Here is a 57,426-nt window from a genome sequence, read left to right as displayed (position 1 = left end):
GGTGTCGAAAGGCACCTTGCCGGTGAAGTGCGTGGTCATCATGACCATGCGCGCGACCCAGAAGAAAATAATGTCGAAGCCGGTGACGAGCACCGACGACGGCAGGAAGTGTTCCAGTTCCTCCGTCTCGTTCGGCCAGCCGAGTGACGAGAAGGGCACGAGCGCCGACGAGAACCACGTATCGAGCACGTCTTCATCGCGACGCAGTGCGCCGGTGTAGCCCTTCGCGATGGCCTGTGCCTTCGCTTCTTCTTCGGTCTTTGCGACGAAAATCTCGCCATTTTCGCCGTACCACGCCGGGATCTGATGGCCCCACCACAGTTGACGCGAGATACACCAGTCCTGGATGTTCTCGAGCCACTGGTAATACGTGGTCGTCCAGTTCTCCGGCACGAATTTGATCTCACCGCTGCGCACGACGTCGAGCGCCGTTTCCGCAATCGATTTGCCCGGATTGAACGTGCCTTCGGGCGCCGGCTTGCTCATCGCGACGAACCACTGGTCCGTCAGCATCGGCTCGATCGCGACGCCCGTACGGTCGCCACGCGGCACCATCAGCTTATGCGGCTTCACGGATTCGAGCAGGCCGAGCGCTTCGAGGTCGGCGACGACCTGTTTGCGTGCCTCGAAGCGGTCGAGGCCGCGATATTTTTCCGGCGCGTTGTCGTTGATCTTCGCGTCGAGCGTGAAGATCTCGATTTGCGGCAGCTTGTGGCGCAGGCCGACCTGATAGTCGTTGAAATCGTGCGCGGGCGTGACCTTCACGACGCCCGTGCCGAATTCGCGGTCGACGTAGTCGTCGGCGATGATCGGGATATCGCGACCGGTGAGCGGCAATCTGACCGTCTTGCCGATGAGATGCGCATAGCGCTCATCTTCGGGATGAACCATCGCGGCGACGTCGCCGAGCATCGTTTCAGGACGCGTCGTGGCGACCGTCAGATGGCCGGAGCCGTCCGACAGCGGGTACTGGATGTGCCACAGGTGGCCGTTTTCTTCCTCGCTGACCACTTCGAGGTCGGAGACGGCGGTGAGCAGCACCGGATCCCAGTTCACGAGGCGTTTGCCGCGGTAGATCAGACCCTGTTCATACAGACGGACGAACACGTCGCGCACCGCGGCGGACATCCTGTCGTCCATCGTGAAGTATTCGCGCGACCAGTCGACCGACGCGCCGAGGCGGCGCACCTGGTTCGTGATGGTCGAGCCGGACTCCTGCTTCCATTCCCACACGCGTTCGATGAACTTCTCGCGGCCGAGATCGTGGCGGGAGATCTTCTGCGCATCGAGCTGACGTTCGACGACGATCTGCGTGGCAATACCCGCGTGGTCGGTGCCGGGCAGCCACAGCGTGTTGTTGCCGAGCATGCGGTGATAGCGCGTGAGGCCATCCATGATGGTCTGGTTGAACGCGTGACCCATGTGCAGCGTGCCCGTGACATTCGGCGGCGGCAGTTGAATCGAGAAATCCTTGCGGTCCGCATCCATCGTCGGGGCGCTGTAACCGCGTTTTTCCCACTCGGGGCCCCACTGGGCCTCGATTGTCTGGGGTTCGAAACTCTTGGCAAGCGTGCTGTCGCTCATTATTGGAAGTCTGCCGAAAAATGCGTGAAAAGAAGCGGGGAATGCCCAATTATAAAGGCTCGAGCGGCCGGCAAGGCGCAGGCGCACTCCGACTGGCCATTCGGACAAGGCTGGAGCTGGGAAGAACCCGCCGAAGTCCTGGCCGGTTGGCCAGTGCGAGCGGCACGAAGCGGCACGAACAGCGCCCGGACTTATAATGTCCGGCGACCTGCTCAATGTAGCTTCACCCCGCCGTCTACCCATCTCACATGCCCGATCTGTTAGCGAATCTGAATCCCGAACAACACGCCGCCGTCACGTTGCCGAACGAACCGGCACTCATTCTGGCTGGCGCCGGCAGCGGCAAGACGCGCGTGCTGATCACGCGGATCGCGTGGCTGATCCAGAACGGGTTCGCTTCGCCGTCCACGATTCTCGCCGTCACGTTCACGAACAAGGCCGCGCGCGAAATGATGTCGCGCCTGCAGGGGCTCTTGCCCATCGATACGCGCGGCATGTGGATCGGCACGTTCCACGGCCTGTGTAACCGGATGCTGCGCGCCCATCACCGCGATGCGGCTTTGCCGGCCACGTTCCAGATTCTCGATACGGCCGACCAGCTGTCGGCCATCAAGCGTCTGATGAAGGGCCTCAACATCGACGACGAGAAATATCCGGCGAAGAACCTGCAGTACTTCATCAACAACGCGAAAGAGCAGGGGCTGCGTCCGAAAGACGTCGACGCCACTGACAACTTCAACCGCAAGTTCGTCGAGCTTTACGAAGCGTATGACCAGCAGTGCCAGCGCGAAGGCGTGGTGGATTTTCCTGAGCTGCTGCTGCGCTGTTTCGAACTGCTCGCGCACAATCCGCCGCTGCGCGCGCATTACCAGGCGCGCTTCCGGCACATTCTCGTCGACGAGTTTCAGGACACCAACAAGCTCCAGTACGCATGGCTCAAGATGCTCGCGGGCCAGACGAATTCGATCTTTGCCGTCGGCGACGATGACCAGTCGATCTATGCCTTCCGCGGCGCGAACGTCGGCAACATGCGCGATTTCGAGCAGGAATTCAACGTACGGCATCTGATCAAGCTGGAGCAGAACTACCGTTCGCACGGCCATATTCTCGACGCCGCGAACCAGTTGATCGCGAACAATTCGCGCCGTCTCGGCAAGAACCTGCGCACGGACGCGGGCCACGGCGAGCCTGTGCGTGTGTATGAAGCCGCGACGGATACACAGGAAGCCGGCTGGATCGTCGAAGAGATCAGGGCGCTCATCAACACGGGCACGTCGCGCAGCGAGATCGCCGTGCTGTACCGGAGCAACGCGCAGTCACGGACGATCGAGCACACGCTCGTGAACGTGGGCATTCCATACCGTGTGTATGGCGGTTTGCGCTTTTTCGAGCGACAGGAAGTGAAACATGCGCTCGCTTATCTGCGTCTGATCGACAATCCGAATGACGACACCGCGTTCGCGCGCGTCGTCAATTTTCCGACGCGCGGTATCGGCGCGCGCTCGATCGAGCAACTGGCGGACGCGGCGCGTCTGTACGACGTGTCGATGGCCGCGGCGATTCCGTACGTCACCGGCAAGGCCGGTTCGAGCCTCGCCAGCTTCGCGACGCTGGTGGCGAAGATGCGCGCCGAAACGCAGCAGATGAGCTTGCCGGAGACAGTCGAGTACGTCGTGCGCGCGAGCGGCCTTTCCGACTTCTATCAGAACGAGCGCGAAGGTCAGGACCGGCTGGAAAACCTGCAGGAACTGGTCAACGCGGCGGCCGCGTTTGTCAGCGAAGAGGGCTACGGCCTCGACACGCCGGCGCGTTCCATTCCGCTGCGCCCGGGTGCGACGGCCGCGCCCGAACTCGTTACCGCGACCGATGATCCGAATACCGTCGTGCTCGACGCCGCTACGCCCACCGACCCGGCGCAAAACCCCGACACGATGACGCCGCTTGCGGGCTTCCTGTCGCACGCGTCGCTGGAGGCGGGTGATAACCAGGCGCAGGCCGGTCAGGAAGCAGTCCAGCTGATGACGGTGCACGCGGCGAAAGGCCTCGAATTCACGGCCGTGTTCATCACCGGTCTCGAAGAAGGACTGTTCCCGCACGAAAACAGCGCGATGGAATCGGACGGGCTCGAGGAAGAGCGGCGTCTTGCGTATGTTGCGATCACGCGCGCGAAGGAACGGCTCTATCTGTCGTTCGCGCAGAGCCGCATGTTGCACGGCCAGACGCGCTACAACATTCGCTCGCGTTTTTTCGACGAATTGCCGCAGGAGACGCTGAAGTGGCTCACGCCGAAGGTCGAGGCAGGCGCGCGCTGGGGTGGCCGTTCAGACAACGCCGGGTATGGCCGCGACTGGTTCGCGCGTCCTGACCGCCAGCAGGGCTATACGGGCGCGGCGGCGACGTCCGCGCCGCTGCCTGCTTTTGCGAACGCGCAACGGGCTGCGGAAACGGGCTTTCGTGTCGGCCAGCAGGTATTTCACACGAAGTTCGGCGAAGGCACGGTGACGGCGCTCGAAGGCGGTGGCGCCGATGCGAAAGCGCAGGTCAAATTCAAACGACACGGCGAGAAATGGCTGGCACTCGCCGTCGCAAAACTGCAGGCGGTGGAATGAGTACGGTGCAGCTTTCAAATAACGAGGTCGCACGTCGTCCGCTTGGCGTGCTCGCGGCGTTGCCGCAGGAACTTGGCGACCTGCTGGCCGCCATGCGCGCTGAATCGGGCGTACGCACCGTCACGTTGGGGCAGCGTGATTACCACGTGGGAACGGTGCAGGGCACGCCGTGCGTTGTGACGCTCGCGCGTGTCGGCAAGGTCGCGGCGGCGGCGACCGTCAGCGCGCTGATTCACGTCTTCGACGTCGAAGCTGTCGTGTTCGCGGGCGTCGCGGGCGGCGTTGGGCGTGATGTGCACATCGGCGACATCGTCGTGGCCGACATGCTGTTGCAACACGATCTCGACGCGTCGCCACTCTTTCCGCGATTCGAAGTGCCTTTGCTGGGCATGGCGCGCTTTGGCGCTGATGAGACGTTGTCGGCGCAACTCGCGGCGGCGTGCGAAAGTTTCGTCGCGCAAGAGGGAGGCGCGCTTTCAACGCGCTTCAGTACGCAGATGCCGCGCGTGCATCGCGGGCTGATCGTCAGCGGCGACCAGTTTGTCGCGAGCGCCGCTGCGGTTCAGGCGCTGCGCGACGCATTGCCGGACGCGCTGGCGGTCGAGATGGAAGGTGCGGCGATCGCGCAGGTGTGTTTCGAATATGGCGTGCCGTGCGCAATCGTGCGCACCATTTCCGATACTGCGGATGCGCACGCGCCGGCTTCGTTTGCTACGTTTCTGGTCGAGATCGCCGGCGCCTATTCAACCGGCGTTCTCACGCGGTTTTTTCAGATGCGCGGTTGACGAAAGCGGTATTTCGTCACGTCGCAAGGAACGGATTTCGCGTAGGCGCTGACCGGTTCTGGCAAGCCGATCACACCGGTCACACCGCAAACCCCTTCACGATCCCGTTCACCCCACCGCCTCATCCAGCGCCGCGCGAATCTGCCCGAGCGCGGCGGGATCTTCGATAGTAGGCAGATCGCCCGGGTCGCGGCCTTCTGCAAGCGCCGCGATCGCGCGCCGCAACAGCTTGCCGGAGCGCGTCTTCGGCAGCATCGACACCACGTGCACGCGGGCCGGCCGCGCGATCGCGCCGAGTTGCCGGTCCACCGTTGTCGCCAGATCCGATTCGAGCGCGGCACGTGCTGCAGCGTCCGCGTAGCGATCCGGCTCGCGCAGCACGACGAACGCGAGCGCCACCTGTCCCTTCAGCTTGTCCGCCACACCGACGACCGCCACTTCCGCGATCGACGCATGGCTCGACAGCGCTTCCTCGATTTCGCGCGTGCCGAGGCGGTGTCCGGCGACGTTGATCACATCGTCGGTGCGACCGAGGATCGTCACGTAACCGTCGTCGTCCTGCACGCCCCAGTCGAACGTCGAATACAGCTGTTGCCCCGGCACGCTCGACCAGTACGTGTCGACGAAGCGTTGATCGTCGCCCCACACCGTCGACATGCAGCCCGGCGGCAGTGGATAGCCCAGCGTGATCACGCCTTTTTCGCCCGGCGTGCACGGCTCGCCCGTATATTCGTTACGCACCGACAGGTTGTAGCCATAGGCCGGCACGCCCGGCGAGCCGAGCTTCGGCGGCAATGCATCGATGCCGCGCTGGATCGCGATAATCGGCCAGCCGGTTTCCGTCTGCCAGTAGTTATCGACGACGGGTTTGCCGAGCGCATCCGCGATCCACGAAGCAGTCGGTTCGTCGAGCGGCTCGCCAGCGAGAAACAGCGTGCGCAGACTCGACAGGTCGGCCTGCTTCATGAACTTCGGGTCCTGCTTTTTCAGCACACGGAGCGCCGTCGGCGCGGTGAACATCAGGTTGATCCCGTACTGCTGCACGAGCCGCCACCAGATGCCGCCATCGGGACGGATCGGGGTGCCTTCATACATGACCGTCGTGAGCCCCGCGATCAGCGGCGCGTAAATGATGTAGCTGTGCCCGACCACCCAGCCGATGTCCGACGCGGTGAACATCGTGTCGCCCGCGCGGCCCTCAAAGATGTATTCCATCGATGCCGCCAGCGCCACTGCATAGCCGCCGACGTCGCGCTGCACACCTTTCGGCTTGCCAGTCGTACCCGACGTGTAGAGCACATACGAAGGCTCACTCGATTCGAGCCATTCGCACGGCACGTGAGCGTCGAAATACTGTTCGCGCAAGGGCTCGTACGCGACGAGATAGCTCGCGTTGAGCCGTTCGGGCGCGAGTTGTCGGTCGATCAGAAGCACGTGTGGCGGCTTGTGCCGTGCGCGCGCGAGCGCTTCGTCGACGAGCGGCGTGTAGTCGATGACCTTGCCGCCACGCGCGCCGGCATCGGCGGTGACGATCAGCGCGGGCTTCGCATCGTCGATGCGCGCGGCAAGATTCGGCGCCGCGAAGCCGCCGAATACGACCGAGTGAATCGCGCCGAGCCGCGCGCAGGCGAGCATCGCGAACGCAGCTTCGGGAATCATCGGGAGATAGAGCAGCACACGCTCGCCGCGCTTCACGCCGAGCGAGCGCATCACAGCGGCCATCCGGTTGACCTCGGCGTGCAGCTCGGCGTAGGTATAGCGTCGCTCGATGCCGGTCTCGGTCGACACATAGATCAGCGCGTTCTGCTGCGCCCGCGCGACGAGATGCCGGTCCACCGCGTTATGACACAGGTTCGTCCGGCCGCCCACGAACCATCGCGAAAACGGTGGATTCGAGCGATCCAGCACGCTGTCGAACGGCCTTTCCCAGTGGATGCGTTGTGCCTCGGTGCCCCAGAACGTCTCCGGGTCGTCGATCGAGCGGCGGTGGAAATCGCGATAACGGGTCATCTGCGGCGATCCTTCTGCGAAGCGTTGAGCGGAACAGCGACCGGCTTGCATCCGCCTGCCGGTAGCGGCCACACGGGCGGCTCGCGGGCAATGCGTGCGCACAGCATAGAGCAGCGTAGCACCGTCGAACAACGCGGGTTCACCATGACGCGCGATCGTCTCGCCATCCACGCGCGCGCAAAAGAAAAGGCGCCGCGGTGCGGCGCCTTAAGCTACGGCGAGCGAATCAGGCGCAGTGCGCTCAGTCCTTCGCTTTCTTGCGTTCGAGATCCGGCAGGAACACCGTCAGCACGCCGAGCAACGGCAGGAACGAGCAGACCTTGTAGACGTAGGCAATGCTCGTCGCATCGGCCAGCTGGCCGAGCACCGCAGCGCCGACGCCGCCCAACCCGAACGCGAGACCGAAGAACAGCCCCGCGACCATGCCGACTTTGCCCGGAATCAGTTCCTGCGCATAGACGAGGATCGCCGAGAACGCCGACGCCAGCACGATACCGATCACGACGGTTAGCACGCCCGTCCAGAACAGGTTCGCGTACGGCAGCAGCAGCGTGAACGGCGTGACGCCCAGGATCGACACCCAGATCACGTATTTACGTCCGATACGGTCGCCGATCGGGCCGCCGATCATCGTGCCCGCCGCGACTGCCGCGAGCAACACGAACAGATGGACCTGCGCCGCCTGGACCGGCAGATGGAAGCGGTCGATCAGATAGAACGTGAAATAGCTGTTGATGCTCGCAAGGTAGAAGTACTTGGAAAACACGAGCAGCACCAGCACGCCCATCGCGAACAGCACCTTGTTTCGCGACAGCGTCGGGTGGCCGGCCTGCGCGCCGCGCGCCTTCTTCGTCGCCGGATGACGTTTGTACCAGCGGCCGATCTGCGTCAGCACGACGATTGCAACCAGCGCGGCCACCGAGAACCACGCGATGCTGCGCTGGCCGTGCGGAATGACGATCAGCGCGGCGAGCAGCGGTCCGAGCGACGAACCCGCATTGCCGCCCACCTGAAACAGCGACTGCGCCATGCCGTGCTTGCCGCCGGACGCCATTCGCGCCACCCGCGACGATTCCGGGTGAAACACCGACGAGCCGCAACCGACCAGCGCCGCCGCCACCAGCAGCACGCCGAAGTTCGGCGCGACCGACATCAGCAGCAGACCCGACAGCGTGAAACCCATGCCGACCGGCAGCGAATACGGCTTCGGATGTCTGTCGGTATAGATGCCAACCAGCGGTTGCAGCAGCGATGCGGTGATCTGGTAGACCAGCGTGATCAGTCCGATCTGCCCGAACGACAGCGCGAAGTTGTCCTTCAGCATCGGGTAGATGGCCAGAATCAACGACTGGATCATGTCGTTGAGCAGGTGCGAAAAGCTGATCGCGCCGAGCACGGAGTAGACCGTGCGCTGCGCCTTGGCAGCAAGCGGCGGCGCGGCGGGGCTGCCGGCGGCGGCAGGCGCGGCGCTCAGGGCGCTGTTTTCGAGGCTCGTTTCCATAGGTATCGAAAAAGGGGCAGGGAAGAAAAACGTCTCGCGAACCGGCGAATTCCCGCGCCGCGACATCAGGACGCAGCGATCGAAATTGTTTTGCCGGAACTTATCTGCTAACTCCGAGAGTTTAATTTGGCTCAGATGAATTGTCCGGCCAACATTTGTCGCGAATCGGACATCGCCGATGCCGCGAATCGTGCCAAAGTGGTGCAAAAATGTCCCGAATAGTGGGCTTGCACGTTTGCAAATGCTTCCGGTGGACTTATTGACCGTGTATAAATCCAACGCGGATGCGCGGCTCACGAGGCGGCGCGACACGGGGCGGAGCGCCGGAGCGACATTAAAGATCGCGGCGGGCGATGCCGTAGACCCGGATAGATAAGCAGAAATGCCGGAACTGACCTTTCTGGCAGCCAGGTTTTACACGCGGGGGAATAAAAGAATGAAAACAGTTTCGCTGGGCAATCAACCAGGTGCAAAGCCAGGCGCAGGTGCCGGGGCGAACAGGGAACGAGCGGGCGGCGGATCGCCATCGCGCAAGGGCGCTGGCCGGCTCGCCGGCCTGTCGGTGAAGGCGACGCTGCGGCTGGCGTTTGCATTGCTGCTGGTCGGTACGATGGCGATCGGCGTGTTTTCGCTGGCGCAGATCAGCCGTCTGAACGGCTCGACCCGTTCGATCTACGATCAGGGCCACGTCGCGAGCCGTGCTGCTGAAGAGGCTCGCGGTTACGTGCTGCGCGCGAGCCGCGCCCAGAAGATGCTGCTTACCGCGACCACCGCGAAAGAGCGCGACGACCTTGGCAACGACATCGAAACGGGCCTCGCGTCGATCAGTACCGAACTGAATACGCTGCAGCAATACGTCGATCCGTCCGACGGCGCTGCCGTTGCGCAGCAGAAAAAATTCTCGGCCGCCGTGACCACGTGGAGCGGCAACCTGCGCGCGTTCGTGACGCTCGTGAAGGCACAGCCGCTCGATCTGTCGCAGATGAACTGGCAGGTCGGCACGCAGGACGTGTCATTGCTGGTCGAGACGGGCAAGCTCGAAAAGCTCGTCGACGAACTGGTCGCGCAACGCGGCACGGCCGCGAAGGCGACCATCGAGGCTTCCGCGTTCATCTACCGCTCGTCGTTCGTGATGATGGCCGTGATGACGGTGGCGCTGATGGTGCTCGCGTTTTTCGTCAGCGAATGGGTGGTGCGGCGCCTTGCGCGCCAGCTCGGTGGCGAACCGGTGTATGCGAAAGAGATCGCAAGCCGGATCGCGGCGGGCGATCTGTCGAACGAGATCGTGCTGGGGCGCAAGGACACGTCGAGCATGTTGTCCGCCTTGCGCGACATGCAGACCGGTTTGTCGACGACGGTCGCGGATATTGCGGCGAGTGCGGAAGCGATTGCTTCGGCGTCGGGCGAGATTTCGATGGGGAATCTGGATCTGTCGAAGCGGACCGAACAGCAGGCGGTTGCGCTGGAGCGCACGGCGAGCAGCATGGAGCAGTTGACGTCGACGGTGCGTCAGAACGCTGACAACGCGAAGCAGGCGAGTGCGCTTGCAAACAATGCTTCGGAGATTGCGGAGAAGGGCGGCGAGGTGGTGGGCCGCGTGGTCGCGACGATGGGCGCGATTAACGATAGCGCGCGGAGTATTGGCGACATCATCGGCGTGATTGAGGGGATTGCGTTTCAGACGAACATTCTGGCGCTGAACGCGGCGGTTGAGGCTGCGCGGGCGGGTGAGGATGGGCGCGGGTTTTCGGTTGTCGCTGGCGAGGTTCGAAATCTTGCTGGGCGTTCCGCTGCGGCTGCGAAAGAGATCAAGCTGTTGATCAATGCTTCGGTCGAGCGGGTGGGGAATGGCTCGGCGCTTGCTCACGATGCCGGACAGACGATGGATGAAGTGGTGAAGGCCGTTAAGCGCGTGACGGACATCATGGGGGAAATATCGGCTGCTTCCGCCGAGCAGAGTTCTGGGATCGAAGAGATTAATCTTGCTGTTACGCAGATGGACTCCGGAACACAGCAGAATGCCGCGCTGGTTGAGCAGGCTACTGCGGCTGCCCGATCGCTCGATGATCAGGCGAGGGCCTTGAAGGGGATGGTTGGGAAGTTCAGGCTGGGGGTTTGATTTTTGGTTGTTGCTGTTTTTGCTCTCGGTCTATTAGCGTTGCCCCTGTGCGGGGCGGCATTTACTTTTCTTTGTTCCCCACGGGGACTTTCGCGTAGTGTTTTTGGCCTTTCCTTGTATTCATGTCGGTCTATTGGCGTCGCCCCTGTGCGGGGCGGCACCTACTTGCCCGCAGGCGCTTCTTGCGGCGCGGTTTTGGGGTCTTTTTTGGCCTTTCCTTGTGTTCATGTCGGTCTATTTGTGTTGCCCCTGTGCGGGGCGGCACCTACTTTTCTTTGTCCTTGCCAAAGAAAAGTAGGCAAAAGAAAGGCGCCGAAAACTCGTCCGTTCCGGGGTGTGTCGCTGCCGGGGAATGGCACCCCATGAAGTGTCGCCCCCGCACTTCACGCGGCATGGGTCCGCGCACGAGAGCGTCCCTCGCGCAGCACCGCTCGTGACACAGGGCTCATTCATCCCGCTCCGCGCTGCGTGCGTCACGGACGGGTGTCTAGTAGCGGTGCGCGGGCCGCACTTCACAAAGTACGCAGGAAGTCGACGCTCGGCCGAGTGTAGCGAGCGCGCTGCAAGCGTTGGACGCAGCTACCTCTCTCCAAAAAAGCCGTCGGCTTTTAAAGGGATACCTCGCTACTAACGCCGCCCGGTAATGCCGCTAACAATGCAACAGGCGAGAATAGCGGAAGGGCAAGCGGAGGGATTGGTGTACCTAACGGCGATGCGCGTAGCGCGGAGTCGGGTGGATGAGCCCTTTGTCACTAAGGATGCTGTGCGAGAGATGTTCTCGTGCGCGGACCCATGCCGTGTGAAGTGCGGGGGCGACACTTCATGGGGTGCCATTCCCCGGCAGCGACACACCCCGGAACGGACGAGTTTTCGGCGCCTTTCTTTTGCCTACTTTTCTTTGGCAAGGACAAAGAAAAGTAGGTGCCGCCCCGCACAGGGGCAACGCCAATAGACCGACACGAATACAAGGAAAGGCCCAAAACACTACGCGAAAGTCCCCGTGGGGAACAAAGAAAAGTAAATGCCGCCCCGCACAGGGGCAACGCTAGCAGACCAAAAGCAAAGAAAGCAGCAACCAGCCTCAGCGAGGCGTAACAACCACAGTACAGGTAGTCCCGGCGGACAAAACCAACCCATCCGGCACCTGATCAATATGAATCCGCACTGGCACGCGTTGTGCCAGCCGAACCCAGTTGAACGTCGGGTTCACGTCAGCCAATAGCTCACGGCTCTGCGGATTATCGCGATCGTAAATACCTCGCGAAATACTTTCGACGTGCCCCTGCAAAACCCCACCGCTCATCAACCGTATCTCGGCCTTGTCGCCGATCCGAACCCGCGGCAATTTCGTCTCTTCAAAATACCCATACACCCAGAACGAATGGCTATCGACAATCGCGAGCTTCGGCGTGCCCGCCGTCGCATAATCTCCGCGATACACGGATAGATTGGTGATATACCCATCCACCGGCGCCACCACCCGCGTGCGCTCCAGATTCAGTTTCGCTGCATCCAGCGCGGCAATCGCCTGCTGATACTGCGCCTCCGCCGCCGTCGCCGAGTGCGATGCGTTTTCGCGGCTTTCCTTCGAGACAACCAGGCTGTCCATGTCGGCGCGACGTTGGGCCTCGTCGCGACGTGCCTGCAGCTCCGCCTTGCGCGCAGCAACCGCCGCCTGCGCCTGCTCGACCGCAATCTGATAGTGCGCAGGATCGATCTGCATCAGCAGGTCGCCTTTCTTCACCAGCTGGTTGTCCCGCACCGGCAGTTCCACCACCGCGCCCGAGACGTCCGGGGCGATGTTGATCACTTCCGCCCGCACGCGGCCGTCGCGCGTCCACGGTTCGTCCATGTAGTGAACCCACAGCGCGCGGCCAATAAAGATCGCGACTGCGAAAATCGCAAGCGTCGCGATAAAGCCAATAATTTTTCGGATGGTCATGTTTCGACTCTGATCAACGATAAACGGCGAGGCCAAGCACCCCGCACACACAGACAAGCAGGCTCGCCCGGAACAAAGATGGATGCCAGACGACACGGTACAGCCCCGTCCAGGCAATCACGCGATCCAGCATCCACGTAATCGCGGCGCCGGCAATGAACAGCAGCACAATGGCCGGCACGTAGGCGTCAAGGACAGCAATCTCACGCGGCATGGCGGTCTCCCTCAAGCGCTTCACCCCGGCCGCCCACCAGTGCCTCCAGCGGCGACTGCGGGTCGAGCAGCGCAGTACGTATGAAATGCAGATGACTCAGGATGCGCTGCAACTGGTGCCGCTCCTCGCGCGGCTGCGTGAAAGTCGCGAGCACCGGCTGTGTCAGCGCGATCGCGTCGGCGGTGGCGAGCAACGCCTCATCCATGCGGTCGGCGCCCGGCCGGTCGAAGAGGTCCGCCAGCGCGTCGCGCATCTCGCGGATCGCGACGCGCCAGGGCATCGATTCTTCATAGCGCGGATCGGCGGGCAACGTCGCCAGCTCATTGCGCACGTCGATGACTGCGTTGCCCACTTCCAGCACCGCGAACAGCCAGCGCAATGTATTCAGCTTCAGTTCGGGCTCGCCCTCGGCCAGCGCGTTGATCTGGAACATCAGGTCGCGCGCGCCGCTTTCGAAGTGTGAACGCAGACGTGCAAGCCGCCCGTGACAGCTCAGCACCACCTGGCGGCGCAGGTCGTGGAACAGCCGGTTACGCAGCCACGGCGTCGATGGCGGCAGCAGCACGGCGAACGCGATCGACGACACCAGCATCGACATCACCAGCGCCAGCGCATCGTTCATGAAGCTTGTCGGATCGTAGTGGACCAGGTTGTCTGGACCCGCCAGAAAGCAGAAGAAAATGCAGTAGCCGATGCCGTAGCCGGCCAGCTTCGGCCGCGTCGTCATGAATATGCCGAGCAGCAGGAAGGGCGCGAGCGCCAGCGCGAGCAGCGGAAAGCCGTCGATGTGCGGATAGATGCCGAACGTGACGATCATCCCCATGATCGACGACAGGACGGTGCCGGCCGCCATCTGGAACGCAGTACGCGTCGGGTAAGGCGACGACGACGCCAGCGCGCAGATGGCCGCCGCGTTCAGCACGAGCGTCGTGCCGCTCGGCCACGCGGTCGCGATCCAGAACGCGCCAAGCACCAGCATCACGATTAGCGCGCGAAGGCCCGCGACGCCCGCCGCGATCAGGTTCGTCTTCGGCTCGTAGCGCTCGATCCAGCGTTCGCGCTCGTGCGTGTCGACGGCCAGCGACGCATACGTGGCCGCGTACGCATGCAGATCGTCGACGAAGCGATAGAGCAGTTCGCTCGCCGTGTCGAAGTCGAGCAGCGGGCACTCCGGATTGTGCTCGAGCTCGGCGCGCGTCGCCCGGATGCGCTTCGGCAACGCGGCCTTGTACGCTTCGAGCTGCGCGGCGGCGTGCGCGGCGTCGGCAGCGGTGAGCACCGGCTCGCCCGCGCTCGACTTCGCGAGCAGCGGCGCGATCTCCTTGTAATACGGCTCGAGCGCGGCGATCGTTTCGGCGGCTGCAGTCTTGTGCAGACGGTTCATCAGTTGATGCAGCGCATGAAAACGTGTCGACGCAGTCATGAACTCGCTGTTCAGCCGCGACAGACGTCCGCTTTTCATCCGCGAATCCGGGCTCTCGAACACGGCGACGCTGCGGGTCGCTTCGAAGCCGACGATATCGGCAACAAAGCGCGCATTCGTCGCTTCGATCTGCTCGCGCGGGATGCGCCCTGAGAGCGACCCGGATATGTATTCGACAAACGAACTGAAGCGCGCCCGCACGGTGGTGCGCATCTGCTCGCCGGCGTGCTGGGGAAACACCAGCGCGCTGACCGCGCCGGAACACAGGATGCCGACCGTGACTTCGGCCACCCGCGTGAGCGCGGAGAGGAACGCGCCGTCCGGATGCTGCGACGCCGGGATGCCGATCAATGCGGCCGTGTAACCGGCGAGCACGAAACCGTATGAGCGGAAGTTGCGGTTACGCGCCGCGCCCGCCGTGCAGATGCCAACCCAGATCGCGGTCGTAATGATGAAGAGTTCCGGTTGCTGCGAAAAGAGCCCGAGCAGCGCGAGCATCACGATGAGTCCGACGAGCGTGCCGCAGATCCGGTAGAAGCTCTTCGCGAGCACCATCCCGCTTTGCGGCTGCATGACGACGAACACGGTCGTCATCGCGGTGCGCGGCTGCGGCAGATCGAGCTTCATCGCGATGCCGAGCGCGAGCAGCGCGGCGGCGATCGCCTTGAACATGTAGATCCAGGTGCGACCGTCGGTGTGTGCCCAGTCGGCGGCGGCCGCGTAGAACGCGACGAGCGGCGACGGCGGCGGGGCGGAGGAGAGAGGCGTGGACATGTGAGCGCCGCGCTTACTTCTGTGGCGCCGTGCCAGCGGGCGCCGTGCCAGCGGACGCCGTGCCCGCGGCCGCCGTGCCGGAGGGCGCGGTCGACGTGGCGAATGCGGCAGACGTAGCAACCGTCGAAGTCTTCTTGCCGCGTCCGTGCGCAGGCAGCGTCTCCGTGGTGTCCGGTCCGTCTTCCGGTTCGATGACGCCACCGCCGAGTGCGGTCACAAGCGAAGCCTGCACGCCGATCCGTTCAGCCTGCACCCGCGCGACGCCTTCCTGCGCGCGAAGCAACTGCGTTTGCGCGATCAGCACGTTCAGGTAATCGGTCAGACCGCGCCGGTAGCCTTCCGCGGACAGCTGGTAGTTCCGGCGCGCCGCATCGACCGAACGTTGTTCGTCCTTCGCCTGCGTTTCGAGCGAGCGCATCCGCACGATCTGGTCGGCGATGTCCTTCAGCGCGCTGACGATCGTCTGGTTGTACTGGTCGACCGCGACGTCATAGCCGGCGGAAGCCGCGCCAAGCTGCGCGCGCAGCCGCCCGCCTTCGAAGATCGGCAGCGACAGGGCCGGCCCCGCCGTCCAGCCGCCGTTCGCCGCATGCAGGAACTGGAACATCGGGCCAGCCGCAGCAAAGCCGCCGACCGACGCGAGCAGGTTGATGTTCGGGTAGAAGTCGGCCTTCGCGACGTCGATGCCGCGTGCCTGCGCCGCGACCGTCCAGCGGGCAGCGACGACATCCGGCCGGTGGCCAATCAGTTCGGCCGGCAGCGCTGACGGCAGGCCGATGGGCGCGGCGAGCGCAATGGCCGGACGGGTGATCGATTCGCCCGCGCCCGGACCCTTGCCGGCCAGCGCGGCCAGCTGGTTGCGGCCCAGCGCGATCTGTTCTTCGTACGCGTCGATCTGCCGTTCGTACTCAGGCAGCGGCGTTTCGGCCTGGCTGACTTCGAGTTGCGTGCCGAGACCGCCCTTCAGGCGCTTCGTCGCGAGATCCAGAATACGGTGCTGCTGGTCGACCGTCGACTTTGCGATGTCGAGCAGCGCGTAATTCATCGACATCTGCACATACGTGCGCACGACGTTCGCTTCGAGTTCGAGCTGTGCGGCGCGGGCGTCGGCGGCGGTGGCGTGCGCCATATCCAGCGCGCGCTCAGCGTTGTTCCTGTCGTGGCCCCACAGGTCGAGGTTGTAGGAGAGGCTGATGGTGCCCGTGTTGTTCCACGTGTTGGCGTCGGAGAGCGGGCCCGGACCGTAATAGACGTTGTCGGGCCAGTGTTGACGCTGCAACGACAGATCGCCCTTCACCTGCGGCGACAGCGCCGATGCGGCTATGCCGGCCATCGACTTCGCCTGGCGCACGCGCGCCTGCGCGACCGCGAGCGTGGGATTGCCTTCTTGCGCCGCCGCAACCCATGCGTTCAACTGCGGGTCGTTGAAGACACGCCACCAGTCGGCGGCGGGCCATTTCGCGTCGGCGTTGGCCGCGCGGATGGCCGCGCCGGCATCGAGCGTGGACGTATCGAGCCCCTGTGACTGCGGCGCGATGCCTCCGGTATTGGCACAGCCGGCGATTATTAATGAGATCGCAAGAACGCTAAACGCAACGATCCCTTTCGATACCGGAGACTGCACGATTTGCTCCTTAATTGACTATAGAACACTGTGCGTCATTATATTTTTCGAGGGATTGCTGAATAACCTGTAAAGATGCAAGGCATCTTTACGGGAATTGAGATAATTGTTCTTGCGATTCATGTAACAATCCATCGGGTCAACGGAAGGATATATGGATACGCTTCAAAATATGCGCGTATTTGCTCGTGTCGTAGAGGCTGGCAGCTTCACGGGCGCCGCGCAGCATCTCAATACCACGACCGCCTATTGCTCACGCGCTGTGTCCGATCTCGAAGCGCATCTGCGCACGCGGCTGCTCAACCGCACGACGCGCCGCATCGCGCTGACCGAGGCCGGCGAGCGTTATCTGCAGCGCTGCGAGGAGATTCTCGCGTACGTCGAGCAGGCGGAAGCGGAGGCGAGTGACGCCCATGCGCGACCGTCCGGCAAGCTGAAAGTACACGCGATGACGAGCTTCGGCCAGCACTACGTCGTGCCTGCCGTCGGGCGGTATCAGAAGCGCTATCCGGAGGTTCACGTCGAGCTGACACTCGCGCAGCGCATGCCCGATCTGCTCGACGAAGGCTACGACGTTTCGCTGACGGTCGCGACCGGTCTGCCGGATTCGGGCCTCGTCTCGCAGCGGCTGGGCAGCGCGTTCAGCATTGCCTGCGCGTCGCCGGCCTATCTGGAGCGCAACGGTATTCCGCAAGTGCCGGCCGATCTGGCCAGACATACTTGCCTGCAGATGGTGACGCCGGTTTTTCCCTCCGACGAATGGATTTTCGACGGCCCGGATGGTCAGGAATCCGTGTTTCTCGGCCCGGCGACGTTTCAGGTGAATGTCGCGGAGGCGATGGCGGTCGCGGTGCGTGAGGGCATGGGCGTTGGCCTGATTCCGATCTATTCGGCGATCAGCGGTCTGCGCAGCGGCGAGCTTGTCTGGATCCTGCCGGCGTACACGTCGCAGGAAATGAACGTGTATGCGCTCTATGCATCACGTCAGTATCTGGACGCCAAGATCCGTACGTGGGTCGAATTCATGCGCGACGAATTGCCGGCGACGCTCGCTACCGATCAGGCCGAGTTGCGCCAGTTTGCGCGGACGTAAGTTTTCGCGTCGGCCGCACAGCCAGCCGCCGTTTGACGCGGATGATGTGATGTCGACAGTTGCGCGCTGTTACAGACGTGGCGCATCGCAACATTTCCTTACTTCTTCCTGCGAATCGATTTGCTAACGTTTGGTGAATGCACTGATCGACCTGACTTACATCAGACGTTATCACCTGAATTACCAGCATCACTCGAACCGCACGAAGAGGAACCCCATGGATACGCATCTGCTCGTCGGCGTTGCCGTCATGCTTGGACTGATCGGAATCGCCGCGTCGCGCGAACTCCTGCGCATACTGCGGCCGCAGCCTCAACTCGTCCCCATCAAGGTTTCCCGTCCAGTTCGTTCGGATCGTTCTGATATTCGCTGATTATTCGCTGACCATGCGCCTGGCTCTGGCCGCTTCGCCGCTTTCGTGACCAGTGGTCAGGGCAGCGCCTCGATCAGGCCGGGCTCGTCGCTTAGCAGGCGATTGACGTCGCCACTGACGCGATACCACACGAATTCGCTCGCTGGCACACATGCCTTGCGGGCCAGCAGTTCGAGCTCCCGCAGCGGCAACGACGGATCGAGCCAGCGGCGCGCCGTATCGCGCGACAAGACCAGCGGGCGTCGATCGTGCACGTCGATCAGTCCCGCGTCGGCCGTCGCGGTCACGATCACCATGCCCATTCCCTCTGTTTGACGCCCCGGTTCGCGCACGCTGGAAAGCGCCGCGAGATACATCGGCTCGTCGCGTTTCAGGCGCACGTACCAGGGCTGACGTTCCCTGATATCGCTCGCCCCCGGCGCGGCGTCGGTGCCAGCGGTTTCCAGTGCGGGCTCCACGTGCCATTCGAACCAGCCATCGGCGGGCACCAGCACGCGGCCCGTGCGCCACAGCGTGCGGAAATAGCGGGCGGTCGCGGCCGTTTCGGCGCGCGCGTTGATCGTCTGCGGCAGATTTTCTTCGACTGCCCACGGCGGCCGGTAACCCCAATGGACTGCGCGGACGGTTTCGTCAGGATAAATCGCGAGCGGATGCATGCCGGGCGCGAGGTTGTAGCCCGGGCGACGGTCTGCAGCATCGAACAGCATGAACGGATTCGAGAGGCCAAGATGTTCTGCGTAACGTAGCGGCTGGCTGTACTGGCTGATCCGGTTACACATGAGGCCTCCGAAGGGACAGCGCTCTAGATTTCCACGACCTTGTCCCACGTGAAATCGGGGTTTTCGAGCTTGCCCGTGCGTCGGTCGATGTAGCCGCGCGGGTTGCACACGACGCGCGTGCCGTTGACGGTGTAGTCGAACGCGGTATGCGTATGACCGTGGATCCACAACGCAGCGGGCGCGCGGACAAGCTCCGGCAGGTCATTGACGAAGCCCGCCGATACGCGGTCTTCCGCATAACGTGCGGAGAGGCTGAGCCGGTGCGGCGCGTGATGGGTCACGACGATCGTCTTGCCGTCGAACGGGCGGGCCAGTTCCGCTTCGAGCCACGCACGCGCGCGGACGTGCAGCGCGAGCGAATCGGCGGGCGTGAAGTCGCGCGGACCTTCGGCGGCGGCGCTGCTGTCGCCGCTGCCGGGGTCGACATTGTGCGGCCAGGTCAGCTGGATGAGCCCGCGGAAGTCGAGCATGACGCGTTCCGCTGCGGCGATCGATTCCGCGCGCGCTTCGTCGCTCGCGCCATACAGTGTGAAGTCGGTCCACAACGTGGTGCCGAGCACGCGCCAGCGGCCCGCCGGATCGACGAGCGACGCGTTATTCAGGAAGTGGACGTTATCGACCGCGTGCGCGGCGTCGCGCATCGCCGATTCGAGCGCGCCGAACTCGCCGTCGTAGTACTCATGGTTGCCCGGCACATAGATGACGGGCACGGCACCGTCGAACGTCTCCGCGGCCCAGCGCAGGCCAAGCGCGTGGTTATGGATGTCGCCGGCGAGGACGACCAGATCCGCGTTCGCGTGCGGGATCACTTCGGGCTCGTCGCATTCGAGATGCAGATCGGACAGAACGCGAATTTTCACGGACACGGCTCCTTCGTCGATATCGATGCGCCGGACCTCAGCGTATCACCTTGCCGGGGTTCATCAGATTGAGCGGATCGAGCGCGGCTTTCAGCGTGCGCATCAACTGCACTTCGACCGGCTGCTTGTAGTGCATCGCTTCGTCGATTTTCAGCTGCCCGAGGCCATGTTCCGCGCTGATGCTGCCGCGATGCCGGTGCACGCTGTCGTAGACGATCTGGTTGATCGATATCTGATACTGATCGAGAAACGCCTTCGCGTCGACACCTTCCGGCGCCTGCACGTTGTAGTGCAGGTTGCCGTCGCCGAGATGGCCGAACGTCACCATTCGCGCGCCCGACACGTGCTTCGCAATGGCCGCGTCGGTTTCCTCGATGAAATGGCCGATGCGCGAGATCGGCACGGCGATATCGTGCTTGATGTTCAGCCCTTCCTCGGCCTGCGCAAGCGGAATGTGTTCGCGCAGATCCCAGAATGCATTCGACTGTGCGAGATTTTCCGCGACGACCGCATCTTCGACGAGGCCGTCCTCGAGCGCCGTTTCCATCAGCCGTTCGAAGAGGGCGCGCGCGTGCTCCTCGCTTTCGCTATCGGACAGCTCGAGTAGCACGACCTGCGCGTGCGCGTCGGCGAACGGATAGCGCATCTGCGGGAAATGCGCGCCGACGAGCCTGAGGCAGAAATCCGACATCAACTCGAAGCCGGTCAAAAGCGGGCCGGCGAAGCGTTGCGTCAGCGCGAGAAAATCGAGCGCGGCGTGCGGTGACGCAAGCGCGGCCAGCGCCGTCACACGCGCCGCGGGTTGCGGATGCAGTTTCATCACGGCCGCGGTGATGATGCCGAGCGTGCCTTCAGCGCCGATGAACAGATCGCGCAGGTCGTAGCCGGTGTTGTCCTTGCGCAGTCCGCGCAGGCCGTCCCACAGTTCGCCTTGCGGCGTCGCAACTTCGAGACCGAGACACAGCTCGCGCGTGTTGCCGTAACGCAGGACGCCCGTCCCGCCGGCGTTCGTCGCAAGGTTGCCGCCGATTGTGCAACTGCCTTCAGCCGCGAGACTCAGCGGGAACAGGCGGCCGGCTTCTTCCGCGCGCGCCTGGACGTCGGCGAGGACGACGCCCGCTTCCACCGTGATCGTGTTGTTGTGCGGATCGATATCGCGCACCCGGTTCAGACGTTTCAGGCTCAGCACGACCTGTTCGCCACTGTTGTCTGGCGTCGCGCCGCCGGCGAGGCCGGTGTTGCCGCCTTGCGGGACAATCGCGATGCGGTGTTCGACGGCACGTTTGACGAGCGCTGCGACTTCATCAGCGGTGGAAGGGCAGAGCACTGCGAGCGTGGCGCCCGTGTAGCGATGGCGCCAGTCGGTGATGTACGGGGCGGTGTCGTGCGGGTCCGTCAGGACATGCGCGGCGCCAATGGCATCGCGGCAGGCGTCGAGGAAGGTGCGATGGCGAGAGGCTTCAGCGGGTTGGCTCATGATGGTGGTCGGTCGGGTTGTGTCGCCCGGCTTTAGTGCGTGTATTGCGGTTGATGTACGTGGCGTTCCGGGTGGGCTGTTGCGCGTTTGCGGATCTCCACGTTTTGCTGCATATGTTGCGGTTGTGCGCACTGACGCCGTGCGCGCGGTTATCGGCGCTTTTCAACCCGCTTTTCAGCCTGTTTCTCGGCCTTGCTTCTCGGCCTCGCTTTTCAGCCTCGCTTCTCAGCCTGCTGCTCGCCTTGCGTTCGACCGCCTCTTAACAGGCGGCCTTTTTCGCGCGTTTTGCCGCGCGCTTGTAAGGCGCGACATAGCCTAGGGCACAGACAAAGAAGACGGTCGCGAGCGCCGCTTCCAGCCAGCTTAGACTCGCGCTCAGGCCAGCGTCGGTCATGCCGCGCACGATGCCTTCCGCGAGATAGAGCAGCACCAGCATCGACGCCCATTGCAGCGTGTACACACGATGGCGCAGCACACCGCCGAGCGCTAAGCAGAGCGGTGCGGCCTTCAACACGAGCGCCGAGCCGCCGGGCCGCAGCGGCGCGAGCCACCACTCCCACGCGACCGACAGCACGATCAGCGCGATCAACGCCGCCGATGCGCCATGCGCGAAGCCGCGCGGCGCCGTAACGGGCGCGACAGGCGCGGGCGGCGTGCCTGCTGGCGGCACATGAGGCGCGTTCATGGCCGGTCGTTCATCATCGAAGCCGCCCGCGCGACACGTGCGCCGAGCGCGACCGCGAGCGTTTTTTCATCGGCGGAAATGCCCTGTTCGGCCGAGCCCGCTCGCGCAAAGTGCGACGCACCGTAGGGCGTGCCGCCAGTCTGCGTGGTGGTGAGCGTGCTCTCGGTGTATGGAATGCCGAGGATCATCATGCCGTGGTGGAGCAGCGGCAGCATCATCGAGAGCAGGGTGGTTTCCTGGCCGCCGTGCAGGCTGCCCGTCGACGTGAACACGCAGGCCGGTTTGCCCGCAAGCGCACCGGAAAGCCACTGCGGTGTCGTGCTGTCGAGGAAGTATTTGAGCGAAGCGGCCATGTTGCCAAAGCGGGTTGGCGAACCGAGTGCGAGGCCGGCACATTCCTCGAGATCGCGCAGTTCGACGTAAGGCGGACCTCCGGCGGGAATATCGGGTTGCGTTGCCTCGCAGACGGTCGAAACCGGCGGTACCGTACGCATGCGCGCCTGCATGCCCGGCACGCTGTCGATGCCGTGCGCGATCGCCAGCGCGAGCTCGCGCGTGGCGCCGTACCGGCTGTAATAGAGCACAAGAATGTCTTTCATAGGCCTCGTCGGTAGGGTAGCCCCCCTCCCTTCCGGGAAAAGGGGCCCCCTAAGAACCGGACTTGCTATTTTCACAGCATACGGCTCAAGCCTTTACAAGGCCCTCTCCAAGGAGAGGGTCGGTTTCACTACTGCTAGGCCAAGAATGTGGACCTGTGTGTGGCAGTCGGGGTGCAAGAGTATACGATTAGATAGCGCTTCCGATCCACCATGGACGCGATATTGGATGTGATGATCGTGCCATCCCGTTTCCTTCGTAATCTTGCACTGACAGAGCCCACACAGCCCTCGCTGAGATTTGTAAAGAGCGGACCATAGCGTTCGGTGACGCATCGATGCAAGCATGCGTTCCTGTCGCACTTCCTCTCCTCGCAGCTCCCATTGAGGGTCGAACGGATTAAACTCACCCGCTATCTTGACATGGCGTTTGATAGGGGTCGACGCGAGCGTGTGTAGCTCCTTCCACTCTCGGACTCCCTCATCGTTGGTGGTCATGGTGCGGAAAACCCAGTTGCGATCGCCGATCGAGTGGAAATACTTCTTCCGGACCCATTCGGCGCTCTTGGCTGGATGACGGCGCACAGACCACCGCCACAATGCCTTGAACAGCAGGTAATCCATTCGGCTGAACGCCTGTTTGGCTACTACGGGGCGGTGATACTCGGCCCACCCTCGTAGCATCGGGTTTAGCAGGAGGATAAGCTTCTCCTGCGTTACCGTCTTGTGCGTGCTTATCGCTTCCTTGAGTTTGCGGTAGAACGCTTGCACGTTTTTCCGGCTCGGTTTGATGAGCATCTTGCCGGTGTACTTCCGGAAGTTCCATCCAAGAAAGTCGAAACCGTTCGCAATGTGGGTGATGCGTGTCTTCTCCGAAGATAACTCCAGACCTCGTTGAGCGAGGAAAGTAACCACCTTCGGTTTGACGATTGCTTCAATTGCTGCGTCTGAAGCGCACGTAATGACGAAGTCATCGGCATACCGGACCACATTTATTTTCAGCTTCTTAGCTTTCCCGATTCCTAGTTCGCGTCCTAACTGCGAGACCAGTTGTCGTTCTAGCCCGTTCAGCGCCACATTAGCCAAAGTTGGAGAGATGATTCCTCCTTGAGGCGTACCAGCATCTGTTGCCTGAAACCGGCCTTGAAACACAGTGCCAGCCTTCAACCACTTCCGGAGCACGGCCCTGTCCATCGGGACATTGGTTAGCAGCCATTCGTGGTCGATATTGTCAAAGCAGCCTTTAATATCTGCTTCCAGAACCCAAGTGGCCGAAGCCTCTTGAGACATGGTGGCGAATATCTGTGCCATTGCGTCGGAGGTTGATCGATTGCGCCGAAAGCCATAAGAATTCGGATCACTCGTCGATTCCGCCACAGGTTCCAAGGCCAGCAAAAACAGGGCTTGCATCGCCCGGTCTTTCATGGTCGGAATACCCAAAGGGCGTTCCTTTCCATTGGCCTTGGGGATGAAGACTCTCCTTAGAGGCAGAGGCTTGTATCCGCGCCGCTTCAACTCGTCGATAGCGTGCCATCGACGTTCAGGCGAATCCCACAGCTCACGGTCAACTCCCGCTGTCCGTTTGCCTTGGTTTTGAGTCACTCGCCGCACAGCCAGTGCTTTGGCTGACCACGAGCGGGTCAACATCCGTTGCAGAGCTTTAACCCTGCGCCAGTTGCCGTCCAGTGTTGCCTTCGCAATTCGAATCTGCGTCCCTCGGACGGTCCGTTCGACTCGTCGCCAGTCGATGGCAAACCAGTCTTGCGGAGCGCCGGAAAGCGCAGATCTAATCTTTCGACTAGATACTTTCATGCTGCTCTCCTACTCGGTAGGTTATTCCCCAAACCGAAGGCGCCAGCATCCCTTGCGGGGCGACGACACCCCGCGGGGAGGAAAGTGCTAAAGAACACGATGGCTTGCGCCATGTGCTTTCCAAGTTTCAAAGGTTGATCAGCCGTCTTGCGACGAAAGACCAGACGGAAGTCTGCCCGCTTTCGCGTGGGATGATGTTGCAATCCCTATCCGAACCATTACAGCCCGGCATTCGCTTTTTCCGTCCTCCCATACCCGCACAGCCAACAGTATCCCTTACGGTTTACCTGCCCGGAGGGCGGCCATACGGGCTTACCACGTTCCCCGATCTTCACACGACAGAGTTAGGGCCTACCTCTCCCCCGGTGGCCGCGAAGGCGACGCATTTCGAGTTCACAACGAAATGACCGGCCACACACCGTTTGGTTAACGCCAGTAGACGACTTACGCCGTCAATCAGCAGCTTTGGCGCCTCAATACTTACGAGGTTTATCAGTAGTTCACATATGTTGCCCATGTCCGCCAGCCTAGCTCCTCGACCCCATCGCTGCTCGGAGTCTCCGCCGCCACCCCTCGCGAGGAAACGGCGCCCTGTTGATTCGTCAGGGGGCTACGTTGTCAGAAAAGCTTCACACCTCACCGTTACCAGTGACGCATGTTTTCCTAGGCTACTTTTGGTCGCACAAAAGGTTCGCTGCCGCTAGTGCTACGCGGTTGAACAATGAAGATCGGAGTTACACACTTCGAGTGGGCTCCCGGGCTCAGATTGCTGCGTGAGAGGTTGACCACCATGGAAGGTGGGACTCAGCACGCTATTTTCGTTTTAAGACGTTGTAATTCCGTGTAACAAAGTTCGCCATGAACGTTGTGCGGATGCAACGCTTTCTGAGTTGATGGACGCAAAAAACCGTCCACCTCCGACGGAGGCAGCTGTTTTCTAGCCATCAATTAACGAAGCTTCAAGCTGGAGCAACTCCACCAAATCGACGGAGAGCCTTTCGCGGAAAGCCTTGTATTACCTAGTGTTTGCCGGAGTTTTAAAGAGTCCGGCGCGCCTCTACACGATAGCGTCGTGTCGCACGTGAACGGGTATTATAGGGGTTGGGTCCGCGCGCACGTTGCGCCGCGGGCGGTTTCACGAGACGAAGGAGGTGCTTTTGTTGTCCAGGGTGCGTGTCGATCTCGATGTGATCCGGCGTCTCGCGCAGTTCGCCGCGCAGCGCAGCAGCGAAGATCGTATTCCGCAGGTGGCCGGCAGTCTCACGTTCACGACGATGCTCGCGATCGTCCCGCTCGCGACGGTCGCGTTCGCACTTTTCACCGCGTTCCCGATTTTTGCGGCGTTCCAGATGTCGTTGCAGGATTTCCTCGCCGACCATCTGATGCCCGCGCAGATCAACAACCAGATTTTCAACTGGTTGAACGAATTCGCGTCGAAGGCAAAAGGCCTGACGACGATGGGCATGATCATCCTGTTTCTCACGTCGGTCATGACGATGATGACGGTCGAATCCGCGTTCAACGTGATCTGGCGCGTGCGCAAACCGCGGCCCTTCGCGCAGCGCGTGCTGGTCTACTGGGCGATTCTCACGCTGAGTCCTCTTCTGATCGGTTTCAGTCTGTCGATTTCCTCCTATCTGTTCACGCAGTCGATGGCGTTCACCGGCGTGCAGCATGTGCCGACCGTGATCGAGTGGGCGCTGACGGGTGCCGCCTTGCCGCTCACCGCGCTCGCATTCACGATGTTGTACGTCTATCTGCCGAATTGCCGGGTCGAATGGCGCGACGCGGTAGTGGGCGGCCTGTGTGCCGCAGTTGCATTCGAACTCGCGAAGCGCGGCTTCGGCTATTACATCCGGCGTATACCGACCTACACGGCCATGTACGGCGCGTTCGCCGCGCTGCCGATGTTCCTGCTCTGGATGTACCTCAGCTGGTTCATTACGCTCGCGGGCGCAATGATCGCGTCGGCGTTGCCGGCGATCCGGACCGGCCAGTTCCACCGGCCGCAGTTTCCCGGCAGCGACCTGTTCGACGCGCTTGAACTGCTGGCGCGGCTGTCCGAAGCGCGTGAAGCAGGTAAGCCGGGCTACACGATCCAGCAACTCGCACGTGCGCTCCGTCGCGATATGGATACGACCATCCGGCTCACGCAGCAGCTTGAACAGCTCGAGTGGCTCGCGCGTCTCGAAGAAAACGGCGCCCAGCCGCGTTTTCTGCTGCTCGCGAATCCGAACCAGATTACCGTCGCGCAACTGTTCGCGCTTTTCGTGATCGACCGCGCGGAACTGGAGTACCAGCTGAATCTGGATTCGACGCGTATCGACAGCGCGTCGCTCCTCGCCGCGCTCGAAAACGACAAACTCAACGTTTCGCTGGCTTCGCTGCTGGCGACGCGGGCTGCGGCGCGAGCGGCCGATGGCGCGGAAGACGACGCGCGGCGCACGGCCATGCCGCACCAGACGGCGTAGCTCAGACTTTTCGCTGGCCGGGCGGGCGCCGGTGTCTTTGCCTGTCCCTGCTTCGGCCGCCGCTACTTTGTTTGCGGGTACCTCACATACTGCTGCTCTTGTTGCTTTCGCTTCCTTCAGTTCACGGTCAGCCCACCCAGCGCGAGCCCCCACGCCGCCAGTTCACTTGCCGCTATAGCGAGATCTTCCCCGTGCAGATGTCCTTGAACATCACCCAGTCGCCCATCAGGCTGTAGATCGGATGCCGGAACGTAGCGGGACGGTTTTTCTCGAAGAAGAAATGCCCGATCCACGCGAAGCCATATCCGCAAACGAGCGCCGCTGGCAGCCACAACCAGTCGCCCGTGGCGAGCGCCATCGCCAGAAAGCCGATCACGCCTAGCGAGCCCACGAAATGCAACCGGCGCGACACGCTGTTGCGATGCTCTTCCAGATAGAACGGATAGAACTCCGCGAAACTCGCGAAGTGATCGGTATGAGTGGTGTGCGCCATCATTGCCTCCGCTTCTTCCATGCCCGGCCGGTACACGCCACGTGCGCCATGCACGTGCTGCCGGTTGACTGGAATCATTGTGCTGCTATCGATGCATGGGCGCAACCTGGCCATTCGGCCGATGGTGGGCGTCCACGCAATTCGCTATCGTGATGGCTGTCGAGCGGCCTTAGCGGGTCACGGTCGCGGCAGAGCCGGAAGCAAACGTGAACAGGGCGTCGAGCGTTGCATCCGGTTGTTCGGCCATCAGGGCGTGACCGGCGTCCAGCGTAACGGTGTCGACGGTGACACCGGCGGATGCAAATGCGTGGGTGAGCGCCTGCGCGGCGCGTGGCGGCGTCATCGCATCGCGGCGGCCCACAATCAACCGTACGGGGCATTGCACCTGTGCGGCCCGTGCGATGCCGTCCGTGTAGGCATTGCATGCGCTGAAGTCGCGGTGAAAGAGTTGTGGCTCGCCGGTGGCCGCCACGCGTTCCATCAGGCGCTGGTTCATGCCGTGAAGCCAGAAACCCGGGCCTGGACAGGAAGGCTTGGCGGCGAAGGTCGAGTGAGACCACTGATTGACCATTTCGATAGCCTCAGGCTCGCGGTTGGCGGCCGCATCGAGCAGGGCGTCGGAGACGGCCATCGGCGCGGCGGTGGCGAGCAGCGCGAGATGCGTTGCCCGGTGGGGATAGCGCGCGGCGAAATCGAGCGCGATGAGCGAGCCCATGCTGTGTCCGGCGACGAACGCGCGCGCTGCACCTGCGGCGTCGAGCAGGGCAGCCAGCCAGTCGGCCATTTTGCCGATATCGCGCAACGCTGGCCCTGCACTACGGTGATGACCGGGCAGATCGACCGCGAGCACGCCAAAGCCGTGGTGCGCGAAATATCGGGTCTGCAGCGCCCATACGCTGTGGTCGTGCTCGGCGCCGTGGATAAAGACGGCGGTCGGGAGTGCGGGGTCGAACGGTTTGCCGCCGGTGTAGGCGTATGCGGGCGCGCCGTAAACATCGAGGATCATACGGACTCCCTGCGCGAACCGTCGTCTTTGGGTGGGTTTGTCGACGCTTTTGTCGATCCTTTGGCGGTGGGTGCGTCCGCGGACTTCTGCGATGCCTTCAGCGCGCGCTTGAGATCGTCGATCAGGTCGTCGGGATCTTCGAGGCCGATCGACAGCCGGATTGTGCCTTCGGCGATGCCGGCTGCGGCAAGCGCGGCCGCGTCCATGCGGAAATGCGTGGTCGACGCGGGGTGGATGACGAGCGAGCGCGCATCGCCGACATTCGCGAGGTGCGAAAAGAGCGCAAGTGTTTCGATGAAACGCCGGCCGGCGGCGCGATCGCCTCGCAGGTTGAAGCTGAACACCGCGCCCGCGCCGCGCGGCAACAGACGCTGCGCCAGCGCGAAATCCGGATGCGACGCCAGTTCCGGATAGGCGACAGATTCGACGGCGGCGTGGCCGGCGAGAAATTCGACCACCTTGCGCGTATTCGCGACGTGACGTTCCATGCGCAGCGGTAGCGTCTCGATGCCCTGCAGCAGTTGCCAGGCGGCCTGCGGGTGCAGGCATGCGCCGAAGTCGCGCAGGCCTTCGCGGCGGGCGCGCAGCAGGAAGGGCGCGACGGTGCTTTCCTCGGCGAATACCATGCCGTGGAAGCCCTCATAGGGTTCTGTGAACTCTGGAAAGCGGCCGGACGCCTCGAAGTCGAATGTGCCGCCGTCAACCAGCACGCCGCCGATCGTCGTGCCGTGGCCACCGAGGAATTTCGTCGCCGAGTGGTAGACGAAATCCGCGCCGTGGTCGAATGGTTTGAGCAGGTAAGGGGTCGTGAAGGTCGAATCGACGAGCAGCGGCACGCGGTATTCGTGGGCGATCTCTGCGACAGCGGCGATGTCGAGCACGTCGAGGCCGGGATTGCCGAGCGTTTCGCCGAACAGTAGCCGTGTGTTGGGGCGCAGCGCCGCGCGCCATGCGTCGAGGTCGCCGGGTTTGACGAAAGTCGTTTCGATGCCAAAACGCCGAAGCGTGTAGTTCAGCAGGTTGTGCGAGCCGCCGTACAGCGCGCCGGACGCCACGATGTGTGAGCCGGCGCCCATCAGCGTGGCAATGGCAAGATGCAGCGCCGCTTGCCCGCTCGCCGTCCCGATTGCGCCGGCGCCGTTCTCCAGCGCGGCGACGCGCTCTTCGAAGACGGCGACGGTCGGGTTCGAGATCCGCGAATACACGTGGCCGGCGCGCTCCATATTGAAGAGCGACGCGGCGTGGTCGGTATCGCGGAACGAAAACGAGGTGGTCTGATAGATCGGCGTGGCGCGGGCGCCGGTCGTCGGGTCGGGGGCAGCGCCGGCGTGCAGCGCAAGCGTGTCGAAACGGTTGGCGGACATCGTGAGCGGCTGAGCCGTGGATGGCCCGGCGAAGGATGAAAGTGGGGGCAATCGTATCACCGGGGCAAAGCCGCGTCCGCATGCGGTTTGCCCGCTTTCCTTTTGCACCCCTTTCCGCTAGGATCGAAAGTCAGTCAGGCTTTAAAGCATCACAGGAGACAATCATGCGAGTCAGCGATATCCTCAAGGTCAAGGGCAACACGCTTTTCACCGTCACGCCCGATACGCCGCTGAGCGAAGCAGTCAACACAATGGCCGAGCACGATATTGGCTCGCTCGTTGTCATGGAATACGGTGATCTGGTCGGCATGCTGACCTTTCGTGAGATTATCCTGACGCTGAGCGAGAACGGCGGCAGCGTCGGCACATCGACAATCCGCAAGGTCATGGACGACCATCCGCTTACCTGCACACCGGAAACGGACGTGAACGAGGTACGCCGCATGATGCTGGAGCACCATGTGCGCTATCTGCCGGTTCTGGAAAGCCGCACGCTGATGGGCGTGATCTCTTTCTACGATGTGGCCAAAGCGGTCGTCGAGGAGCAGGGTTTCGAAAACCGCATGTTGAAGGCGTATATCCGCGACTGGCCCGAGCAGGAGCAGGAACAGACGCGTTGAGCGGTCATCGTGCGGGGTGGGGCGGATCAACGTCCGCGTTCGCTGCTTCGCTACCGTCGATGTGAAAGACTGAGTGTGAAGCCTGAGCGAAAGGCGCGCGCGAAAGCGTGCGCTTTTTTTGTGTCCGCGCGGCGCGTCCGTTGCCCGCGCTGCATGTCCTGATCTCCGTTGTCATGAACGATCGTCCGATACCCGCCGCCCATCGCACCAGCCGCAGAGGCGAGCAGCACGAATCGCAGTTCCGCCTGCTGCGGGAACGACGCTTCGCGCCGTTTTTCTGGACGCAGTTCCTCGGCGCGATGAACGACAACGTCTTCAAGATCGGCTTCACGTCCCTGGTCACGTTTCAGACCGCGCGGTTTTCAGGCGTCGACGCGAAGACCGCCGCATTCCTGATCTCGGCGGTTTTCATTTTGCCCTTCGTCCTCTTCTCTGCGACGTCGGGACAGATCGCGGACAAGTACGACAAGGCGATGCTGACGCGCTTTGTGAAGACCTTCGAGATCGGCGTGATGTTGATCGGCGGCGCCGGATTCCTGCTGCATAGCGCGCCGCTACTGTACTTCTGCACGTTCCTGATGGGCGTGCATTCGACGCTGTTCGGCCCGGTCAAATACGCGTATCTGCCGCAGCATCTGGCGACGGCGGAACTCGTCGGCGGGAACGGGATGGTCGAGATGGGGACGTTCGTCGCGATCCTGATCGGGACGATCGTCGGTGGTGCGGCAGCCGGGTTCGTCGAGCACGGTGCCGTTGTGCTCGCGTGCTGCTGCGTGGCGATTGCGCTCGTCGGGCGGCTCGTGTCGGGCTTCGTGCCGAAATCTGTTGCGCCGCAGGCCGACCTGCGCATCAACTGGAATCCGGTCAGCGAAACGTGGCGCAACCTGAAACTCGCCCGCGAGAATCGCACGGTTTTTCTGAGCCTGCTCGGCATTTCCTGGCTGTGGTTCGTCGGCGCCACGTTTCTGTCGTCGTTTTTCAGTTTTGCGAAGAATGTGCTGTCGGCCAATCCTGATGTCGTCACGGTGTTGCTCGGCACATTCTCGGTCGGCATCGGTATTGGCTCGCTGCTGTGCGAACGGCTGTCTAAACGCCGCGTCGAAATCGGTCTTGTGCCGCTCGGCTCGATCGGCATGAGCGTGTTCGCTATCGACCTTTATTTCGCGAGTCACGCGTTGCCCGCAGTAGGGCATCTGCTCACTGTCGGAGAGTTTCTGTCGCTGCTGCCGCACTGGCGCATTCTCGCCGACCTGTTCCTGCTCGCGATGTTCGGCGGTTTCTACAGCGTGCCGCTTTATGCGCTGATCCAGAGCAGGAGCCAGTCGAGCCATCGCGCGCGCATCATCGCGGCCAACAATATTCTGAATTCGCTGTTCATGATTGTGTCGGCGCTGATGGCGGTCGGGTTGACCGCCGCGGGCGTGAGCATTCCGGGCATTTTTCTGGCGACGGCGCTACTGAATATCGTCGTCGCCACGTACATCTATTCGCTCGTGCCCGAGTTTCTGCTGCGCTTTATCGCGTGGCTGCTGGTGCACACGTTCTATCGCATGCGCGTCGTTCACGCGGAGCGCATTCCGGAAGAGGGTGCCGCGGTACTGGTGTGCAATCACGTCAGTTACGTCGATGCCGTGGTCATCATGGCCGAGAGTCCGCGACCGATCCGTTTTGTGATGGACTACCGCATTTTCCAGTCGCCGTTTGCCGGATGGCTGTTCCGTCAAGCGAAGGCCATTCCGATTGCCCCCGCGCACGAGAACCCGCAGATGCTGACGCGCGCCTACGATTCCTGCGCGGAAGCGCTCGCCGATGGCGATCTGGTGTGCATCTTTCCTGAAGGGAAGCTGACGCGGACCGGCGACCTGAACCCGTTCCGCCACGGCGTGAGCGAGATCATCGGGCGCTCGCCCGCGCCGGTCATACCGATGGCGCTGCGCGGCCTGTGGGGCAGCGTGTTTTCGCGGCACGAGGAAGTGCATCTGCCGCGGCCGGTCCAGAAGGGCGTGATGAGCCGTCTGACGCTGGCGGTCGGCGAACCGCTCGATCCGGCAAGCGTCACGCCCGAAGGTTTGCAGCAGATCGTCACGGACCTGCGCGGCGCACGCAAATAGCGGCCCGCGCTGCATGTCCTGATTGCTGTTGTCATGAGCGATCGTCTGGCCGTGCCCGTGCTCGCCTGCCTCGCTGCGCACATAGCCGCGCCGTTGCGCTACCGCTGACCGGCAGAGGGCTGCACGGGCAGCCCGCGCCACTACGCCAGACAGCGCGCCCGGGCGGCCGGGCTGGCATAATAACGGCTTTCCCGCCTTTCTTTGGACGACGCTCATGTCCGGCAATACCCTCGGTACGCTTTTCACCGTCACGACCTTTGGCGAATCACACGGCCCCGCGATAGGCTGCGTGATCGATGGCTGCCCGCCGGGAATGGCGCTGACCGAAGACGACATCCAGTTCGAACTCGACCGCCGCAAGCCGGGCACGTCGCGCCACGTAACGCAGCGCCAGGAAGAGGACAAGGTCGAAATTCTCTCCGGCGTGTTCGAAGGCACGACCACGGGCGCGCCGATCGCGCTGCTGATCCGCAACACCGACCAGCGCAGCAAGGACTACGGCAACATTGCCGATACGTTCCGCCCCGGTCACGCCGATTACACGTACTGGCAGAAATATGGCATCCGCGACTATCGCGGCGGCGGCCGCTCGTCGGCACGTCTGACGGCGCCGACGGTCGCTGCCGGCGCGGTCGCGAAGAAATGGCTGCGCGAGCATTTCGGCACGGAGATTCGCGGCTACATGAGCGCACTCGGCGAGATCGATGTGCCGTTCGTCGACTGGTCGCATGTGCGCGAGAATCCGTTCTTCGCGCCGAACGCCGACATCGTGCCGAAGCTCGAAGAATATATGGACGCGTTGCGCAAGGACGGCGATTCGATCGGCGCACGCATCAACGTGGTGGCGTCGGGCGTACCGGTTGGCCTCGGCGAGCCGCTCTTCGACCGGTTCGACGCCGACATCGCCCACGCGATGATGGGCATCAACGCGGTGAAGGGCGTCGAGATCGGAGCGGGTTTCGCGAGCGTCGCGCAGCGTGGCTCGGTGCACGGCGATGAACTGACGCCGGAAGGCTTCGTCGGCAATCATGCGGGTGGCGTGCTCGGCGGCATTTCGACCGGGCAGGACGTGACGGTTTCGATCGCGATCAAACCGACGTCGAGCATTCGCACGCCGCGTCGTTCGATCGACAAGGCAGGACAGCCGGCCGTCGTCGAAACATTCGGGCGTCACGATCCGTGCGTCGGCATCCGCGCGACGCCGATCGCTGAAGCGATGCTCGCGCTGGTGATGATCGATCACGCGCTGCGTCATCGTGCGCAATGCGGCGATGTCGTCGTCGCGACGCCGAAAATTGCAGCGAGCGCGCCTTGACGTGCTGACGTCATGAGCGGTTGTCGCCCCCCGCGGCACGCATGAAGCGATTCGCGCGTGCGAGCGCCGGAAAGCAAAAAGCCCCGCGAATCGCGGGGCTTTTTATATGCAGCGCAGCCAGATCACATGTTCGGATAGTTCGGCCCACCGCCGCCTTCCGGCGTGACCCACACGATGTTCTGCGTCGGGTCCTTGATGTCGCATGTCTTGCAGTGCACGCAGTTCTGCGCGTTGATCACGAGCCGCTCGCTGCCGTCGTCGTTCTTCACGAACTCATACACCGCTGCCGGGCAGTAACGGCTTTCCGGGCCGGCGTACGTTGCCAGGTTGATGTTCACCGGCACCGATGGATCTTTCAGCGTCAGGTGCGCCGGCTGGTTCTCTTCGTGATTCGTGTTCGAGATGAACACTGACGACAGGCGGTCGAACGTCAGCTTGCCATCCGGCTTCGGATAGACGATCGGCTTGCACTGCGATGCGGGCTTGAGCATCTCGTGGTCCCAGTGCTGGTGATGCAGCGTCCAGGGCACGTTGCCGCCCAGCACCTTCTGCTCCAGCCCCACCATCAGCGTGCCCAGATACAGGCCCTTGCTCATCCACTGCTTGAAGTTGCGCGCACGGTACAGCTCGGTGTGCAGCCACGACTGTTTGAATGCTTCCGGATAGGCGGCGAGTTCGTCCGCCTGACGGCCCGTCTGGACCGCGTCGAAGGCCGCATCGGCGGCCAGCATGCCGGTCTTGATCGCCGCATGCGAACCCTTGATGCGCGAGGCGTTCAGGAAGCCCGCATCGTCACCCACGAGCGCCCCGCCCGGGAACACCAGCTTTGGCAGCGACATCAGGCCGCCCGCGGTGATCGCCCGCGCGCCGTACGACACCCGCTTGCCACCTTCGAGAAACGCGCGGATCGACGGATGCGTCTTGTAGCGCTGGAATTCCTCGAACGGCGACAGATACGGATTCGAATAGCCGAGCCCCACGACAAAGCCCACCATCACCTGGTTGTTGTCCATGTGATAGAGGAACGAGCCGCCGTAGGTGTCGCTCTCGAGCGGCCAGCCGGCGGTGTGGATCACCAGCCCTGGCTTGTGCTTGGCCGGATCGATTTCCCACAGCTCCTTGATGCCGATGCCGTAGACCTGCGGATCGACGCCGTCACGCAGCTTGTACCGGTCGTTCAGCTGCCGTCCCAGATGCCCGCGCGCGCCTTCGCAGAAGAGCGTGTATTTCGCGTGCAGCTCCATGCCGAGCTGGAAGTTTTCAGTCGGCTGGCCGTCCTTGCCGATACCCAGATTGCCGGTGGCGACACCCTTGACCGAGCCGTCGTCGTTGTACAGGATTTCAGCGGCCGGAAAGCCCGGGAAAATCTCGACGCCGAGCGCTTCGGCCTGCTGGCCGAGCCAGCGCGTGACGTTCGCGAGGCTCACAACGTAATTGCCGTGATTCTTGAAGTTATCCGGCAGCGCCCAGTTCGGCACGCTTTTGGCGCCGGATTCGCTCAGGAACAGGAAGCGGTCCTCAGTCACGTCGACATCGAGCGGCGCGCCTTTTTCCTTCCAGTCGGGGATCAGCTCGTTCAAGGCGCGCGGGTCCATCACCGCGCCTGAGAGAATATGGGCACCGACCTCCGAGCCTTTCTCCAGTACACAGACGCCCACCTCGACGCCTTTCTCCTGCGCCAGCTGCTTCAGACGGATCGCCGCGGACAGGCCAGCGGGGCCACCGCCAACGATCACCACGTCGTATTCCATCGACTCGCGCGGGCCGTACTGCTCAATGAGACTTGCGGGGGTCATTGATGCTCCTCTTACCGTTAGAATGCTTTTTTCGGGATCGTATTGTCCGGGAAGGATCTGGACGCCGCAACCCGAGCCGTGCACATTAGCACGACCGTTCTATTTATGTGATACGGTTTAACCCTTCCTCGCGGACGCCCGTACCGGCGGCCGCCGCTTCAACCGAACCAAATAAAGGACCGACAATGGGCCGTTCGATCAATCTGGAAGGCAAGGTCGCGCTGATCACGGGCGCGTCGAGCGGACTGGGCAAACGCTTTGCGCAGGTGCTGTCGCAGGCGGGCGCGAAAGTCGTGCTGGCAAGCCGCCGCACCGAGCGCCTTAAGGAACTGCGCGCCGAAATCGAGGCCTCCGGCGGCGCCGCGCACGTCGTCTCGCTCGATGTGACTGATTACCAGAGCATCAAGTCGGCGGTCGCGCACGCGGAAACTGAAGCCGGCACCATCGATATTCTCGTCAACAACTCGGGCGTCTCGACCACCCAGAAGCTCTCGGAAGTCACGCCCGCCGACTTCGAGTACGTGTTCGACACGAACACCCGCGGCGCGTTCTTCGTCGCACAGGAAGTCGCCAAACGGATGATGATGCGCGGCAATGGCGGCGGTCAGAAGCCGCCGTACCGGATCATCAATATTGCTTCGGTGGCCGGGCTGCGCGTGCTGCCGCAGATCGGCCTCTATTCGATGAGCAAGGCGGCGGTCGTTCATATGACCAAGTCGATGGCGCTGGAGTGGGGCCGCCACGGCATCAACGTGAACGCGATCTGCCCGGGCTATATCGATACCGAGATCAATCACCATCACTGGTCGACGGAGCAGGGGCAGAAGCTGGTTTCGATGCTGCCGCGTCATCGCGTCGGCAAGCCGGAAGATCTGGACGGCCTGCTGCTTTTGCTCGCCGCCGACGAATCGCAGTTCATCAACGGCGCCGTCATTACCGCCGACGACGGCTTCGGCCTCGCCTGAGCGTCCTTACAGCGTGCCGGCCGGGCGGTCACGAGCCGCCCAGGGCCCGGCGTGCTGATCTTGTTTCAACCCGCAGAAGAAGTACGATGAGCGAATATCACGCAGTTTTTGAGATGTCCATGCCGATCCGATGGGGCGACATGGATGCGTTTGGCCACGTAAACAACACGGTCTATTTCCGTTATATGGAGCAGGTGCGGATTTCCTGGTTCGAGCAACTCGGCATCGCCGGCGGCAATGGCGAAGGGCAGGGACCGGTAATCGTCAACGCATCGATGGAGTTTCTGAAGCAGCTTCACTATCCCGGCGACGTGATCGGCCGCATGACGGTCGCCACGCCCGGCCGCAGCAGCTTCGATACGGGTTTCGAACTGACTCGCGCCGACGATCCCACCACCGTCTATGCACGCGGCGCCGCGCGCTGCGTGTGGATCGACTACGCCGCCGGCAAATCCGTGCCGATTCCCGATCTGTTGCGCTCGACGATCGACAACGCCGCGCTCGTGAAAGCCGTCTGATCGCTCTGTTGACAATGCCAGCCGGCTAACGGGTTGCGTCCGGCGCGGATTGACGGCGCCCCGCGCCGCCGCGCTTCAGTTCCCGAGCAGCCTTTGCAGCAGTTCGGTCGCGTTTCCGGTGTCGTACTTGCGCATCAGCCGCGAACGGTAGACGTCGACCGTTCGCGAGCTGATGTCGAGCGCGCGGCCAATCTGTTTGCTCGTCTTGCCCGTCACCAGTTGCGCGGCGATTTCGCGTTCGCGCGGCGTCAGTTCGACCGCGACACGCCGCGTCGCGCTCAGGTCCTCGAAGGTCCACACGCCCACAGCATGCGGCTCGGCCCGATCGAGCGAGCGTCCCGTCACGTGGCACCAGAACAGCTCGCCCGTCGCGCGCTTCATGATACGGTCATCGGCGTAACTGCCCTGTGCGGTCATGATGGGCGGAATGCGCTCGCCGATCCGCTCGAATTCGTCCAGAGACGGATATAGCACCTGGAAGGACTGCCCGATCAACGATTCCCGCGGACAGCGGAAAATCGACGCCACCTGGTCGTTGCAGTCTTCGATGATGCGCTTGCGCGAGAGCACGAGCCCGATCGGCGCAAGGTGAAAAGCGGTTTGGTAATCCAGGGCGGGCATGGGTGCGCGGGAAGTCCTTGAGCGGCGGCGTGCAGTGGCAAATACTTATGTATTTTTGCGTATTGTGCCGTAAGGGCGCGCCATCGTACCCTTTCGAACAAATCAAGAGGCCGCGAAGTCACAGCTGAATCGGACGATGTCACGGCATCGTCGTATGATTCAACGGTATCGCACCGATCCGGATTTCGGAATTCCAATCGAGGAAGGGACAAACTGATGAACAAGGTCTATCCAGGCGCGACCGACGCGCTTAAAGACATCGTCAAGGACGGGCAGACATTCGCCGTCGGCGGCTTCGGCCTGTGCGGCATTCCCGAAGCGCTGATCGCCGCGCTGCGCGATACCGGCGTAAAGGGCATCACGTGTATCAGCAACAACGCGGGTGTCGACGGTTTCGGCCTTGGTCTGCTGCTGGAAACGCGCCAGATCAAGAAAATGATCTCGTCGTACGTCGGCGAAAACAAGGAGTTCGAGCGGCAATATCTGGCCGGCGAACTCGAGCTCGAATTCACGCCACAGGGCACGCTGGCTGAAAAGCTGCGTGCGGGCGGTTCGGGCATTCCTGCTTTCTTCACGAACACCGGCTTCGGCACGCTGATTGCCGAAGGCAAGGAAACGCGCCAGTTCGGTGAAAACCACTACGTGCTCGAGCATTCGCTGACGGCCGACGTTGCACTCGTCAAGGCGTGGAAGGCGGACAAGTCGGGCAATCTGATCTATCGCCGCACGGCGCGCAACTTCAACCCGATGTGCGCGATGGCCGGCAGGATCACCGTCGCGGAAGTCGAGGAAATCGTGGAAGTCGGCGAACTCGATCCGGACGCGATTCATACGCCGGGCATCTTCGTGCAGCGCATCGTGCTGAACGCGCATCCGGAAAAACGTATCGAACAACGCATTGTCCGCGCGAAGGGAGACTGATCATGGCATGGAATCGTGACGAAATGGCCGCGCGCGCGGCACAGGAACTGCAGGACGGCTTTTACGTGAACCTCGGCATCGGCCTGCCGACGCTGGTGGCGAACCACGTGCCGAAGGGCGTCGAAGTGTGGCTGCAGTCGGAAAATGGCCTGCTCGGCATCGGGCCGTCGCCGACCGAAGAGGAAGTGGATGCCGACCTGATCAACGCCGGCAAGCAGACGGTCACCACGCTGCCGGGCTCGTCGATCTTTTCGTCGGCGGACTCGTTCGCGATGATTCGCGGCGGCCACATCAACCTCGCGATCCTCGGCGCGATGCAGATCAGCAAGAAGGGCGACCTGGCCAACTGGATGATTCCGGGCAAGATGATCAAGGGCATGGGCGGCGCGATGGACCTGGTGGCGGGCGTCAAGCGCGTGGTGGTGCTGATGGAGCACGTCGCGAAGGGCGACCAGCACAAGATCCTCGAAGAATGCTCGCTGCCGCTGACGGGCGTGGGCGTGGTCGACCGGATCATCACCGATCTGGGCGTGATCGATGTCACCGACAACGGCCTTAAGCTGGTCGAACTCGCGCCGGGCGTGAGCGTCGACGAAATCAAGGCGAAGACGGGCGCGCCGCTCGATGTGAGCGCGGTGGGCTGACGGCTGGCTGATTTCGGGGCTGGGGCACACACCGAAGCGGCTTTAGCATCGGTGCACGACGGGCGAAGCGCGAGTTTCGCCCGTTTTGTTTTTGCGGGCCGTGTGTGTGGCCGTTACGGCTGGCCATTCACGCACTGTATAGGCCATTCGGACGGGGCGTGGTCGTGGGCAAAGCGGTTTACAATCGATTGCGTGTTGAGCGGCTGTGCTGCTGCTTCAATCAGGCGCTCTGCTTTTTCTGCCTGTGACAACGTCTACGCTTTGGCCAAGGAAATCTCCGATGACGACCGCCGCGCCTCCTGTCCCTTCAGCCCTTTCTGCCACTGGCAACATTGCCGGTTTTGTCTCGCCCCGTCAGCATGAAGTGCAGTGCATCAGTCCGGGCGGTCTGCATCGCGTCGCCTATACCGAGTGGGGCGATCCGGCGAATCCTCGGGTGCTGTTGTGTGTACACGGCCTTACGCGCTCGGGGCGTGACTTTGACCGCGTCGCTGCGGCGCTCGCCGGCACGTATCGCGTGGTGTGTCCGGATGTGGTCGGTCGGGGATTGTCTTCGTGGCTTGCCGACCCCAACTATTACGGTATGCCGCAATACGTCTGCGACATGATCACGCTGATCGCGCGGCTCGATGTGCAGTCGGTCGACTGGTTTGGCACGTCGATGGGCGGCCTGATCGGCATGGCGCTGTCGGGCGTGCCGGATTCGCCGATCCGCAAGATGCTGGTCAACGACGTCGGTCCGCATGTCGAGCCGGCGTCCCTGTCCCGCATCGGCGACTATCTGGGCAAGCCGACGCGCTTTGAAACGTTGCAGCAGGGCATCGATTACGCTGCGCTGCTCGCTGCTTCCTTCGGACCGCTCACGCCCGATGAATGGCGCGAAATCAACACGCCACTTCTGCATGAACGTGACGGCGCATGGCAACTTCGCTACGACCCGCGCATTGCGCAGCCGTTCGCCGCGACAACGCCGGAAATGACAGCGCTCGGCGAGGCCGCGTTGTGGCGTTCGCTGGCCGCGACTGAAGGTCCTGTACTCGTCGTTCGCGGCGAGGAGTCGGATCTGCTGTCGCGTGAAACAGTCGCGAAGATGATCGATCAGGGGCGCGCCGTATCCAGCGTGGAAATCGCGGGGGTCGGGCACGCGCCGGCCTTTCTCGCAGACGACCAGATTGAGATCGCGCGACGCTTCTTCATCGGCGAAACATCTGACGCGTCATAATATGGGGTTCCGCGGCGCGGTTAGCACGAGGCGCTACGGAACGCTCGTTCGATCACATTCAACCTCAACCACAGGATCTTTCATGGCAGTCATTCGTCACCACGTCGGCGCGCGCCTCTCGGAAATCGCCGTGCATAACGGCACGGTCTACCTGGCCGGCCAGATTGCCGAAGACACGAATCAGGACATCGCCGGTCAGACACACGAAGTGCTCGGCCACATCGACCGCCTGCTCGCCGAAGTGAACAGCGACAAGTCGCACCTGCTGTCTGTGCAGATTTTCATCTCCGACATGGCCCACTTCGCCGGCATGAACGCCGTGTGGGATACGTGGGTTGCGGCAGGCGCCACGCCGCCGCGCGCAACGGTCGAAGCGAAGCTGGCGAACCCGGCGTGCCTCGTCGAAGTCGTCATCGTGGCCGCACAGCGCAGCTGATCTACTGCAGCATCTGTTTTTGGGTTACTCCCGGCTTTTCCGGCGAAGCGCCGCATCATGAATACCGATACCGTCACGACTGTTCCGAACCCGACACCGTCCTTCGACGAGGCGATGGCGTTCGTGCGCGAGCATGCCGGCGAGGTGCGGCTTTCGTCGGGCGAGCTGCTCGCGGATCACGCAGCGGGCACGGCGGCGGTCATGCGCACGCTCAACGTCGATCCGCCGGCGGTTCTGGCGGCCGCGTTGTTCGCGCTGACACCCCATCTGAAGGATCCGGAACGCATCCTCGCCGACCGCTTCGGTGAAGAGGTCGCGCAGCTTGTCGGTGACGTGCGCAAGCTGTTGCGCCTGGGTACGGTGAGTCTGCGTGCGGCACAGAATGCGATGCCCGAAGCCGGTCGCGATGCGCAGGCTGCGCGCCGCGCCCAGGTCGAGGCGTTGCGCAAGATGCTGCTCGCGTTTGCGCAGGACATTCGCGTCGTGCTGATCCGGCTTGCATCGCGCGTGCAGTCGCTGCGTTACTACGCGGCGGCGAAGATCACGCCGTCGCCGGACGTCGCGCGCGAGACGCTCGACATTTACGCGCCGCTCGCGAACCGTCTCGGTATCTGGCAACTGAAATGGGAACTCGAGGATCTCGCGTTCCGCTTCGAGGAGCCGGAGACGTACAAGCGCATCGCGAAGCTGCTTGACGAGAAGCGCATCGAGCGCGAAGTGTACGTTGCGGAGGCTATCGCGCGTCTGCAGCAGGAACTCGCTGCGGCGCATATCCGTGCTGAAGTAAGCGGCCGGCCGAAACACATCTATAGCATCTGGCGCAAGATGCGCGGCAAGGAACTCGATTTCTCCGAGCTGTATGACGTGCGCGCATTTCGCGTCATCGTGCCGGACATCAAGGATTGCTACACGGTTCTGGGCATCGTCCACAACCTCTGGCAACCCGTGCCGAAAGAGTTCGACGATTACATCTCGCGTCCGAAGCCGAATGGCTACAAGTCGCTGCACACGGTCGTGATCGGCGACGACGGACGCGCATTCGAAGTGCAGATCCGCACGCAGGAGATGCATCAGTTTGCGGAGTACGGTGTCGCGGCGCACTGGCGCTACAAGGAAGCGGGCACGCGTGGCTATGGCGGCCAGTTCAGCGCGAGTGAGAAGTACGACGAGAAGATCGCGTGGCTGCGTCAACTGCTCGCGTGGAAGGACGACGTCTCCGAAGGCGAGCATGACGGGAAGCCCGCGACACAGCCGTGGGAGCAGTTGCGTCAGGCCACGCTCGACGACGATCACATCTACGTACTCACGCCGCAGGCGCGCGTGATTCCGTTGCCGCAAGGCGCGACGCCTGTCGACTTCGCGTATCACCTGCATAGCGAACTGGGTCACCGTTGTCGCGGCGCGCGCGTCGATGGCGCGATGGTGCCGCTCAACACTGCGTTGCAGAACGGACAGACTGTTGAGATCGTCTCGGTGAAGGAGGGCGGTCCGTCGCGTGACTGGCTCAATCCGCAGCTTGGCTATCTGCGCAGTTCGCGCGCGCGTCAGAAAGTGCGCGCCTGGTTCAACGCGGTCGACCTGCAGGAAAACATATCGATCGGCCGCGCGATGGTCGAAAAGACGTTGCAGCGCGAAGGCAAGACATCGGTCAATCTGGATCAGCTTGCCACCAAGCTCGGCTTCAAGACAACGGACGATCTGTTCTGGGTTGTCGGCAAGGAAGAGTTCAGTCTTCGTCTTGTCGAGCAGGCTTTACACGATGCACCGCCGCCCGAGCCGGTAGTCGAGGCGCCGGAGCAATTCGAGAAGCGCAGTAGTGGCGCGAGCGTGGCGCATGGCGCATCGACGGGCGTGCTGGTCGTCGGCGTCGACGCATTGCTGACGCAACTCGCGCGATGCTGCCGTCCCGCGCCGCCGGATGCCATCAGTGGTTTCGTCACGCGTGGCAAGGGTATGTCGATTCATCGCAGCGATTGCCCGACGTTTCTGCGCATGGCCGAGCGCGCGCCGGAGCGCGTGCTCGAGACAGCGTGGTCCGCGGACGTCATGAGCGGCCACGGCCGCTCGGTCTATCCGGTCGATCTCACAATCGATGCGTCCGACCGGCAAGGTTTGCTGCGCGATATCTCGGAAATTTTCGCGCGCGAGAAGATGAATGTGATCGGCGTCAAGACGCAGACGCGACGTAACGCGGCGTTCATGCAGTTCACTGTCGAGGTGTCGAGTGCTGCGCAAATTCAACGCGCGTGCGCGTTGCTAGGCGAAGTAACGGGCGTTGTGCGCGCGTCGCGCAAGGGATGAAATGTGTGTCGATCGGGCACGTCGACATGCGTCGTCAGGATTTTTAATGTCGACGCATAAAAGTGCTTGCCAAGTTTCGAGGCGCTCCATATAATCTCGTTTCTTCAGGCTCGTAGCTCAGCTGGTTAGAGCACCACCTTGACATGGTGGGGGTCGTTGGTTCGAGTCCAATCGAGCCTACCAACGAAATAGAAACTCTGGTTCGCCGGAGTTTCGTAGCAAGTAAGCAACAAGCGCTTCGGCGCGAAAGGCGAATACGGTTATGACACCGCGAACGTTGACCGAAACCACTTCGGATCGGCGCTAGTCGAGGACCAGGTTTGCCGTTGCAGTTTGCTGGAAATGTGAATGCGGCCCCTCGAAAGCGGGGCCGCATTTTTTTTCGCTTTTTTGGTTTTCTCGCCTGATCGCGACATCTGCCGCGGATCGGCCTCTCGGAGAACACAATGGTTTCGATACGTCTGCCTGACGGTTCTGTTCGACAGTACGAGCATCCGGTGACGGTTGCTGAAGTCGCTGCGTCGATCGGTGCGGGTCTCGCGAAAGCCGCACTCGGCGGCAAGGTCGATGGCGAGCTGGTCGATACGTCTTCGCTGATCGATCACGACGCAACGCTCGCGATCGTTACCGAGAAGGACGCGGACGGCCTCGACATCATTCGTCACTCGACGGCTCACCTGCTCGCGTACGCCGTCAAAGACCTGTATCCGGAAGCACAGGTGACGATCGGGCCGGTCATCGACAACGGCTTCTACTACGACTTCGCGTACAGCCGTCCCTTCACGCCCGAAGATCTCGAGAAGATCGAAAAGCGCATGCAGGAACTTGCGAAGAAAGACGAGCCGGTTTCACGTCGTGTCGTGTCGCGCGACGAAGCCGTCGACTACTTCAAAAGCGTCGGCGAAAAGTACAAGGCCGAGATTATCGAGTCGATTCCCGCGACCGACGAAATCAAGCTGTATTCGCATGGCGGTTTCACGGATCTTTGTCGTGGTCCGCACGTCCCGTCGACGGGCAAGCTAAAGGTCTTCAAGCTGATGAAGGTCGCGGGCGCCTACTGGCGCGGCGACTCGAAGAACGAACAGCTGCAGCGTATCTACGGCACGGCCTGGACGAAGAAGGAAGATCAGGAAGCGTATCTGCATATGCTCGAGGAAGCCGAGAAGCGCGATCACCGCAAGCTCGGCAAACAGCTCGATCTCTTCCACATGCAGGACGAATCGCCGGGTATGGTGTTCTGGCATCCGCGTGGCTGGACGCTGTGGCAGCAGGTCGAGCAGTACATGCGTCGCCGCGTGAACGATGCAGGCTATCTCGAGATCAAGACGCCGATGATCATGGACCGCTCGCTGTGGGAGGCGTCCGGTCACTGGCAGAACTATCGTGAAAACATGTTCACGACGGAATCGGAAAAGCGCGACTACGCGATCAAGCCGATGAACTGCCCGGGTCACGTGCAGGTGTTCAATCACGGTCTGCGTTCGTATCGCGATCTGCCGCTGCGTTACGCGGAGTTCGGTTCGTGCCATCGCAACGAGTCGTCGGGTGCGTTGCACGGTCTGATGCGCGTGCGGGGTTTCGTCCAGGACGACGCGCATATTTTCTGTACCGAAGACCAGTTCATTAGCGAGTCGATCGCGTTCAACACGCTGGCAATGAGCGTGTACAAGGACTTCGGCTTCGAACATATCGACATCAAGCTGTCGCTGCGCCCGGATGCGCGCGCCGGCACAGATGAAACGTGGGATCGCGCGGAGCACGGCTTGCGCGAAGCGCTGACTGCCTGCGGCGTGACGTGGGAAGAGCTTCCTGGCGAAGGCGCGTTCTATGGTCCGAAGGTCGAGTACCACATCAAGGACGCGCTCGGCCGTTCGTGGCAGTGCGGTACGCTGCAGCTCGATATGGTGCTTCCGGAGCGTCTCGGCGCCGAATACGTGGCGGAAGACAATAGCCGCCGGCGGCCGATCATGCTGCACCGGGCAATCGTCGGATCAATGGAGCGGTTCCTCGGCATTCTGATCGAGCACCATGCCGGTGCAATGCCGTCGTGGCTTGCCCCGATGCAGGTCGTGGTGATGAATATCGCCGAAAATCAGGCTGAATATGCCCGGTCTCTTGCCCAAACGTTGCAAAAACAAGGGGTTAGAGTAGAGGCCGATTTGCGTAACGAGAAGATTAGCTATAAAATACGCGAGCACACGCTGGAAAAGGTCCCGTATCTGCTGGTTGTCGGCGACAAAGAGCGTGATGCACAAACGGTAGCCGTGCGTGCCCGTGGTGGTGTCGATCTGGGTGTGATGCCGGTCGACGCCTTCATTGAGCGTCTGCGACAGGACGTCCAGTCGTTCAAGTAAGCCACCTGGCAGCGCGGCTCGTTTTTTTAATTTTTAGAGGAAACGTAACATCGCTACTGATAAGTCTGCGCATCGCATCAACGGTGAAATTACTGCACCCGAGGTGCGTCTGGTCGGAGTCGAGAACGAACCCCTCGGCATCGTGAAACTCGCTGATGCGTTCCGCCTGTCGGAACAGCAAGACGTGGATCTGGTAGAAATCGCCCCGCAGGCGGTCCCGCCGGTCTGCCGTTTGATGGACTACGGCAAGTTCAAATACTCGGAAGCGAAGAAGCAACACGAGGCCAAGCTCAAGCAGAAGATCGTCCAGGTCAAGGAAGTCAAATTCCGGCCAGGTACGGATGACGGCGATTACAACGTCAAACTGCGCAACCTCATTCGCTTCCTCGAAGACGGCGACAAGACGAAAATCACGTTGCGTTTCCGCGGCCGCGAAATGGCGCACCAGGAAATCGGTATGCGCATGCTCGAGCGCCTGCGCACTGACCTCGACGAAGTGGGTGCCGTCGAGCAGATGCCGAAGATGGAAGGGCGCCAGATGATCATGGTGCTGGCCCCGAAGAAAAAGAAGTAAGCAATGCGCTGCGTATCGTCGATACGCGTGGTTGTGTCAGAAACAAGCGGTACTCCGTCGGTGTCGACGGATTGGCAGGTTTCGGAAGTGTGCCCGCGTAGCGGGTGCTTTCCTGAAAAGCGGCGGCCAGCATCATCGGCCAGCTGCATACCAAGTGGAGTGGGTTTCGAAGGGCGGGTTAGGGCCATCAGGGCCGACCGCACACCCATATCCATCTAATAATGGAGTTGTTCGTCATGCCTAAGATGAAGACCAAGAAGAGTGCTGCAAAGCGCTTCGTGGTGCGTCCGGGTGGTACCGTCAAGCGCGGTCAAGCCTTCAAGCGCCACATTCTTACCAAGAAGTCCACCAAGAACAAGCGTCACCTGCGTGGTTCCACGGCCGTTCATGATTCCAATCTGAACTCCGTGCGCGCGATGCTGCCGTTCGCTTAACCCTTAACTGAAACTCACAGGAGCTAGATATGCCTAGAGTCAAACGTGGGGTTACCGCACGGGCCCGTCACAAGAAGATCATCAAGCTGGCCAAGGGTTACCGCGGCCGTCGCAATAACGTCTATCGCATCGCCAAGCAGGCGGTCATGCGCGCAGGCCAGTACGCCTATCGCGATCGCCGCAACAAGAAGCGTGTGTTCCGCGCACTGTGGATCACGCGTATCAACGCGGCGGTGCGTCAGCACGACATGACGTACAGCGTGTTCATCAACGGCCTGAAGAAGGCTTCGATCGAACTCGACCGCAAGGTGCTGGCCGACATGGCTGTGTTCGACAAGGCCGCTTTTGCTGCGATCGTTCAGCAGGTGAAAGCCGCCGTTGCAGCCTGATTGCGCTAGTTAGCACATCGTACTGCGTGGTTCGTTGCAGCGAAGATCCGGTAGTCTCGGTGACGCTGCAACAGAAACGGGGCTCCTCACCGAGCCCCTTTTTTGTTGGTCGAGCGGTTTTCGCTCGTACTGAACATTGAACACTGACGTTGAAAAGATGGGATCAATGGATCTGGACCAGATTGTCGCCGACGCGCAAGAGGCCTTTGAACAGGCCGCCGACACCAACACGCTCGAAAACGAGAAAGCCCGTTTTCTCGGCAAGTCGGGTGCGCTGACCGAGCTGTTGAAGGGCCTTGGCAAGCTCGATCCCGAGACTCGCAAGACTGAAGGCGCGCGCATCAACGCCGTCAAGCAGCAGGTGGAAGCCGCGCTGACGGCACGTCGCCAGGCCCTGGCCGACGCCCTGCTGAACCAGCGCCTCGCCGCTGAAGCCATCGACGTCACGTTGCCCGGCCGCGGCATCGGAGCAGGCAGCCTGCATCCGGTGATGCGCACATGGGAACGCGTCGAACAGATTTTTCATTCCATCGGTTTCGATGTGGCCGACGGCCCCGAAATCGAAACGGACTGGTACAACTTCACTGCGCTGAACAGCCCGGAAAACCATCCGGCGCGTTCGATGCAGGACACCTTCTACATCGACGGCAAGGATGCCGACGGCCGCCAGTTGCTGCTGCGTACGCACACGAGCCCGATGCAGGTTCGCTACGCGCGCACCAACACGCCGCCGATCAAGGTGATCGTGCCGGGGCGCACGTATCGTGTCGATAGCGACGCAACGCATTCGCCGATGTTCAATCAGGTCGAAGGTTTGTGGATCGACGAGAACATCAGCTTTGCGGACCTGAAGGGTGTCTACACCGACTTCCTCAAGAAATTCTTCGAGCGCGACGATATTCTCGTGCGCTTCCGTCCGTCTTATTTCCCGTTCACGGAACCGTCGGCCGAAATCGACATGATGTTCGAACACGGCAAGAACGCGGGTAAGTGGCTGGAGATTTCCGGCTCCGGCCAGGTTCATCCGGCGGTGATCCGCAACATGGGTCTCGACCCCGAACGGTATATCGGCTTTGCATTCGGCAGCGGCCTCGAGCGGCTGACGATGCTGCGTTACGGCGTGCAGGATCTGCGTCTGTTCTTTGAAAACGACCTGCGTTTCCTGCGGCAATTCGCCTGACGCGCAACGTGACATGCGACGTGGACGGCTGCGCTGAAGCACGCGCGCCGTCACCGCAAGCTGCACGTCCGGCAGATTCCCAGCGAGCAAGCTGCCGGACGTGGACCTAACCTGTTTAGAACGTAAAGAACCATGCTATTCCCTGAATCCTGGCTGAGAAGCTTTGTCGACCCGAAGATGACGACGGACGAGTTGTCGCACGCATTGACGATGGCGGGTCTCGAAGTCGAAGGGCTGAGCCCCGCAGCGCCGCCGACGTCGAAGATCGTCGTGGGCCGCGTGCTCGAAGTGGTCAAGCATCCGGACGCGGACAAGCTCAACGTCTGTCAGGTCGATGCCGGCACTGGCGCGACGCTCAGCATCGTGTGCGGTGCGCCCAACGTGGCGCCCGGCATCAAGGTGCCGGTCGCACTGGTTGGGGCGCAGCTGCCGCCCGCAGAAGCGGGTGGCACGCCGTTCGCGATCAAGCTGTCGAAGCTGCGTGGCGTCGAGAGCCAGGGCATGCTCTGCTCGGCGCGCGAACTGAAGCTGTCGGAAGATCATAGCGGTCTCATGATCCTGCCGGAAGATACGCCGATCGGCCAGGACATCCGCGAGACGCTCAATCTCGACGATACGATCTTCGAAATCAAGCTGACGCCGAACAAGGCGGATTGCCTCTCCGTGTTTGGCGTCGCGCGTGAGACGTCGGCCATCACCGGCGCGCCGTTGCATGCGCTCGAGATCAAGCCGGTTGTCGTCAAGCTCAACGAAACGTTGCCCGTGAAAATCTCGGCGCCGGATCTGTGCGGCCGTTTCTCGGGTCGCGTGATTCGCGGCGTCAATGCGCGCGCGAAGACGCCGCACTGGATGGTCGAGCGGCTCGAACGTTCAGGCCAGCGCAGTATTTCGGCGCTCGTCGACATCTCGAACTACGTGATGCTCGAACTGGGCCGTCCGTCGCACGTGTTCGATCTCGACAAGATTCACGGCGGCATCGACGTCCGTTGGGGACGTCGTGGCGAATCGCTCAAGCTCTTGAACGGCAACACGGTTGAACTCGACGAAACCGTCGGCGTGATCGCTGACGATCAGCACGTCGAAAGCCTCGCGGGCATCATGGGCGGCGACAGCACGGCCGTCACGCTCGACACGACCCACATCTATCTCGAAGCGGCGTTCTGGTGGCCGGACAGCATCCGTGGCCGCTCCCGCAAGTACAACTTTTCGACGGACGCCGGACATCGCTTCGAGCGCGGCGTCGATTACGCGACAACCGTCGAGCACATCGAACGCATCTCGCAGCTGATCCTCGACATCTGCGGCGGCGAAGCGGGTCCGGTCGACGATCAGATCGTCAACGTGCCGCAACGCGCGCCAGTGAAGATGCGCGTCGCGCGCGCGAACCGCATCATCGGCGTGCAGATCAGCGCGGACGAAATCGCACAGATTTTCACGCGCCTCGGTCTCACGTTCGAACGCGAAGGCGATACGTTCGCTGTGATGCCGCCGTCGTATCGTTTCGACATCGAAATCGAAGAAGACCTGATCGAAGAAGTCGCACGTATTTACGGCTTCGAAAAGATCCCGGCGCGGCCGCCGGTCGCGACGAGCGAAATGCGTCGAACCAATGAGACGCAGCGCTCGCTCCACGTGATTCGCCACGCGCTCGCCGCGCGCGATTACGCGGAGACGGTGAATTTCAGCTTCGTCGATGCCGAGTGGGAGCAGGATTTCGCGGGCAACGACAAGCCGGTGCGTCTCCTGAATCCGATCGCGAGCCAGCTGTCGGTGATGCGTACCACGCTGTTCGGCAGCCTGATCAACGTGCTGCGGTCGAACCTGAACCGTCGCGCGGACCGTGTTCGCGTGTTCGAAGCGGGTCGCGTGTTCTTGCACGATCCGGCGATCAAGGCGGGCGAGCTGGCTGTCGAGGGATTCGCGCAGCCGAAGATGCTGGGCGCGCTGGCCTACGGCCCGGCGCTCGAAGAGCAGTGGGCGGCGCCGTCGCGTGCCGTCGATTTCTTCGACGTGAAGGGCGACCTCGAAGCGCTGTTCGCGCCGGTGGTGCCGAGGTTCGTCAAGGCGGAACATCCGGCGCTGCATCCGGGACGCAGCGCGCGCGTCGAAATCGATGGTCGGGCAGTGGGCTGGATTGGCGAACTGCATCCGCGCTGGATGCAGAAATATGATTTGCCGCACGCGCCGATTCTGTTTGAAGTTGAAGCGGAAGCATTAATGCAGCGCACTTTGCCGACTCCGACGGAAGTATCGAAATTCCCGCCGGTGCGACGCGATATTGCTGTTGTTGTCGATCAGAAAATCGAGGCTCAGGCATTGCTTGACGCACTGCAAAACGCCCTTTCCGAGGACGCCTGCAAGACCATTCAGAAGGTTGCGCTTTTCGACGAATTCCGTCCAAAATCAAACACTTCCGGCGGGTTGGCAGCTACCGAGAAAAGCCTTGCGTTCCGTGTGACGTTGCAAGATACTGGCGGGACCCTTCAGGACGAAACGGTCGATCTGGCCATTAAAACCCTGGTGGATCGTCTGGCTCGAGTATATGGCGCACGGTTGCGCGGATAACCTTAAAACGGCTGTTTCCGCATTTTACGTTTCTGGTTATCGCGCCATTTTATAGATTATGAACGAAATGAACTCGAGTGATTTCGAAGCCCTTCTTACGGCGCAACGTAGCGCCATGATTCGCGACATTCCGACATCACCCGCCAACACGTCGGCCGAAACGCCGACGCTCACCAAGGCCGAGCTTGCCGAGTTGCTGTTCGACAATGTCGGACTCAACAAGCGGGAGGCGAAGGACATGGTTGAAGCGTTCTTCGAGGTGATCCGCGATGCGCTGGAGAGTGGCGATAGCGTGAAGCTGTCCGGGTTCGGCAACTTTCAGTTGCGCGACAAACCCCAGCGTCCCGGTAGAAATCCGAAAACGGGCGAGGCGATTCCTATTGCCGCGCGCCGCGTCGTGACGTTTCATGCAAGTCAAAAGCTGAAGGCGCTGGTTGAAAGCGGCGCTGAGGCGAGTTTCGCGCGCTCGTAGTTTTCGCGCGTTCCCTGCGCAACCACCACGGCTAACTGACGATGACAGCGACGATCGAAAAAGTCGTCTTGCCTCCGATTCCGGCGAAGCGCTACTTCACGATCGGTGAAGTCAGCGAACTGTGCGGCGTGAAACCGCATGTGCTGCGATACTGGGAGCAGGAGTTCACGCAGCTGAGGCCCGTGAAGCGGCGCGGTAACCGCCGCTACTATCAGCATCATGAAGTGCTGCTGATCCGCAGGATTCGTGAACTGCTGTACGAACAGGGATTCACCATCAACGGCGCGCGCAATCGTCTCGATTCGCACGGCGGTGGGCATGGTGGTCCTGCGGAGATGGAAGAGGTTGAAGAGCCTGTGGCGGCGAAGTCGGCAGAGACGTCTTCGAATGTCGATGTCGATCAGTTGCGCAAGGAGTTGCTGCACGTGCTCGATGTGTTGAGCCGCTGATCTCGCGGATGATTCAATCGCTGTGCGTGCTGTTTGTTCTGCGCTAGCGGTTCTAATCAGGCGAAGGCTCTGTTATACTTTTGTGCTGTTCGGGGCGTAGCGCAGCCTGGTAGCGTACCTGCATGGGGTGCAGGTGGTCGGAGGTTCAAATCCTCTCGCCCCGACCAAAGAAATCAAGGCCTTACAAGCAATGCTTGTGAGGCCTTTTTCATTTCGGGCGGATTTTGCCACCACGTTTGCCCCCACACGACGGACGGCTCTCGCAGGAACGTCGAACGCACCATTGATGACGTTGTGGACGACGTTGCCCTTGTGCGGCACGCGTATATCCCGGACGTCGTCGCCCGCGACCATACCGTTCTGGCAGACGAAGCGCAACACACCCGCGAGCATTTGATAGCTGCTCGTGCCATTGTGTGAGTTCAGCAGCACGATTTCGTTGGCTTCGTCGCCGGTGATCTGCTCGGCGTGGCGAAGCCGCAGCATGTGCTTCGTGTACTCGCGGCGGTCGTCGTGCCGCACGCGGGTCTGGCAGACTATGAACGGCTGGAAGCCTTCGTTGCCGATGGCGAAGGTCCGATTCTGGGCCGACGACTGCCTGTGGGCGCTGGCACCGCAAAGCTGACCTTTACCGAAATACGCGGCGCACCCGACGACCGCTTTCGGCGAACATCAGGAACCGCGGCTCTCGGCCAGTTCCAGCCATGGCGCGACGACTCACGACCGTCTGCAAGTTAGCCAGCAGGCGACGCTCATTCATGTCGACAATTCACGCGCCGCTTCCGCTCGAAGAAGCACTGTCGCCTTTCAGCTACGAGCCATCGCCTTTCCGACATGTTCGGCGAACGCTTTTACCTTGGCCGAATGCCGGCGCTCGAGCGGGCTCACCAGATGGATCGGGATAGGGATCGTTTCCCAGTCCGGCAACATCCGCAGCACTTCGCCACTGGCCAGTTCGTCATCGAAAAGCCAGGTCGGCGAATAGCCAATACCCATACCCGCGAGGACTGACGCCCGCATGACCTCACTGCTGTTGGTTTGCAGATTGCCCTGGACCCGCACGATGCGCGTGGTTCCCACCGGATCCGCAGCGCCGGGTCCTGCCGTAAAACTCCAGCTGTTGCGCATCGCCAGTTCGGTATAGACGATGCAGTTGTGACCGACCAGATCATCAGGAACGCGCGGCGCCCTCGTTCCTTTGGGCAGTGAGCGCACGTAGCTGCGATGCGCCATCAGCATCCGGTAGGCCGTTCCTACGCGACGCGCGATCAGGCTGCTGTCCGGCAGATCGCCGATGCGCACCGCGACGTCGATGCCCTGTTCCACGAGATCGATAAAACCGTCACTCAGACGCAGGTCGACCTTCACGCCCGGATGCTCTACCAGAAACGACTGAACCAGCGGCATGAGCTTGAGGCGCCCGAAGCCGACCGAAGCCGCGATCCGCAGCCAGCCCGTCAGTTGCTGCTCGCCGCGCCGCAGCACGCCTTCGGCCTCCGCGATCTCCGCGACCAGGCGCCGCGCCTGGCCGAAATAGTGTTCACCTTCTTCCGTCAGCGCAAGCGAACGCGTGGTTCGCGTCAGCAGCCGCGCGCCCAGCTCGCGCTCGAGCGACGCCACCTGTTTGCTCACTGCGCTTTGCGTCGTGTCGGACTCGTGCGCGACCGCGGAAAAACTGCCCGCTTCCACCACGCGCACGAAAGTTTTCATTGCCTGCAGCTTGTCCATTCTGCTCAATATATTCCTAACGGGCATTAGTAATATGAGCATACACCATCTATATCGCTCATCTGGAATCAGTCAAAGTGCAGTCATCGCAAACGCGATGTCACCCGACCTGAAGGAGCACTGACATGAACTCACCCGTCGTCCTTATCACTGGCGCGCTGACCGGTATCGGCCGCGCTACTGCTCTTGCCTTCGCTCGCGAAGGAAACCGCGTGGTCGTCAGCGGCCGTCGCGAAGAGGCAGGCCAGGCGCTTGCAGCCGAACTGCGCGCCCTCGGCACCGAAGCCGAATTCCTGCGTGCCGATGTGCGTTTCGAAGCCGAAGTGCGCAGCGTCGTCGAGCAGACCATCGAGCGTTTCGGGCGCATCGACGTGGCGGTCAACAACGCCGGCACTGAAGGTCAACTGGCGCCGATCGTCGAGCAGACGGCGACCAACTACGAAGACACGTTCTCGGTCAACGTGCTCGGCACGCTGCTGTCGCTCAAGCACGAGATGCGCGTGATGCTGGCGCAGGGCGCCGGCTCGATCATCAACCTCTCGTCGATCGCGGGCCAGGTCGGCATCGCGGGTGCGTCAGTGTACGCGGCCAGCAAGCATGCGGTCGAAGGCCTCACGAAGAGCGCAGCGCTCGAAGGCGCTACCGCAGGCGTGCGCGTCAACGCCGTGGCGCCTGGTCCTGTCGCCACCGAAATGCTCGACCGCTTTGCAGGCGGCAGCGAAGAGGGCAAGGCCGGTTTTCTCGCGACGATACCGGCGCGACGCGCCGCGACCCCGGACGAAATCGCCCAGACGATCGTGTTCCTTGCGAGCGATAAGGCGCGCTATCTCACCGGACAGAACATCGCAGTCGACGGCGCCTACACGGCGCAATAACAGGCTTTTTTTCCACTCGCTTTATCCATCGCTTCATCTCTTTTACTCAGGATCATCACCATGACCACCATCAATGTCCCGACGCGCGACGAAGTTTCCCCGGCTAACCAGGTCATTTTTGACAAGCTCAAGAGCAGTCTCGGCACCGTGCCCAACCTGTACGCGACGCTGGCCCATTCGGAGCATGCGCTCGGCAACTATCTCGCGTTCCAGAACGCGAAGAGCAGCATCAGCGGCAAGGCGCGCGAAATCGTGAACCTCATCGTGAGTCAGGTCAACGGCTGCGAATACTGTCTGGCTGCGCACACCGTGATCGGCAAGATGAACGGCTTCACCGACGAACAGATTCTCGAAATCCGCGGTGGCAAGGCAAGTTTCGACGCGAAGTTCGACGCACTCGCACGGTTGGTGAAGAACATCGCGGTCAACCGCGGGCACGCCGATCGGGCGCTCGTCGATGCGTTCTTCGCCGCGGGCTGGACCAAGGCCAATCTGGTCGACGCGATCGTCGTGATCGGCGACAAGACCGTCACCAACTATCTGCACGCAACGACGCGCGTACCGGTGGACTTCCCGGCTGCGCCGCAACTCCCTGCCTGACGGTTGCAGCCAGGCAACGCGCGGAGCTGACGCGATGCCCCGCGTTGCCCGGCTGACTGAAGTTGTTCCGAATCGGAGGGTGTGATGTCTCAAGCTGAACATTTCGACACCGGGATTCACCGCTGAAAGCGCAGAGCAGATCCTCCGTACCGGCGATGCCGATCTCGTCGCCTTCGGCCGGAAGTTTATCTCCAATCCGGACCTGCCGGAGCGTTTGCGTACCGGTGCGCCTCTGAATGCCTACGACCGTTCAACGTTCTATGGAGGCGATGGGCGAGGCTACACCGACTACAGCCTGCACCGGGCACCGGCCACGGCCTGTACGCAGACATCCATAGACGCTGCGTCAAGGCGCTCACCGGGAATGGCCATCAGACCGCTGGCGGCGGTCTCCCCCAGAACATCATTCCCGTGCGCAGTTGCGCATCGCATGCGTAAGACGTCTGGACAGACTGCGCGTTGTTACCGGTCATTCTGATTGACGCTGGATGGTGCTCGCACGCCGTCCGACGACAGGGGCTCCGCGGCACACTCGAAACCGCGCTCACCTGGTGAGCCCGACCGCAGCAACCATCAACGAGAGCACAGCTTGCGGCAGGGCGAGTATTTCGTTGGCAGCAAGATCCGGCGATACACTTCGCGGGTGGGGATCGATGGCAAAAGACCGTGACGAAATGGTCATCGGTCAGTCATCGAGCCCGGCGGGATCGGACTGCGACGCGTGGCCGCGCCCGAACTCTTCGCCGTGCGCAGGCGCAGTCAGATCACGTAACGCAAGACAGCACTGGTGAGGTAGCGCCTCTTCGTGCTCACAGGCTGGCTTGAGTGCGCCTGGTCGCGCGACACACGACCCACGGTGATTCGTCCCAGGAGAGAAGGAAGTGGACCGACTGACAGCGATGGAAACGTTTGTATGCGTGATTGAGTCGGGTTCTTTCTCGGCTGCCGCCCGGTTGCTCGATATAGGGCAACCAGCCGTTTCAAAGTCGATTGCGCAACTCGAAGAACGGCTCGCCGTTCGATTGCTGCTCCGGTCCACCCGCGGGCTGATGCCGACCGAGGCGGGTCAGGCTTTTTACGAACGCGCCAAACGGGCGATCGAAGAAACGGACGAAGCAGAGTTGGCGGCACGAGGATCGGCGGGCACTCTCTCGGGCCGCCTTAGGGTTTCAGCGGCAGTGACCTTTGCGCGGCTTCATATCATCCCGCGACTGCCGTCGTTTCTTGATCGACATCCTGATCTCAACATCGACATCGTCCTCGATGATGAAAACATTGACCTGCTGGAACGCGGCATCGATGTCGCGTTGCGAATGGGTGTGCTGGGCGACTCGACCATGACGGCGCGCAGGCTCGCCCATGGCAGGCGTTGTGTTGTCGGCTCGCCAGCGTGGTTCGCGAAAGCCGGCGAACCGCGCATGCCTGCCGATCTGGTTTCGCATCAGGCGATTGTGTACGAGCAGGGCGGCGGCGGAAGCGTATGGTCGTTCAAGCGAGGCAACACGGAGACGGCTATTGCGGTCGCGGGGCGAATTCGCGTGAACGCGGCGGAGGGCGTGCGTGAAGCGGTGCTCGCCGATATGGGCGTCGCGATCGCGTCCGAGTGGATGTTCGCACCAGAAATCGCGAGCGGCACGGTAAAACAGGTGCTCGCCGACTGGGAATTGCCCGGCATTGACCTGTGGGCAGTGTTTCCGAGTGGGCGCATGGTCACTGCAAAAGCGCGTGCTTTTGTCGCCTGGGTCGAGGAGATATTATCCGCATCGGATTTCATGGCCTGACTGACCTCGCTGCCAGCGCCGCGTGCGCTGCAAGCCCAACACCGCTGATGACGCTGACGTCGCGGGTATGCAGTGGCAACCTGCCAATTCCTGCAACGCAGATTCTTCTCAAATGGAAGCCTTGCCGATCGAGGCGCCGCCATCGACAAACAACGTTTGACCTGTGATGAAAGCAGCATCTTCGGACAGCAGGAAAGCGATAGCTGCAGCAATCTCGGCTGGCTTGCCAAAGCGTTTCATTGGGACGGCAGCGAGGTAGCGCTGCTCGCCTTCGCTTCCCGGCGCGTTGTTGGCTCTAAAGAGTTCGGTCTCCGTCGGTCCGGGCGCGACGGAATTAACTGTAATGCCGGCGGTCGCCAGCTCGAGTGCCCAGGACCGCGAAAAGCTCACCAGGGCGGACTTGGCGGCAGCGTAAGCAGTACGTTCCACGATGCCGAGGACCGTGAGGCTCGAGATATTGACGATTCGGCCCCAGCCCTGCGCGCGCATGTTGGGCAGCAGCGCTTGCGCGGCCTGTACAGCAGGATGCAGATTGAGCGACATGACGGAGTCAAGTGCGTCCAGATCGATGGCGCCCAGCCTCTGCGGTTTCACCAGCCCAACGTTATTGACCAGACCATCGAACTGGTATTCCGACGCGAGTTTGTCGAGCGTGGCCTGCGTTTTCACGCGGTCGGACAGGTCGACGCACACGAGCGTTCCTGGGAAGCCAGGATCGTCCGCCTGACGTGCCAGCCCCACAACCCGGTGCCCGTCTGCGTTCAGCCGCTGTGCGACGGCCCGGCCGATGCCTTTGCTGGCACCGGTTACGAGAATAGTGCGTGATTTCATGATCTCTCGATGTTTCGATGTTTTAGCGCCGGTCACCCTCGTGCGCTCGCTCCCGATCTCGAAGTGTCGGGAGCGAAGCAGATCCGGCTTACGAAGCCGGGGTGACCTTCCTGCGGAGAACGGGCAACAT

Annotated in this window: 47 protein-coding genes, 2 tRNA genes and 2 pseudogenes (1 of these 51 only partly in view); 30 read left to right on the top strand and 21 right to left on the bottom strand. The window is 62.1% G+C overall.

The genetic code is table 11. The features are described from left to right. Positions 1 to 1,584 carry the 5' portion of a valine--tRNA ligase gene (locus P3T21_RS14845; protein ID WP_429256686.1) on the bottom strand. It extends 1,284 nt beyond the left edge of the window, so only the first 1,584 of its 2,868 coding nucleotides appear in the window; it begins with the start codon at positions 1,582 to 1,584; the stop codon falls past the left edge of the window. 248 nt (positions 1,585 to 1,832) lie between these two features. On the opposite strand from P3T21_RS14845, the gene P3T21_RS14840 reads away from it, so the two are divergent. Together P3T21_RS14840 and P3T21_RS14835 are read left to right on the top strand one after the other, a co-directional pair. Then, positions 1,833 to 4,193, top strand: coding sequence for a UvrD-helicase domain-containing protein (locus P3T21_RS14840; protein ID WP_429256685.1), 2,361 nt, complete (start codon positions 1,833 to 1,835; stop codon positions 4,191 to 4,193). After that, the gene (locus tag P3T21_RS14835; protein ID WP_429256684.1) at positions 4,190 to 4,978 is read left to right on the top strand and encodes a 5'-methylthioadenosine/adenosylhomocysteine nucleosidase; all 789 of its coding nucleotides are present in this window, start codon (positions 4,190 to 4,192) and stop codon (positions 4,976 to 4,978) included. The genes P3T21_RS14840 and P3T21_RS14835 overlap by 4 nt, the downstream gene beginning before the upstream one ends. A 108-nt stretch (positions 4,979 to 5,086) precedes the next feature. On the opposite strand, the gene P3T21_RS14830 is transcribed toward P3T21_RS14835, so the two are convergent. Together P3T21_RS14830 and P3T21_RS14825 are read right to left on the bottom strand one after the other, a co-directional pair. Next, a complete protein-coding gene (locus tag P3T21_RS14830; RefSeq protein WP_429256683.1) occupies positions 5,087 to 6,988 on the bottom strand; it encodes a propionate--CoA ligase in 1,902 nt (633 codons plus the stop codon). A gap of 241 nt (positions 6,989 to 7,229) precedes the next feature. Further along, positions 7,230 to 8,489 (bottom strand): MFS transporter, encoded by a 1,260-nt coding sequence (locus P3T21_RS14825; RefSeq protein ID WP_429256682.1) that lies wholly within the window; start codon positions 8,487 to 8,489, stop codon positions 7,230 to 7,232. Between the two features lie 436 nt (positions 8,490 to 8,925). On the opposite strand from P3T21_RS14825, the gene P3T21_RS14820 reads away from it, so the two are divergent. Continuing rightward, entirely contained in the window at positions 8,926 to 10,608 is a 1,683-nt protein-coding gene (locus P3T21_RS14820) for a methyl-accepting chemotaxis protein (protein ID WP_429256681.1), read from the top strand. A 1,081-nt stretch (positions 10,609 to 11,689) separates the two neighbouring features. Here P3T21_RS14820 and P3T21_RS14815 read toward each other — a convergent pair. The 4 genes from P3T21_RS14815 to P3T21_RS14800 are packed head-to-tail and all read right to left on the bottom strand — an operon-like array spanning position 11,690 to position 16,585. After that, a complete protein-coding gene (locus tag P3T21_RS14815; protein ID WP_429256934.1) occupies positions 11,690 to 12,550 on the bottom strand; it encodes an efflux RND transporter periplasmic adaptor subunit in 861 nt (286 codons plus the stop codon). A 13-nt stretch (positions 12,551 to 12,563) separates the two neighbouring features. Beyond that, positions 12,564 to 12,764, bottom strand: a complete 201-nt coding sequence (locus tag P3T21_RS14810; RefSeq protein WP_429256680.1) for a DUF1656 domain-containing protein — start codon at positions 12,762 to 12,764, stop codon at positions 12,564 to 12,566. Beyond that, positions 12,754 to 14,961: an FUSC family protein gene (locus P3T21_RS14805; RefSeq protein WP_429256679.1), complete on the bottom strand. Its 2,208-nt coding sequence runs from the start codon at positions 14,959 to 14,961 to the stop codon at positions 12,754 to 12,756. Before P3T21_RS14805 ends, P3T21_RS14810 begins: the two co-directional genes overlap by 11 nt. Before the next feature lie 13 nt (positions 14,962 to 14,974). After that, the gene (locus P3T21_RS14800; protein WP_429256678.1) at positions 14,975 to 16,585 is read right to left on the bottom strand and encodes an efflux transporter outer membrane subunit; all 1,611 of its coding nucleotides are present in this window, start codon (positions 16,583 to 16,585) and stop codon (positions 14,975 to 14,977) included. Between the two features lie 154 nt (positions 16,586 to 16,739). On the opposite strand from P3T21_RS14800, the gene P3T21_RS14795 reads away from it, so the two are divergent. Together P3T21_RS14795 and P3T21_RS14790 are read left to right on the top strand one after the other, a co-directional pair. Next, positions 16,740 to 17,678, top strand: coding sequence for a LysR family transcriptional regulator (locus P3T21_RS14795; protein ID WP_429256677.1), 939 nt, complete (start codon positions 16,740 to 16,742; stop codon positions 17,676 to 17,678). A gap of 217 nt (positions 17,679 to 17,895) precedes the next feature. Next, positions 17,896 to 18,051, top strand: coding sequence for a hypothetical protein (locus P3T21_RS14790; RefSeq protein ID WP_429256676.1), 156 nt, complete (start codon positions 17,896 to 17,898; stop codon positions 18,049 to 18,051). Between the two features lie 56 nt (positions 18,052 to 18,107). On the opposite strand, the gene P3T21_RS14785 is transcribed toward P3T21_RS14790, so the two are convergent. The 6 genes from P3T21_RS14785 to ltrA form a co-directional block, all read right to left on the bottom strand. Next, entirely contained in the window at positions 18,108 to 18,830 is a 723-nt protein-coding gene (locus P3T21_RS14785) for an SOS response-associated peptidase (protein ID WP_429256675.1), read from the bottom strand. A gap of 23 nt (positions 18,831 to 18,853) precedes the next feature. Continuing rightward, a complete protein-coding gene (locus P3T21_RS14780) occupies positions 18,854 to 19,690 on the bottom strand; it encodes a metallophosphoesterase (RefSeq protein ID WP_429256674.1) in 837 nt (278 codons plus the stop codon). Positions 19,691 to 19,727: 37 nt separating this feature from the next. Continuing rightward, the gene (locus P3T21_RS14775) at positions 19,728 to 21,167 is read right to left on the bottom strand and encodes an FAD-binding oxidoreductase (RefSeq protein WP_429256673.1); all 1,440 of its coding nucleotides are present in this window, start codon (positions 21,165 to 21,167) and stop codon (positions 19,728 to 19,730) included. Positions 21,168 to 21,426: 259 nt separating this feature from the next. Beyond that, entirely contained in the window at positions 21,427 to 21,852 is a 426-nt protein-coding gene (locus tag P3T21_RS14770) for a DUF2069 domain-containing protein (RefSeq protein ID WP_429256672.1), read from the bottom strand. Next, positions 21,849 to 22,451 (bottom strand): NAD(P)H:quinone oxidoreductase, encoded by a 603-nt coding sequence (gene wrbA / locus P3T21_RS14765; RefSeq protein WP_429256671.1) that lies wholly within the window; start codon positions 22,449 to 22,451, stop codon positions 21,849 to 21,851. Before wrbA ends, P3T21_RS14770 begins: the two co-directional genes overlap by 4 nt. A gap of 93 nt (positions 22,452 to 22,544) precedes the next feature. Next, complete coding sequence (ltrA, locus tag P3T21_RS14760) at positions 22,545 to 24,260, bottom strand: group II intron reverse transcriptase/maturase (RefSeq protein ID WP_429256670.1); 1,716 nt, start codon at positions 24,258 to 24,260, stop codon at positions 22,545 to 22,547. A 1,157-nt stretch (positions 24,261 to 25,417) separates the two neighbouring features. Here ltrA and P3T21_RS14755 point away from each other — a divergent pair. After that, the gene (locus P3T21_RS14755) at positions 25,418 to 26,731 is read left to right on the top strand and encodes a YihY family inner membrane protein (protein ID WP_429256669.1); all 1,314 of its coding nucleotides are present in this window, start codon (positions 25,418 to 25,420) and stop codon (positions 26,729 to 26,731) included. A gap of 172 nt (positions 26,732 to 26,903) precedes the next feature. Here the strand turns inward: P3T21_RS14755 and P3T21_RS14750 are convergent, their stop codons facing one another. From P3T21_RS14750 to P3T21_RS14740, 3 genes are all read right to left on the bottom strand, one after another. Further along, positions 26,904 to 27,224: an Mpo1-like protein gene (locus P3T21_RS14750; protein ID WP_429256933.1), complete on the bottom strand. Its 321-nt coding sequence runs from the start codon at positions 27,222 to 27,224 to the stop codon at positions 26,904 to 26,906. Between the two features lie 169 nt (positions 27,225 to 27,393). Further along, positions 27,394 to 28,230, bottom strand: a complete 837-nt coding sequence (locus tag P3T21_RS14745) for an alpha/beta fold hydrolase (protein WP_429256668.1) — start codon at positions 28,228 to 28,230, stop codon at positions 27,394 to 27,396. Further along, positions 28,227 to 29,594, bottom strand: a complete 1,368-nt coding sequence (locus P3T21_RS14740) for an O-acetylhomoserine aminocarboxypropyltransferase (RefSeq protein ID WP_429256667.1) — start codon at positions 29,592 to 29,594, stop codon at positions 28,227 to 28,229. The genes P3T21_RS14745 and P3T21_RS14740 overlap by 4 nt, the downstream gene beginning before the upstream one ends. Positions 29,595 to 29,758: 164 nt before the next feature. Here P3T21_RS14740 and P3T21_RS14735 point away from each other — a divergent pair, with 164 nt between their 5' ends. From P3T21_RS14735 to aroC, 3 genes are all read left to right on the top strand, one after another. Next, a complete protein-coding gene (locus P3T21_RS14735) occupies positions 29,759 to 30,214 on the top strand; it encodes a CBS domain-containing protein (RefSeq protein WP_429256666.1) in 456 nt (151 codons plus the stop codon). A gap of 173 nt (positions 30,215 to 30,387) precedes the next feature. Next, positions 30,388 to 32,325 (top strand): MFS transporter, encoded by a 1,938-nt coding sequence (locus P3T21_RS14730; protein ID WP_429256665.1) that lies wholly within the window; start codon positions 30,388 to 30,390, stop codon positions 32,323 to 32,325. Between the two features lie 214 nt (positions 32,326 to 32,539). Further along, entirely contained in the window at positions 32,540 to 33,640 is a 1,101-nt protein-coding gene (gene aroC, locus P3T21_RS14725; RefSeq protein ID WP_429256664.1) for a chorismate synthase, read from the top strand. Positions 33,641 to 33,762: 122 nt separating this feature from the next. Here the strand turns inward: aroC and P3T21_RS14720 are convergent, their stop codons facing one another. Continuing rightward, the gene (locus P3T21_RS14720) at positions 33,763 to 35,436 is read right to left on the bottom strand and encodes an electron transfer flavoprotein-ubiquinone oxidoreductase (RefSeq protein ID WP_429256663.1); all 1,674 of its coding nucleotides are present in this window, start codon (positions 35,434 to 35,436) and stop codon (positions 33,763 to 33,765) included. A gap of 185 nt (positions 35,437 to 35,621) precedes the next feature. Between P3T21_RS14720 and P3T21_RS14715 the strand changes: the two genes are divergently transcribed. Both P3T21_RS14715 and P3T21_RS14710 read left to right on the top strand, forming a co-directional pair. Then, positions 35,622 to 36,401 (top strand): SDR family oxidoreductase, encoded by a 780-nt coding sequence (locus P3T21_RS14715; RefSeq protein ID WP_429256662.1) that lies wholly within the window; start codon positions 35,622 to 35,624, stop codon positions 36,399 to 36,401. A gap of 86 nt (positions 36,402 to 36,487) precedes the next feature. After that, entirely contained in the window at positions 36,488 to 36,919 is a 432-nt protein-coding gene (locus tag P3T21_RS14710; protein ID WP_429256661.1) for an acyl-CoA thioesterase, read from the top strand. A gap of 75 nt (positions 36,920 to 36,994) precedes the next feature. On the opposite strand, the gene P3T21_RS14705 is transcribed toward P3T21_RS14710, so the two are convergent. Beyond that, positions 36,995 to 37,540: a LuxR C-terminal-related transcriptional regulator gene (locus P3T21_RS14705; protein ID WP_429256660.1), complete on the bottom strand. Its 546-nt coding sequence runs from the start codon at positions 37,538 to 37,540 to the stop codon at positions 36,995 to 36,997. A gap of 216 nt (positions 37,541 to 37,756) precedes the next feature. Here P3T21_RS14705 and P3T21_RS14700 point away from each other — a divergent pair, with 216 nt between their 5' ends. The 15 genes from P3T21_RS14700 (at position 37,757) to P3T21_RS14630 (ending at position 51,648) form a co-directional block, all read left to right on the top strand. Further along, entirely contained in the window at positions 37,757 to 38,461 is a 705-nt protein-coding gene (locus P3T21_RS14700) for a CoA transferase subunit A (protein ID WP_429256659.1), read from the top strand. Between the two features lie 2 nt (positions 38,462 to 38,463). Further along, on the top strand, positions 38,464 to 39,105 hold the full coding sequence (locus P3T21_RS14695) for a CoA transferase subunit B (RefSeq protein WP_429256658.1): 642 nt from the start codon (positions 38,464 to 38,466) through the stop codon (positions 39,103 to 39,105). 280 nt (positions 39,106 to 39,385) lie between these two features. Next, positions 39,386 to 40,327, top strand: coding sequence for an alpha/beta fold hydrolase (locus P3T21_RS14690; RefSeq protein ID WP_429256657.1), 942 nt, complete (start codon positions 39,386 to 39,388; stop codon positions 40,325 to 40,327). 82 nt (positions 40,328 to 40,409) lie between these two features. Then, complete coding sequence (locus P3T21_RS14685; protein WP_429256656.1) at positions 40,410 to 40,763, top strand: RidA family protein; 354 nt, start codon at positions 40,410 to 40,412, stop codon at positions 40,761 to 40,763. A 57-nt stretch (positions 40,764 to 40,820) separates the two neighbouring features. Then, positions 40,821 to 43,064 carry a RelA/SpoT family protein gene (locus tag P3T21_RS14680; protein WP_429256655.1) on the top strand — a complete coding sequence of 748 codons (2,244 nt, stop codon included), beginning with the start codon at positions 40,821 to 40,823 and terminating at the stop codon, positions 43,062 to 43,064. 106 nt (positions 43,065 to 43,170) lie between these two features. Continuing rightward, positions 43,171 to 43,247 (top strand) — tRNA-Val (locus tag P3T21_RS14675). Positions 43,248 to 43,510: 263 nt separating this feature from the next. Next, a complete protein-coding gene (gene thrS / locus P3T21_RS14670) occupies positions 43,511 to 45,418 on the top strand; it encodes a threonine--tRNA ligase (RefSeq protein WP_429256654.1) in 1,908 nt (635 codons plus the stop codon). Positions 45,419 to 45,467: 49 nt separating this feature from the next. Beyond that, positions 45,468 to 45,992 (top strand): translation initiation factor IF-3, encoded by a 525-nt coding sequence (gene infC / locus P3T21_RS14665; protein ID WP_429256932.1) that lies wholly within the window; start codon positions 45,468 to 45,470, stop codon positions 45,990 to 45,992. Between the two features lie 236 nt (positions 45,993 to 46,228). Then, positions 46,229 to 46,426, top strand: a complete 198-nt coding sequence (gene rpmI, locus P3T21_RS14660) for a 50S ribosomal protein L35 (protein ID WP_228876595.1) — start codon at positions 46,229 to 46,231, stop codon at positions 46,424 to 46,426. Positions 46,427 to 46,455: 29 nt separating this feature from the next. Continuing rightward, positions 46,456 to 46,815, top strand: coding sequence for a 50S ribosomal protein L20 (rplT, locus tag P3T21_RS14655; RefSeq protein WP_006052502.1), 360 nt, complete (start codon positions 46,456 to 46,458; stop codon positions 46,813 to 46,815). A gap of 166 nt (positions 46,816 to 46,981) precedes the next feature. Continuing rightward, the gene (pheS, locus tag P3T21_RS14650) at positions 46,982 to 47,995 is read left to right on the top strand and encodes a phenylalanine--tRNA ligase subunit alpha (protein WP_429256653.1); all 1,014 of its coding nucleotides are present in this window, start codon (positions 46,982 to 46,984) and stop codon (positions 47,993 to 47,995) included. A gap of 132 nt (positions 47,996 to 48,127) precedes the next feature. Further along, on the top strand, positions 48,128 to 50,560 hold the full coding sequence (pheT, locus tag P3T21_RS14645; protein ID WP_429256652.1) for a phenylalanine--tRNA ligase subunit beta: 2,433 nt from the start codon (positions 48,128 to 48,130) through the stop codon (positions 50,558 to 50,560). A gap of 58 nt (positions 50,561 to 50,618) precedes the next feature. Then, positions 50,619 to 51,032, top strand: a complete 414-nt coding sequence (locus P3T21_RS14640; RefSeq protein ID WP_429256651.1) for an integration host factor subunit alpha — start codon at positions 50,619 to 50,621, stop codon at positions 51,030 to 51,032. 41 nt (positions 51,033 to 51,073) lie between these two features. After that, positions 51,074 to 51,481: a MerR family transcriptional regulator gene (locus P3T21_RS14635; RefSeq protein WP_429256650.1), complete on the top strand. Its 408-nt coding sequence runs from the start codon at positions 51,074 to 51,076 to the stop codon at positions 51,479 to 51,481. Positions 51,482 to 51,571: 90 nt separating this feature from the next. Beyond that, positions 51,572 to 51,648, top strand: a tRNA-Pro gene (locus tag P3T21_RS14630). Between the two features lie 99 nt (positions 51,649 to 51,747). Here the strand turns inward: P3T21_RS14630 and P3T21_RS14625 are convergent. Together P3T21_RS14625 and P3T21_RS14620 are read right to left on the bottom strand one after the other, a co-directional pair. Continuing rightward, positions 51,748 to 52,039 (bottom strand): annotated as a pseudogene (locus P3T21_RS14625) (DUF932 domain-containing protein); the annotation flags it as partial. A 249-nt stretch (positions 52,040 to 52,288) separates the two neighbouring features. Beyond that, on the bottom strand, positions 52,289 to 53,191 hold the full coding sequence (locus P3T21_RS14620; protein ID WP_429256649.1) for a LysR family transcriptional regulator: 903 nt from the start codon (positions 53,189 to 53,191) through the stop codon (positions 52,289 to 52,291). Positions 53,192 to 53,334: 143 nt separating this feature from the next. On the opposite strand from P3T21_RS14620, the gene P3T21_RS14615 reads away from it, so the two are divergent. From P3T21_RS14615 to P3T21_RS14600, 4 genes and pseudogenes are all read left to right on the top strand, one after another. Further along, the gene (locus P3T21_RS14615; protein WP_429256648.1) at positions 53,335 to 54,084 is read left to right on the top strand and encodes an SDR family NAD(P)-dependent oxidoreductase; all 750 of its coding nucleotides are present in this window, start codon (positions 53,335 to 53,337) and stop codon (positions 54,082 to 54,084) included. Positions 54,085 to 54,144: 60 nt separating this feature from the next. After that, positions 54,145 to 54,684 (top strand): carboxymuconolactone decarboxylase family protein, encoded by a 540-nt coding sequence (locus P3T21_RS14610; RefSeq protein WP_429256647.1) that lies wholly within the window; start codon positions 54,145 to 54,147, stop codon positions 54,682 to 54,684. Between the two features lie 100 nt (positions 54,685 to 54,784). After that, positions 54,785 to 54,985, top strand: a pseudogene (locus tag P3T21_RS14605) (alkene reductase); the annotation flags it as partial. 580 nt (positions 54,986 to 55,565) lie between these two features. Next, on the top strand, positions 55,566 to 56,465 hold the full coding sequence (locus tag P3T21_RS14600; protein WP_429256646.1) for a LysR substrate-binding domain-containing protein: 900 nt from the start codon (positions 55,566 to 55,568) through the stop codon (positions 56,463 to 56,465). A gap of 108 nt (positions 56,466 to 56,573) precedes the next feature. Here the strand turns inward: P3T21_RS14600 and P3T21_RS14595 are convergent, their stop codons facing one another. Further along, entirely contained in the window at positions 56,574 to 57,296 is a 723-nt protein-coding gene (locus P3T21_RS14595; RefSeq protein WP_429256931.1) for an SDR family oxidoreductase, read from the bottom strand. Positions 57,297 to 57,426: the final 130 nt, after the last annotated feature.

The organism is Paraburkholderia sp. GAS334 (genome assembly GCF_050436625.1).
GTDB lineage: Bacteria > Pseudomonadota > Gammaproteobacteria > Burkholderiales > Burkholderiaceae > Paraburkholderia.
Note: the sequence above shows the minus strand (reverse complement) of the source record. Positions and strands in the feature narration are given on the sequence as shown.

Excerpts from the sequence above, each read along its gene's own strand:
- P3T21_RS14840 (WP_429256685.1), top strand. The coding sequence starts at position 1,833 with ATGCCCGATCTGTTAGCGAATCTGAATCCCGAACAACACGCCGCCGTC.
- P3T21_RS14835 (WP_429256684.1), top strand. The coding sequence starts at position 4,190 with ATGAGTACGGTGCAGCTTTCAAATAACGAGGTCGCACGTCGTCCGCTT.
- P3T21_RS14830 (WP_429256683.1), bottom strand. The coding sequence starts at position 6,988 with ATGACCCGTTATCGCGATTTCCACCGCCGCTCGATCGACGACCCGGAG.
- P3T21_RS14825 (WP_429256682.1), bottom strand. The coding sequence starts at position 8,489 with ATGGAAACGAGCCTCGAAAACAGCGCCCTGAGCGCCGCGCCTGCCGCC.
- P3T21_RS14820 (WP_429256681.1), top strand. The coding sequence starts at position 8,926 with ATGAAAACAGTTTCGCTGGGCAATCAACCAGGTGCAAAGCCAGGCGCA.
- P3T21_RS14815 (WP_429256934.1), bottom strand. The coding sequence starts at position 12,550 with ATGACCATCCGAAAAATTATTGGCTTTATCGCGACGCTTGCGATTTTC.
- P3T21_RS14810 (WP_429256680.1), bottom strand. The coding sequence starts at position 12,764 with ATGCCGCGTGAGATTGCTGTCCTTGACGCCTACGTGCCGGCCATTGTG.
- P3T21_RS14805 (WP_429256679.1), bottom strand. The coding sequence starts at position 14,961 with ATGTCCACGCCTCTCTCCTCCGCCCCGCCGCCGTCGCCGCTCGTCGCG.
- P3T21_RS14795 (WP_429256677.1), top strand. The coding sequence starts at position 16,740 with ATGGATACGCTTCAAAATATGCGCGTATTTGCTCGTGTCGTAGAGGCT.
- P3T21_RS14790 (WP_429256676.1), top strand. The coding sequence starts at position 17,896 with ATGGATACGCATCTGCTCGTCGGCGTTGCCGTCATGCTTGGACTGATC.
- P3T21_RS14785 (WP_429256675.1), bottom strand. The coding sequence starts at position 18,830 with ATGTGTAACCGGATCAGCCAGTACAGCCAGCCGCTACGTTACGCAGAA.
- P3T21_RS14775 (WP_429256673.1), bottom strand. The coding sequence starts at position 21,167 with ATGAGCCAACCCGCTGAAGCCTCTCGCCATCGCACCTTCCTCGACGCC.
- P3T21_RS14770 (WP_429256672.1), bottom strand. The coding sequence starts at position 21,852 with ATGAACGCGCCTCATGTGCCGCCAGCAGGCACGCCGCCCGCGCCTGTC.
- wrbA (WP_429256671.1), bottom strand. The coding sequence starts at position 22,451 with ATGAAAGACATTCTTGTGCTCTATTACAGCCGGTACGGCGCCACGCGC.
- ltrA (WP_429256670.1), bottom strand. The coding sequence starts at position 24,260 with ATGAAAGTATCTAGTCGAAAGATTAGATCTGCGCTTTCCGGCGCTCCG.
- P3T21_RS14750 (WP_429256933.1), bottom strand. The coding sequence starts at position 27,224 with ATGGCGCACACCACTCATACCGATCACTTCGCGAGTTTCGCGGAGTTC.
- P3T21_RS14745 (WP_429256668.1), bottom strand. The coding sequence starts at position 28,230 with ATGATCCTCGATGTTTACGGCGCGCCCGCATACGCCTACACCGGCGGC.
- P3T21_RS14740 (WP_429256667.1), bottom strand. The coding sequence starts at position 29,594 with ATGTCCGCCAACCGTTTCGACACGCTTGCGCTGCACGCCGGCGCTGCC.
- P3T21_RS14735 (WP_429256666.1), top strand. The coding sequence starts at position 29,759 with ATGCGAGTCAGCGATATCCTCAAGGTCAAGGGCAACACGCTTTTCACC.
- P3T21_RS14730 (WP_429256665.1), top strand. The coding sequence starts at position 30,388 with ATGAACGATCGTCCGATACCCGCCGCCCATCGCACCAGCCGCAGAGGC.
- aroC (WP_429256664.1), top strand. The coding sequence starts at position 32,540 with ATGTCCGGCAATACCCTCGGTACGCTTTTCACCGTCACGACCTTTGGC.
- P3T21_RS14720 (WP_429256663.1), bottom strand. The coding sequence starts at position 35,436 with ATGACCCCCGCAAGTCTCATTGAGCAGTACGGCCCGCGCGAGTCGATG.
- P3T21_RS14715 (WP_429256662.1), top strand. The coding sequence starts at position 35,622 with ATGGGCCGTTCGATCAATCTGGAAGGCAAGGTCGCGCTGATCACGGGC.
- P3T21_RS14710 (WP_429256661.1), top strand. The coding sequence starts at position 36,488 with ATGAGCGAATATCACGCAGTTTTTGAGATGTCCATGCCGATCCGATGG.
- P3T21_RS14705 (WP_429256660.1), bottom strand. The coding sequence starts at position 37,540 with ATGCCCGCCCTGGATTACCAAACCGCTTTTCACCTTGCGCCGATCGGG.
- P3T21_RS14700 (WP_429256659.1), top strand. The coding sequence starts at position 37,757 with ATGAACAAGGTCTATCCAGGCGCGACCGACGCGCTTAAAGACATCGTC.
- P3T21_RS14695 (WP_429256658.1), top strand. The coding sequence starts at position 38,464 with ATGGCATGGAATCGTGACGAAATGGCCGCGCGCGCGGCACAGGAACTG.
- P3T21_RS14690 (WP_429256657.1), top strand. The coding sequence starts at position 39,386 with ATGACGACCGCCGCGCCTCCTGTCCCTTCAGCCCTTTCTGCCACTGGC.
- P3T21_RS14685 (WP_429256656.1), top strand. The coding sequence starts at position 40,410 with ATGGCAGTCATTCGTCACCACGTCGGCGCGCGCCTCTCGGAAATCGCC.
- P3T21_RS14680 (WP_429256655.1), top strand. The coding sequence starts at position 40,821 with ATGAATACCGATACCGTCACGACTGTTCCGAACCCGACACCGTCCTTC.
- thrS (WP_429256654.1), top strand. The coding sequence starts at position 43,511 with ATGGTTTCGATACGTCTGCCTGACGGTTCTGTTCGACAGTACGAGCAT.
- rpmI (WP_228876595.1), top strand. The coding sequence starts at position 46,229 with ATGCCTAAGATGAAGACCAAGAAGAGTGCTGCAAAGCGCTTCGTGGTG.
- rplT (WP_006052502.1), top strand. The coding sequence starts at position 46,456 with ATGCCTAGAGTCAAACGTGGGGTTACCGCACGGGCCCGTCACAAGAAG.
- pheS (WP_429256653.1), top strand. The coding sequence starts at position 46,982 with ATGGATCTGGACCAGATTGTCGCCGACGCGCAAGAGGCCTTTGAACAG.
- pheT (WP_429256652.1), top strand. The coding sequence starts at position 48,128 with ATGCTATTCCCTGAATCCTGGCTGAGAAGCTTTGTCGACCCGAAGATG.
- P3T21_RS14640 (WP_429256651.1), top strand. The coding sequence starts at position 50,619 with ATGAACGAAATGAACTCGAGTGATTTCGAAGCCCTTCTTACGGCGCAA.
- P3T21_RS14635 (WP_429256650.1), top strand. The coding sequence starts at position 51,074 with ATGACAGCGACGATCGAAAAAGTCGTCTTGCCTCCGATTCCGGCGAAG.
- P3T21_RS14620 (WP_429256649.1), bottom strand. The coding sequence starts at position 53,191 with ATGAAAACTTTCGTGCGCGTGGTGGAAGCGGGCAGTTTTTCCGCGGTC.
- P3T21_RS14615 (WP_429256648.1), top strand. The coding sequence starts at position 53,335 with ATGAACTCACCCGTCGTCCTTATCACTGGCGCGCTGACCGGTATCGGC.
- P3T21_RS14610 (WP_429256647.1), top strand. The coding sequence starts at position 54,145 with ATGACCACCATCAATGTCCCGACGCGCGACGAAGTTTCCCCGGCTAAC.
- P3T21_RS14595 (WP_429256931.1), bottom strand. The coding sequence starts at position 57,296 with ATGAAATCACGCACTATTCTCGTAACCGGTGCCAGCAAAGGCATCGGC.